Raw genomic sequence first — 57671 nt, 5'->3', positions numbered from 1 at the left:
CATCGGCGCGGCGCTCTCCTTCAACACCGTGCTGAGCATCCCGTACGCCATCGACCAGGTCGTCCCGAAGCTCGAAGCCATCAAGTAACGACCAGCCACCGACGCGCAGGACCAGGGAAAGGCCTACTGAACGATGATGGACACCGACTCGGACCGGACCGCTGCCGCCGGGACACCCGTCACCGGTGGACAATCCGGGATCTGGCTCGCTCAGCAGATCGAGCCGGACAGTTCGGCCTTCAACGTCTCGTTCACCCTGGAACTGCGAGGTGACGTCGACCTCGACCGCCTGACCGCCGCCGTGCGGCAGGTGGTCGAGGAGGCGGACTGCCTCCACGTCGTCTTCACGACCACCGGGGACGGCAGCCCCCGCCAGCTTCCCCGCCGCATGCCCGTCGACGTCCCCGTCGTCGACCTGCGCGCCGAGGCCCACCCCGAGGACGCCGCCTGGGAATGGATGGGCGCCCACCGGGCCCGCCCCCTGGCCCCCGCGGACGGCCCCCTGTTCTCCCACACCCTGATCCGGCTCGCCGACGACCGGGTGCTCTGGTACCAGTGCTACCACCACCTCGTCATCGACGGCGTGAGCATCGGCCTGCTCTCCCGGCGGGCCGGTGAGCTCTACACCGGCACCCGGGAGGTCGCCCCCGTCGCCTGGGACGCGACCCGGCTCGCCGCCTCCGAGGAGGCCTACCGCGCCTCCGAGGCGTACGCCGAGGACCGCGCGTACTGGCTGGAGCGCCTCGCGGACCGGCCGCAGCCGGTCCGCCTGGTCGAGCCCGGCCAGAAGCTCCTCACGCGCCGCTACCGGCGCACCACCGAACTCTCCGCGGCCGACACCGACCGGCTCAAGGCCGCCGCCCAGGCGTCCGGGGTCCGGCTGTCCGCCCTGCTGGTCGCCGCCGTGGCCGCGTACACGCACCGCACCACCGGCGAACAGGACCTCGTCCTGGGCCTGCCCGTCACCACCCGCCGCGACCGCGCCATCCTCGGCGTCCCCGGCATGGTCTCCAACATCGTGCCGCTGCGGCTGACCGTACGCCCCGGCACGACCGTCGCCGAGCTGCTCGCCCAGACCCACGCGCGGATCGCCGAGGCCGTCACCCACGGCCGGTACCGCGCCGAGGACCTGGCCAAGGAACTCGGCCTGGTCGAGGGCGTGTCCGAGCTCGTCGGCCCCACCGTCAACATCCTGCCCGGCACCGACTGGCTGAGCTTCCGCGACCACCAGTCCGACCTGCGCCCCCAGTGGCTCGGCGCGGTCAGCGACCTGGCCGTCAGCGTGGGCGAATCCGTGCGCGGCGCCGTCCGCGTCCTCTTCGACGCCGACGCCGACCAGTGCACCGAGGACGGCCTCGTCGCCCACCAGGAGCGCTTCGGCATCCTCCTCGACGCCTTCGCCGAGGACCCCGACCGGCGCGTGGGCCGGCTCGAACTCACCACCGCCGCGGAACGCGCCCGGCTGCTGGTGGACTTCGGCACCTCCCCGAGCGATTCCCCCGAACTGTCCTGGCCGGCCGCCTTCGAGGCACAGGTGAGCCGCGACCCCGGGGCCGTCGCCCTGGTCTGCGAGGACACCGAACTCACCTACGCGGAACTCGACGCCGCCGCCAACCGGCTCGCCCGCCTCCTCGCCGCCCGCGGCGTGGGCACCGAGGACGTCGTCGGCGTGGCCCTGCCGCGCTCGCCCGAACTCGTCACCGCCCTGCTCGCCGTGATGAAGACCGGCGCCGCCTACCTGCCGCTGGACTCCGACCACCCGCAGGACCGCCTCGCGTACATGCTCCAGGACGCCGGCGCCCGCACCGTCGTCACCGCGCGGGAGCAGGCCGAGGGCCTGCCCGCGCTCCCCGGCCTGGCGCTGCTCCGGCTCGACGACCCGCAGACCGCCGCCGCCCTCGCCGCGCAGGACCAGGCCGCCCTCGGCCTGGACATCCCTCTCGACCGGGCCGCGTACGTCATCTACACCTCCGGCTCCACCGGCCGTCCCAAGGGCGTCGTCGTCCCCCACGACGGCATCGGCAGCCTCATCGCCACCGCCACCGAACGCATAGGCATCGGCCCGGACAGCCGGGTCGTCCAGTTCGCCTCCGTCGGCTTCGACGTGACGGTCTGGGACCTGGTCATGTCGCTGTGCGTCGGCGGCCGGATCATCGTCGTTCCCACCGAGCGCCGCGTCGCGGGCCCCGCCCTCACCGACTACATCGCGGCCCACCGCGCCACCCACATGATCCTGCCGCCGTCGCTGGTGTCGGCGCTGCCGCAGGACTGCGAACTGCCCGAGGGCTGCGTGCTCGTCGTCGGCACCGAAGCCGTCCCGAGCGAGCTGATCGCCCGCTGGTCGCACCGCCTGCAGATCGTCGTCGCCTACGGCCTCACCGAGGCGAGCGTCAACTCCACCCTCTGGCTCGCCCGCCCCGACTGGCAGGGACCCGTCCCGATCGGCGAACCCGACCCCAACACCCGGGCCTACGTGCTCGACTCCGCGCTGCGGCCCGTACCCGTCGGCGTCGAGGGCGAGCTGTACGTCGCCGGCCGCGGCCTGGCCCGCGGCTACCTCGGCCGCTTCGGCCTGACCTCCGAGCGCTTCGTCGCCGACCCCTTCGGCGAGCCCGGCACGCGCATGTACCGCACCGGCGACCGGGTCCGCTGGACCGCCGGGGGCAACCTCGACTTCCTCGGCCGCGCCGACGGCCAGATCAAGATCCGCGGCCACCGCATCGAACCGGGCGAGATCGAAAGCGCGTTCATGGCCTGCCCGGGCATCGCCCAGGCCGCCGTCCTGGTCCGCGAGGACCAGCGCGCCGCCAAGCGGCTCGTCGCCTACCTCGTCGCCGACGCCTCCCTGGACACCGCCGGAGCCGAGGCCGCCGTCACCGCCGCCCGTGCCGAGGCCGCCCAGGACCTGCCCGACTACATGGTCCCCTCGGCCGTCGTCCGGATGGACGGCCCGCTGCCGCTCACCCCCAACGGCAAGCTCGACGCCCGCGCCCTGCCCGACCCGCAGTGGACCGCCATGACCGGCGACGCGGCCCCCACGACCCCGGCCGAAACCACCCTCGCCGCGCTCTTCGCCGAAGTCCTCGGACTGCCCTCGGTCGGCGTCCACGACAGCTTCTTCGAGCTCGGCGGCGACAGCATCGTCGCCATCCACCTCGTCACCCGCGCCCGGGCCGCCGGCCTCGCGATCAGCCCCCGCGAGGTGTTCCGGCTCCGCACCGTCGCGGCCCTGGCCCTCGCGGCCGGGGACGCCCCGGACGCGCCGCGGACCGCCGCCCCGCCGCCCGAGCCGTTCACCCTCGTCCCGCTCACCGACGGGGACCGCGCCGAACTCGCCGAGGGCATCGGCGACCTGCTGGACGTGGTACCGGCCACCCCGCTCCAGGAGGGGTTCTACTTCCACGCGGCCGTGGACCGGGGCGGCGCCGATGGTTACGCCGTCCAGGACGCCGTCGAACTCGGCGGAGACGTCGACCCCGAGGCCCTCCGGACCGCCGTGCAGCGCCTCCTCGACCGCCACCCGCTGCTGCGCGCCGCCTTCCGCCAGCACTCCGACGGCCCCGTCGTCCAGGTCATCGGCGCCGATGTCGCGCTGCCCTGGCGGTTCACCGACCTGACCGGCCAGGACCCGGCCCGGCAGGCGGCCGCCGCCCTGGAGGTCGCCGCCGCCGAACGCGGCCGCGGCTTCGACCTCGGCGCCCCTCCGCTGATGCGCGCGGCCCTGGTCCGGCTCGACGCGCAGCGCTCCGTACTGCTCCTGACCATGCACCACATCATCGTCGACGGCTGGTCGGTCTCCCTGGTCATGCGGGAACTGCTCGACGGCTACCGCCCCGGCGCGCCCGCCGCGGCGACCGCGGCGGACCCCGCCTACCGGGCGTACACCGGCTGGCTGGCCGGCCTCGACCGGGACCGGGCCCGCGCGGCCTGGCGGGACGCCCTGGCCGGCCTCGACGCGACCGACGGCCTCCCCTTCCGCGCCGGCGAGACGCCGGGCACCGCCTCCGGCCGGATCACCGTGGAGCTGTCCGCCGACCGGACCGCCGCGCTCACCGCCGGGACGCGCCGTCTCGGACTGACCCTCGCCGCCGTCGTACAGGGCGCGTTCGGCCTCGTGCTCGGCGACGTCGTCGGCGCCCAGGACCTCGTCCTCGGTACCACCGTCTCCGGCCGCCAGGCCCCCGTACAGGACATCGAGACGCTCGTCGGCCTGCTCATCAACACCGTGCCCGCCCGGCTCGGCTGGCGCCCCGAGCAGAGTCTCGCCGAGGTCCTCACCGCCTTCCAGGACGGCCAGGCCGACCTGCTGGACCACCAGCACCTCGGGCTCGCCGAGATCCAGCGGGCCGTCGGCCGGGGCGACCTCTTCGACGCCCTCGTCGTCGTCGAGAACCTGCCCGAGGCCGGCGACGCCGCCGACCCGCGGGGCCTCGTCCGGATCCTCGGATCCGAGATCCGCGACGCGGTGCACTACCCGCTCGCCCTCACCGTGCTGCCCGGCACGGCGCTGCGGCTCCAGCTGGACCACGACCCGGCCCGCCTGGACGCCCGCGCCGCCGCCCGCTTCGCCGACCGGCTGCTCGCCGTGCTGGAACAGGTCACCGCCGACCCGCACCTGCCGGTCGGCCGGCTCGCCGCGCAGTCCGCGGACGAGCAGCGGACCACCCTCGCCGCCCTCGCCGGAGCCGAGCGGCGGCTGCCCGCGGACACCGTGCACGGCGCCTTCGCCGCGCAGGCGCGCCGCACCCCCGACGCCGTCGCGCTGGTCCACGAGGGCGGCCACACCTCGTACGCCGAACTCGACGCCCGCGCCGAGGCGCTGGCGCACCGGCTGGCCGCCCGCGGGGTCAGCGCCGAATCCGTGGTCGCCGTCGCCGTGCCCCGGTCCGCCGAGACCCTCGTCGCCCTGCTGGGCGTCATGAAGGCCGGCGCCGCCTACCTGCCCGTCGACGTCGACTACCCGGCCGAGCGGGTCCGCCACATGCTCACCGACTCCGGCGCCCGCACCGTCGTCGCCACCGCGCGGTCCCTGGCGAAGCTGCCCGCCCTCGACGGGGTCGCCCCCGTCCTCCTCGACGGCCCCGAGGCGGCCGCGGACGCCCCCGCGACGGGCGCGCTCGACCCCGTCGACCCCGACGGCGCCGCGTACGTGATGTACACCTCCGGCTCCACCGGCCTGCCCAAGGGCGTGGTCGTCCCGCACCGGGCCGTCGTCGGCCAGCTGGCCTGGACCGCGGAGGAGTTCGGCTTCGGCCCCGGCGAGCGGGTGCTGCACCAGTACTCGACCAGCTTCGACCCCTCCGTCCAGGAGATCTTCGTCCCCCTGCTCACCGGCGGCACCGTGGTCGTCGCCAGGCCCGACGGGCACCGCGACCCCGCCTACCTCGCCGGGCTGATCCGCGCCGAGCGGGTCACCAACGTCGACCTCGTGCCGTCGCTGTACACCGCCCTGCTCGCCGAGGACGTGGACGGCGCCCCCTGGTGGGCGAGCCTGCGCCGCGCCTTCAGCGGCGGCGAGGCCCTGCCCGTCCCGCTCGCCCGGCGCTGGCAGGACCGCACCGGCGTCCCCCTGCACAACGTGTACGGGCCCACCGAGGCCGTCATCCAGGTCACCAGCTGGCAGGCGGGCGCCGAGAGCGCCGGAGCGGCCACCGTGCCCATCGGCCGGCCCGTGTGGAACACCCGGCTGCACGTCCTCGACCGGTACCTGCGCCCGGTGGCCCCGGGCGAACCGGGCGAGCTCTACCTCGCGGGCGACCAGCTCGCCCGCGGCTACCACGGACGCACCGCGCTCACCGCGGAACGCTTCGTCGCCGATCCGTTCGGCACTCCGGGCGCGCGGATGTACCGCACCGGAGACATGGTCCAGTTCAGCGCGGACGGAGTGCTCACCTACCTCGGGCGCACCGACCACCAGGTCAAGATCAGGGGAAACCGAGTGGAACTCGGGGAAATCGAAGCCCGCCTGCGGGACGATCGACACGTCGCCGACGCGGTGGTCGTCGCCCGCGACGACGAGCGCGGCGTCAAGCAGCTGGTCGCCTACCTGGTCCCGGCCCAGGGCGGCCCGGCCGACGCGTTCGACGCCGAGGCGGTGCGGACCGCCCTGACGGGCACGCTGCCCGCGCCCATGGTGCCCAGCCACTTCGTCGCCCTCGACGCGCTGCCGCTCACCCCGGGCGGGAAGACCGACCTGAAGGCCCTGCCCGCCCCGACGGTCCGCCGCAAGGCCGGCCGCGGCTCCTCGCGCGAGGGACGCGAGCAGCAGCTCTGCACGATCTTCGCCGAGGTGCTCGGCCTCGACGCGGTCGACGCCGACGAGGACTTCTTCATGCTCGGCGGCGACAGCATCCTCTCCATGTCCGTCTCCAGCCGCGCCCGCAAGGCCGGCCTGTCGGTCAGCCCCCGCGAGGTCTTCGAGCACCGCACCCCGGCCGCCCTCGCCGCCGCCACCGGCGGCGCGGACGCCGCTGCCGCTCCCGCCGCCGACACCGACGGCGTCGGCGACATCACCCTGCTGCCGATCGTCCACCAGCTCCGCGAAGACGGCGGCCCCATCGGCCGGTTCAACCTGTCGATGCTGCTCCAGGCACCCGCGGACGCCGACGCCGACCGGCTGACCCGCGTCCTGCGGGCCGTACTGGACCACCACGACGGCCTGCGGACGTCCCTGACCCGCATGGACCTCGGCCCCGCCATCCCGGCCCTCTGGTCTGCCACCACCACCCCGGCCGGCAGCGTCGACGCCGCCGCCGTACTGCGCCGCGCCGACGCCGCCGGACTGGACGACACCGCCCTGCGCGCCCTGATCACCCGCGAGTCGGACGCGGCCGCCGGCCGCCTCGACCCCGACACCGGCGCGATGCTCCAGGCCGTGTGGTTCGACGCCGGCGCCGGCGTGCCCGGCCGGCTGCTCCTCGTCGTCCACCACCTGGTCGTCGACGGCGTGTCCTGGCGCGTCCTGCTCGGCGACCTCGCCGCCGCCTGGGACGCCGCGCTCCAGGGGCAGCGACCCGAGCTGGAGCCCGTACCGACCTCGCTGCGCCGATTCGCCCGGGAGATCGCCGAACAGGCCACCTCCCCGCAGCGGCAGGCCGAACTCCCGTACTGGGCCAAGACCCTGGCCCCCGGCGCCGAGCTGGTCCCCGGCGGCGACCGGTCCGGCACCGCCGGCTCCGCCCGGGACCACACCGTCACCCTCACCACCGAGGAGACCCGCGCCCTCCTGACGGCCGTCCCCGCCAGCGCCGGAGCCGACGTCACCGAGGTGCTCCTCGCCGCCCTGCGCCTGGCGGTGTCCCGCTGGCAGTCCGGCCGCGGCGGCAACGCGGCGGGGGACCTGCTCGTCGACCTCGAACGCCACGGCCGCGACGGCACCGACCTGGACCTGTCCCGCACCGTTGGCTGGTTCACCGCCCTGCACCCGGTCCGGCTGCCCGCCGCCGACGGCGCCCTCGACACCCTGAAGGCGGTCAAGGAGGCCGTCCGCTCGGCCCCCGACTCCGGCGCCGGATACGGCATGCTGCGCTACCTCAACCCGCAGCTCGCCCCGGTCTTCGCCCAGCTGTCCACCGCCCAGGTGCTGTTCAACTACTTCGGCCGGCTGCCCGCCGACCAGGCCGTCGACTGGGCGCCCGCCGCCGAGTCCGACGCCCTGTCCGTGGAAGCGGACGCCGACCTCGCCATGCCGTACCCGCTCCAGGTCAACGCGGTCTGCGCGGACACCCCGCACGGCCCCGAGCTGCGGGCCACCTGGACCTGGCCGGCGGACCGGACCCTGGGCGAGGAGGACGTCCGCGCCCTCGGCCTGGCCTGGGCCGAGGCCCTGCGCGAGCTCATCGCCCAGGCCGCCGGCTCCGGCTCCGCCACCGGCGCGCTGACCCCCTCCGACCTGCCCCTGGTCCAGCTCACCCAGGGCGAGATCGACCGGGTCCAGCAGACCAGCCCGGTCCCCGTAGCCGACATCTGGCCGCTGTCCCCGCTGCAGGAGGGCATCCACTTCCACGCCAGCTACGACACCGACGGCCTGGACGTCTACACCGCCCAGGACTGCTTCGACTTCGGCCACCGCCTGGACCTGGACCGGCTGCGCACGGCCTGCGCCGCCCTGCTCGCCCGCCACCCCGGCCTGCGCGCCGGCATCACCTCCGAGGGACTGCCCGCGCCCGTACAGTTCGTCGGCCCGGCCGGCGGGGTCCCCGTCCCGCTCACCGAGACCGACCTGACCGCCCTCACCGAGGAGCAGCGGCAGACCCGCCTCACCGAGATCGCCGACGCCGACCGCCTGCGCCGCTTCGACCTGGCCGCGCCCCCGCTGTTCCGGCTCCAGCTCATCCGGCTCACCGAGAACGCCGACCGCCTGATGCTCAGCCACCACCTGGTGGCCTGGGACGGCTGGTCCCAGTCCCTGTTCCTCGACGAGCTGCTTGCCCTCTACGCGGCGGCCGGCGACGACACCGGACTCGCCGCCCCCGGCAGCTACCGCGACTACCTGAGCTGGCTCGCCGCCCAGGACTTCGACGCGGCCCGCGCCACCTGGAGCAACGCGCTCGCCGGCCTCGACGAGCCCACCCTCGTCGCCAAGGGCCGCGGCGGCGAGCCGACGATCCCGCGCCGCCACGCCCTCGACCTCGGCCCCGACCTCAGCGACCGGCTGCGCGGCTCCGCCCGTGCGCACGGCCTCACCATCAACGCGGTCCTGTCGGCGGCCTGGGCCCTGGTGCTGTCCGCCGCCGTCGGCCGCAGCGACGTGGTGTTCGGCGCGACCGTCGCCGGCCGCCCCGCCGAGGTGCGCGGCGCCGAGTCGACCATCGGCATGTTCCTCAACACCGTCCCGCTGCGCATCGCCCTGCGCCCCGAGGAGACGGTCGCGGACCTGCTGCGGCGCGTCCAGTCCGAACGCATGGCGCTGATGGACCACGAGTACCTGGGCCTCGCCGAGCTCCAGCGCGCCGGCGGCCACCCGGTCCTCTTCGACACCCTGTACGTGCTCCAGAACTTCGCCGACGAGGGCGCCTTCCGCGAGCTCACCGACCGGCACGGCATCACCGGAGTCGGCAGCGTCGACTCCACGCACTACCCGATGACCCTGATCGTCAACCCGGCCGAGCGCGTCCAGGTCAAGCTGGAGTACCGGCCCGACCTCGTCGACGACGACCAGGCCGCCGCCACCCTGAACCGCTACCGGACCCTGGTGGAGCGCCTCCTCGGCGACCTCACCGCCCCGGTCGGCACCCTCGACCTGCTGCTGCCCGACGAGCACGCCGAGCTGACCGCCGCCTGGGCCGCCGGCAACCAGCCGGTCCCCGACGAGACCGTCGCCGACATGCTCGCCACGCAGGTCGCCCGCACCCCCGACGCCGTCGCCCTCGTCTTCGGCGACACCTCCCTCACGTACGCCGAACTCGACGCCCGCATCAACCGGCTGGCCCGGCTGCTGCTGGCCCGCGGCGCCGGCCCCGAGCGGACCGTGGCCCTGGCGCTGCCCCGCTCCATCGAGATGGTCGTCGCCCTGTTCGCCGTCCTGCGCACCGGGGCCGCCTACCTGCCGCTCGACCTGGACCACCCCGCCGACCGGCTGCGCCTGATGGTCGAGGACACCGGGCCGCTGTGCCTGCTCACCACCCTCACGGTCGCCCCGACCCTGCGCGCCGCGTCCGGCCCGCTCGCCCCCGAGGTCGCCCTCGACGACCCGGCCGTCGCCGCCGAGCTGGCCGGGCACCCCGGCGGCGAGGTCACCGACGCCGAGCGCCCCGCGTTCGCGCACTCGGTCGCGGGCCGCCTGGAGCACCCCGCCTACGTCATCTACACCTCGGGCTCGACCGGCAAGCCCAAGGGCGTCGTCACCCCGTACCGCGGTCTGACGAACATGCAGCTCAACCACCAGGTGGAGGTGTTCGACCCGGCGATCGCCGCGGCCGGCGGCCGCCGCCTGCGCATCGCGCACACCGTCTCCTTCGCCTTCGACATGTCGTGGGAGGAACTGCTCTGGCTCGTCGAGGGCCACGAGGTCCACGTCTGCGACGAGGAACTGCGCCGCGACGCCGAGGCGCTGGTCGCCTACTGCGACGACCACCGCATCGACGTCGTCAACGTCACCCCCACCTACGCCCAGCTGCTGATCGAGGAAGGCCTCCTCGACCGGGACGAGAGCGCCGGCAAGCACCGGCCCGCGCTGGTCCTGCTCGGCGGCGAGGCCGTCTCCGACACCGTCTGGACCCGCCTCGCCGTCACCGAGGACACCTACGGCTACAACCTGTACGGCCCCACCGAGTACACGATCAACACCCTCGGCGGCTCCACCGCCGACAGCCCGACCCCCACGGTGGGCCGCCCCATCCGCAACACCCGCGGCTACGTCCTCGACGCCATGCTGCGCCCGGTCCCGCCCGGCTGCCCCGGCGAGCTCTACATCGCCGGCACCGGCCTCGCCCGCGGGTACCACGACCGGCCCGGGCTCACCTCCGAGCGGTTCGTCGCCGACCCCTTCGGCGCCCCCGGCGAGCGCATGTACCGTACGGGCGACCTCGTACGCCAGCGCCCCGACGGCCTGATCGACTTCCTCGGCCGCACCGACGACCAGGTCAAGATCCGCGGCTACCGCATCGAGCTCGGCGAGATCTCCACCGCCCTGTCGGCCCACCCCGACGTGGCACACGCCGCCGTCGTCGTGAACGAGCAGGCCGCCGGCAAGCGCCTCGTCGGCTACGTGGTCCCCGAGGAGGCCGCCGAACGCGGCGAGGCCCTCGTCCAGAGCCTGCGCGAGCACCTCAAGGCCACCCTGCCCGACTACATGGTCCCCGCCGCCCTGATGGCCGTGGACACCCTGCCGCTGACCGTCAACGGCAAGCTCGACACCCGGGCCCTGCCCGCCCCCGAGTTCGCCGGCGCCGGCGCCGGCCGGTCCCCGCGGACCCCGCGGGAGGAGACCCTCTGCGCGCTGTTCGCCGAGGTCCTCGGCCTCGCGGAGGGCAGCGTCGGCATCGACGCCAACTTCTTCGAGCTCGGCGGACACTCGCTGCTCGCCACCCGGCTCATCGCCCGGGCCCGCACCGCGCTCTCCGCGGAACTGGCGATCCGCGACCTCTTCGAGGCCCCGACCGTCGCCGAACTCGCCCTGCGCGCCGCCGGATCGCGGGGCGACGCCCGCCCCGCCCTGGTCGCCGCCGAGCGCCCCGGGGAACTGCCGCTCTCCCACGCCCAGCAGCGGCTGTGGGTCATCCAGCAGATCGAGGACACCTCCGCCGCCTACAACTTCCCGCTGGTCATGCGGCTGCGCGGGAACCTCGACGTGGACGCCTGGCGGGCCGCCCTCGGCGACGTCACGGACCGTCACGAGGCCCTGCGCACCCTCTTCGCCGAGCGCGACGGCCGGGCGTACCAGCGGGTCCTGCCCGCCGGGCAGGCCCACCCGCCGGTCGAGCACCTGCGCGCCACCGAGGAGGAGGTCCGCGCCCTCGTCGACGCGGCGATCAACCGCCCCTTCGACCTCGCCGCCGAGCTGCCGCTGCGCGCCACCGTCGTCGAGGTGGCGCCCGAGGAGCACGTCGTCGTGATCCTCCTGCACCACATCACCACCGACGAGTGGTCCGACCGCCCCTTCCTCGGCGACCTGGCCGCCGCCTACGCCGCCCGCCGCTCCGGCAGCGCCCCCGCCTGGGAGCCGCTCCCGGTCCAGTACGCCGACTACGCGCTATGGCAGCGGAAGCTGCTCGGCGACCCGGCCGACGCCCAGAGCCTGGCCGCCCGCCAGCTCGACCACTGGCACCGCACCCTGGACGGCGCCCCCGAGGAACTGGAACTGCCGACCGACCGGCCGCGTCCGGCCCGCCCCGCCTTCACCGGCGCGGAACTCGACGTCGCGTTCGACGGTCCCGCCTACCAGGGCCTGAAGCGGCTCGCCAAGGACAACGGCGTCAGCATGTTCATGGTGGTCCACGCGGCCGTCGCGACCCTGCTGCACCGCCTCGGCGCCGGCACCGACATCCCGCTCGGCTCGCCCATCGCCGGCCGCGGCGACGAGGCCCTCGACGACCTCGTCGGCTTCTTCGTCAACACCCTGGTGCTGCGCACCGACCTCAGCGGCGACCCCACGTTCACCGAGCTGCTCGGCCGGGTCCGCGACACCGACCTGGCCGCGTTCTCGCACGCCGACGTGCCCTTCGAGTCGGTCGTGGAGAAGCTCAACCCCACCCGCTCGCTGGCCCGCAACCCGCTGTTCCAGGTGATGGTCGGCTACCACGCCCGCACCGAGGGCGAACTGGACCTGGCGGGCCTCGGCGTGGAGTACGTACCGTTCCGCATCCGCTCCGCCAAGTTCGACCTGGTGTTCAGCTTCACCGAGGAGACCGCGGCCGACGGCGACGGCGGTTCCCTGGTCTGCCGCCTGGAGTTCGCCACCGAACTCTTCGACCAGGAGACCGCCGAGCTGATCGGCGAGCGCCTCGCGGCTCTCACCGGCGCCCTCGCGGCCGCCCCCGACCGTCCCGTGTCCGCCGCCCCGCTCCTGGTGGGCGATGAGCGGACGCTGGTCCTGGAGGGCTTCAACGGCTCCCCGCGCGAGGTCGACGAGCTGTCCCTGCCCGCCCTGTTCGCCCGGCACGTCGCCGAGCGTCCCGGCGCGGTCGCCGTCGTCGACCGCGACACCCGCCTCGACTACGCGGCGCTGGACGCCCGGTCCAACCGGATCGCCCACCTGCTGGCCGCCCGGGGCGTCGGCACGGAGAGCGTGGTCGGCGTGGCCGTGCCCCGCTCCGCGGACATGATCGCCACCGTGCTCGCCGCCCTGAAGCTCGGCGCCGCCTTCCTGCCGCTCGACCTGGTCCACCCCGCGGACCGGCTCAGCTACATGATCGAGGACTCCCGGGCGACCCTGGTCGTCGGCACCGAGCCCGTGGCCGGGAAGATCCCCGCCACCGGCGTCCCGGTCCTGCTCCTCGACGAGCACGGCACCGTAGCCGCCCTGGCACGGCAGCCCGAAACCGCCGTGCCCGCCCCGCAGGTGGCTCTCGACCAGGCCGCGTACGTCATCTACACCTCGGGCTCCACCGGCCGCCCCAAGGGCGTCGTCGTCCCCCACGAGGGCATAGCCAGCCTGGTCGCCACCGCGGTCGACCGGATGGGTCTGGAAACCGACAGCAGCGTCCTGCAGTTCGCCTCCATCGGATTCGACGTCTTCGTCTTCGAGGTCGCGATGGCGCTCTGCCACGGCGGCCGCCTCGTCCTCATCACCGACGAGGCCCGGGTCGCCGGACCGGCGCTCACGGACTTCCTCGCCGAGCACCGGATCAGCCACATGATCCTCCCGCCGTCCCTGGTCTCCGCGCTGCCCGCCGGCTGCGCACTGCCCGAGGGGTCGACCGTCCTGGTCGGCACCGAGACCGTGCCGCCGGACCTCTTCGAGCGGTTCGGCGCCCACGCCAACCTGATCTGCGCCTACGGACTGACCGAGGCCACCGTCAACTCCACCCTGTGGGAGTCCCGGGACGCGCGGCTGCGCCCCGGAGCGCGCGTGCCGATCGGCATCCCGGACCCCAACACCACCGCCTACGTCCTGGACGACCGGCTCCAGCCCGTCCCGCCCGGCGTCGTCGGCGAGCTGTACGTGTCCGGACGGGGCCTGGCCCGCGGCTACCTGGGCCGGTTCGGGCTGACTGCCGAGCGGTTCGTCGCCGACCCGTTCGGCGCACCCGGCAGCCGCATGTACCGCACCGGCGACCGGGCCCGCTGGCGCCGCGACGGCAACCTAGACTTCCTCGGCAGGGTCGACACCCAGGTCAAGATCCGCGGCTTCCGCATCGAACTCGGCGAGATCGAGGCGGCCCTCGCCGGACACCCCGGCGTCGGCCAGGCCACCGTCGTCCCGGACCGCGCGGGGGACATCGTCCGCCTGGTCGGGTACGTCGTCCCGGAGCACGGCGCCCTCGACCCGCAGGACGTGCGGGCGCACGTCGCCGGCCAGCTGCCCGAGTACATGGTCCCCGCGCTCGTCGTCGTCCTCGACGGCCCGCTGCCGCTGACCCCGAACGGCAAGCTCGACCACAAGGCGCTGCCCGCGCCCGACTGGTCCGGCATGTCCGGCGGGGCCCGTCCGGTCGGCGCCACCCAGGCGAAGCTGGCCGACCTCTTCGGCGAGATCCTCCAGCTCGACGAAGTCGGCGTGCACGACAATTTCTTCGCCCTCGGCGGCCACTCCATGGCCTCCATGCGCCTCCTGGGCCGCATCCGCTCCGAGTTCGGCGTCGAGCTGAGCATCCGTGACGTCTTCGACGCCCTGACCGTCGCCGGCCTCGCCGCCAAGCTCGACGGCGCGGCCGCCGCCCGCCCGGCGCTGCGCCCGGCCGGCGGCCGGGCCCTCGCGGACGAGGACGCCGCTCCGGCTCCCGTACAGCGCTGGCAGTGGTCGGCGTACCGGCGCTGGGACGGCTTCGACCACGGCCTGGTGCTCCGATCGCCCGGCGCCCTGGACGCGGCCGCCCTGGCCGCCGCCCTCGACGACGTGGTGACCCGCCACGAGCCGCTGCGCACCCGCTTCACCGAGCGGGACGGCGCCGTGCACCGGCAGCCCGCCGGGCACCCGGTGCTGGAGACGGAGAGCTGCGCCGACCTCGACGCCCGGCTCGCCGAACTCGCCGCGCTGCACCCCGACCTGACCCGCGAGGCGCCCCTGCGCGCCACGCTGCTCACCGGCGCCTCGGGCGACCAGGCGCTGCTGCTCACCGCGCACTACCTCGCGGTGGACGAATGGTCCGTCGTCCCCCTGTTCCGCGACCTGACCGACGCCTACGGGGCCCGGGAGCAGGGCCTGGCCCCCGCCTGGGAGCCGCTGCCCGTGACCTACTCCGACTACGCGGCCTGGGCGCAGGAGGTCCTCGGCGACCTCGCCGAGCCCACCAGCACCGGCGGCCGCCAGCTCGCCTGGTGGCAGCAGAACCTGGAGGGAGTCCCACGGGAGCTCGCGCTCCCCGCGGACCGGCCCCGCCCGCAGGCCCCGGCCGTCCGCGGCCCGGGCGGCGACTACGTCTCCTTCGTCCTGGACGAGCGGCTCCACGCGGACGTGGACGCCCTCGCCCAGACCACCGGCACCAGCATGTTCATGGTGCTGCACTCCGCGCTGTCGGCCCTGCTCACCGCCCACGGCGCGGGCACCGACCTGCCGATCGGTACGATGGTCGCCGGCCGCGGTGAGGAGCAGCTCGCCGACCTGGTCGGCTGCTTCTTCAACACCGTGGTGCTGCGCACCGACACGGCGGGCGACCCCACCTTCGCCGAGCTGCTGCGCCGGGTGCGGGAGACCACGCTCAGCGCCCTGGACCGGCAGGACGTCCCGTTCGACGAGGTCGTCCGCGCCACCGCACTGCCCGCCGGGGGACCGCAGGTGATGGTGATCCACCACGAGCAGGCGGACCTCGGACAGTTGGAGGGCGGCGTGGGATCCTTCCACGCGGTGCCCACCGGTTCGGCGAAGGCGGAGCTGACGCTCAGCTTCTACGAGCCGCGCGGCGACGGTCCGGTGCACTGCGAACTGATCCACGCCACCGACCTGCTCGGCGGGGCCAAGGCCCGCCGGCTGGCCGAGGAACTTCACCGGCTGCTGCGCCATGTGGTGGCCGAGCCCGGACAGCCGCTCTCGGAGCTGTTCACCGTTATGTCCACGAGGAGTGAGAACGCATGACCACCAACCCGTTCGAGGACCCGCAGGGCCGCTTCCTGGTCTTGGCCAACGACGAGAACCAGCACTCCCTGTGGCCGTCCTTCGTCGACGCGCCGGCGGGCTGGCGGACCGTGTTCGGCGAGGACACCCGTGAGGCCTGCCTGACGTACATCGAGACGAACTGGACCGACCTGCGCCCCGCGAGCCTGGTCGCCCTGCAGGGCTGACCCGCCCGGCACCACGACGCCGCCCCCGGCGAGGAGAACCCTCCTCGCCGGGGGCGGCGTCCGTGCGCCCCCGTCCGGCCGGGAGCGGCGGGTGCGGGTACGGGGGAGCTCCGGTGCGGGCGCCGGTGCATGCCGGCGTCCGCGGGTACGGGGCTACGGGGGTACGCGGGTAACGGGTCCCCGTGTAGGCGCGTTGCGGGTGCGCGCGTTCGGGGCTCCACCGGTACGCGAAAGCGCCGTGTGCCGCCCCACCGGCTCCGGCGGGCGCCGGGCGGGAGGACGGCACACGGCGCGGGCCGGGTGCGGTCGTACGGGCGGCGGTTCAGCCGGGCCGTAGGGTGGGGCGTCGGCTCAGTGGGCCGACGTGGCCGGGGGCGAGGCCTTCCGGGGTCCGGGCAGCGTCGCGTCACCCGGCTCCCGGCGGCTGGCGGACCAGGCCGCCCAGAGGTCGGCGTACCGCCCGCCCGCCGCGACGAGTTCCTCGTGCGTGCCGGTCTCCACGACCCGCCCCCGGTCGAGGACCACGATGCGGTCGGCGGTCGCGGCCTGCGGGAGCCGGTGGGCGACCATCAGGCCGGTACGCCCCTCCAGGGCACGCAGCGCGGCCGTTTCCAGCACGCGGGCGCCCGCACTGCCGGCGTCGGCGGTGGCCTCGTCGAGGATCGCGATCGGCGGGTCGGCGAGGACCAGGCGGGCCAGGGCCAGGTGCTGGGCCTGGGTCACCGTGAGCCGGTGCCCGCCCTCGCCGACCACCGTGTCCAGCCCCTCCGGCAGGGCCAGCGCCCAGTCCAGCGCGCCCACCCGGTCGAGTGCCGCGCGCAGTTCCTCCCCGGTGGCCTCGGGCCTGGCCAGCCGCATGTCCTCGCAGAGCGGTCCGGCGAACACGTGGACCTCCTGGGAGATCAGGGTCACCGCCCGCCGGATCCCGCCGGGACCCAGCTCGCGCGTGTCCGCGCCGCCGAGGACGATCGAGCCGTCCGACGGGTCGTGGACGCCGGCGATCAGCTTGGCCAGGGTGGTCTTCCCGGCGCCGCTCGCACCGACCAGCGCCACCCGCTCGCCGTCGCCGACCTCCAGGTCGACGTCGCGCAGGACCTGGTGCCCGGAGACGTACGCGTGGTTCAGGCCGCGGACCTCCACCGATCCGGCCGTCCGGCCGGTCCGTTCCCCGGCCTCCCGCTCGGCCGGCAGGCTGGAGACGCCCACCAGGCGGGCGAGGCTCGCGCCGGCCGACTGCGCCTCGTCGATGAGGAAGAGCGCGGCGTTGACGGGGTTGAAGAGGCTGTGGAAGTAGAGCGCGGCCGCCGTGGCCGTGCCGATGCTCACCGATCCGTTGTCGACGAGGAAGAACCCCGTCAGCAGGACCGCCGCCAGACCGATGAACTCCGCCAGGTTGAGCCGCGAGAAGAAGCCGGACACGAGCCGGATGCCGCGCAGCGCGAGGTCCACGGATTCCCGGGACCGCTGTTCGAGGAGCTGGGAGTGCCGGCCGCCCAGCCGGAACGCGCGGACGGTGCGCACGCCGCCGATGCTGTCGAGGAGCTGGTGCTGCAAGGCGCCCGTCGCCACGCGGTGTTCGGCGTACACCTTCGAGGCGCGGGGGATGTACCAGCGCACGGACAGGACGTGGACCGGTACGGCGAGCAGCACCGCCGCGAGGAACCGCCAGTCCAGTACGGCCAGGCCGACCAGCGTCAGCGCGATGGTGAGCAGGGCGCCGGCGAACTCGGGCAGGGCCTGGCGCACCGCCCTCGCGATGACGGTCACGTCCTGGGTCACCCGCGAGGTGAGGTCACCGGAACCCGCCTTCTCGACGCGTTCGAGGGGCAGCCGCAGCGCCCGCGCGATGAACCGCTCGCGCAGAGCGGCCAGGATCGTCTCGCCGAGCCGTGCGACCAGGGAACTGCCGATCGCGGTGGCGACGCCGCGGGCCACCGCCACCACGAGCAGCAGGACCATCGGCACGGTCAGCGAGGCGGAGCCGCGCTGTTCGACGACCAGGTCGACGATGCGCCCGAGCAGGGGAGCGGTCAGCAGCCCGACGCCCGTGCCCAGGACCAGTACGGTCAGCGCGGTGACGGCGAGCAGCCGGTGGCCGCGGAGCAGGGTGCCGAGCACGCCGAGGGTCTGCGCACCGGTGGCCGTGGGCAGCAGCTCGCGCTCCGGGGTGCTCGGTCCGCTCATCGTCCGTCCTTCGTTGTCCGCGTCTTCGGTGCCCGCGCCCGTACCGGCCGCGGTGTCGGTTCCGTTGGGATCGGTCATGCCAGCACCGCCGCGCGGTAGGCCGTGTCGTCGGCGACCAGGTCCTGGTGGCGGCCCTGCGCGGTGACGGCGCCGCCGTCGAGGACGACCACCCGGTCCGTCTCGGCGAGCAGGGCGGGGCTCGTGGTGACCAGGAAGGTGGTGCGGTCGGGCCGCAGCCGCCGCAACCGGGCGGCGATGTGCGACTCCGTGACGGTGTCGACGGCGGTGGTCGGATCGTGCACGACCAGCACCGGGGGGTCCGCGGCGAGGGCCCGGGCGAGGGCCACGCGCTGGCGCTGTCCGCCGGACAGGGAGCGGCCGCGCTCGGTGAGGACCGTGTCGACGCCCCGGGGGAGGGCCCGTGCGACGTCGTCCGCCGCCGCGGCGGCCAGCGCCGGACCGGCGTCCCGCGCGTCGGTGTCCATGGCGGCCCGTACGTTGTCGAGCAGGCTGCCTTCGAACAGGTCGGCGTCGTGATGGGCGACCAGGACGGCCCGGCGCGCGGTCTCGGGGTCCAGTTCGGTCAGCGGTACGCCGTCGAGCTCGATCACGCCTTCGTCGGGGTCCGCCTCGCGGCCCAGGCACAGCAGCAGGTCGTTGGCGGCGGCCGGGTCACCGGCGACGACACCGATCAGGCTTCCGGGCGCGACGTCGAGGTCCAGGCCGCGCAGCGACCCGTACGTGACGCCGCGGAGCCGGATCCGGCCGGTGACCGGATCCGGCAGCGCGGCCGTCCCGGCCGCGACGGCGGGCGGCGAGGCTAGCACCTCGGCGATCCGCTCCGCGGAGGCGCGGCCCTGGGCGAACTCGCCGTTGACGTAAGTGAGGAGCTGGAACGGACCCAGCAGGTACTGGGCGAGGCCGACGGCCGCGACGAGTTCGCCCACGCTGATCGAGCCGCTCATCGCCAGGTGCGCGCCGACCAGTCCGATGACGGCGATGAACGTCCCGGTCAGCGCGAGGATCGCGCCGTCGTGCCAGGCCCGGCTGCGGGCGGCCCGCAGCGCCGCCGCCAGCGAGTCCTGGCTCGTACGCCGGTACCGGGACACGGCGGCCGCCTCGGCACCCATGCCCTTGAGCACCCGCAGCCCCGCGACGAGGTCGGCGGCGACGCCCGAGGCGTGCGCCGCGCGCTCCTGTTCGACCTCGCTGCGCTCCTCCAGCGGCCGGCTGATGAGGTGGCCCAGCCACAGCAGGGGCGGTACGCCCAGCAGGATCAGCAGGCCCAGCGGCACCGAGATGCGCAGCAGCGCCACCGCGCTGATGACGAGTCCGGCGGCGCCCGACAGCGCGTACGTCACGGCGGCGGCGGTGGCGCCCACCCGGGTCGCGTCGCCGGTGGCGATGGCGGTGAGCGCTCCGGGCAGCCGGCCCCTGTCGGCGCCGCCGCGCGGGTCGAGCACCTTGGCGCCCAGGGTGAGGCGCAGGCCGTGGGAGGCGTGCTCCGCCGATCCGTCGGTGATCCTCGCGGCGATCCGGTAGCACGTGGACAGCGCGAAGAAGAGCACGGCGAGGACGAGCAGCCAGCGCAGCAGGGCCCCGGTGGAACCGGTCGCGACGGCCTGGTCGATGATGACACCGATGACGACGGGCACCAGGGCCTCGCAGCCCTGGTGCGCCATGCCGAGGATCGAGGCCGTCGCGACCCGGCGGCGCTGGCCCCCGACCGCCTTCCGGAGGACTTGGCTCCCCGTCGGTCCTCCGTCGAGCATGTGTGCCTCCGTAAGATGGTCGGATAGTTAGGTAAGGCTACTCTAAGCAAGTCCTGCCCCAGGCCTCGCCCGCGAGCCCGGATGCCCTACTTGTGGCATGTGTCAGCGCGTTGACCGTGCGGGGCAGGTGCGGTTAGGGTCACCTAAGTAGCTTTGATCCGTACGTCATGTTCTTACGCCGGCGAGATGCCGCCAGGGAGAGTCGCTGTTGTTGATCGAAACCCAGGCGGCGTCCAAGAGCGAGGCCGGCGGACCGGTCGCACCCCCGGCGTCCCGGTCCCGGTCCGTTGCGGCCGTACGCGCGGTGGGCCTGCTCGTCGGGCTCGCCGCACTGGTCCTGGCCGGGCTGCTCAGCGTGTGGGTCGGCACCAAGGGGATCCCGTTCGCCTCGACGTGGAGCGTGCTGTGGCGCCCTGACGGATCGCAGGCTTCGGTCATCATCCACGAGTACCGGATCCCCCGCACCCTCCTCGGCCTCACCGTGGGCGTGGCCCTGGGGCTGTCCGGCGCGCTGATGCAGGCGCTGACCCGCAACCCGCTCGCCGACCCCGGCCTGCTCGGCGTGAGCCTCGGCGCCTCCACCGGCGTCGTCGTCGCCATCGCCTTCCTCGGGATCGGCGCGGCCCTGGGCTACGTCTGGTTCGCGTTCGCCGGCGCCGCGATCGCCTCGGTCGTGGTCTACCTGCTGGGCTCGTCCGGCCGGTCGCTGGCCACACCGGACCGGCTGGTCGTCGCGGGCGCCGCCGTGACGGCGGTGCTGACCGCCTTCAACACGGCGGTCCTGATGCTCAATCCGCGGGCCTTCAACCAGTTCAGGTTCTGGACCGTGGGTTCCCTCTCCGGCCGCGACCTCGACTTCCTGTACGTGATCCTGCCGTTCGTCGCCGCGGGCCTGCTCATCGCGCTCCTCCTCGCCCCCTCGCTCAACGCCCTGGGCATGGGCGACGACGTCGGCCGCGCCCTCGGGGTGAACGTCAACCGCACCCGGGTGCTGGGCGCCCTCGCGGTGATGCTGCTGTGCGGCGCCGCGACCGCCGCCGCGGGGCCGATCGGCTTCGTGGGCCTGGCCGTTCCGCATGTGGCCCGCTTCGTGGTGGGACCCGACCAGCGCTGGGTGCTCGCGTACTCGATGCTCATCGCGCCCGTCCTGCTGATCGGTTCGGACGTACTGGGCCGGGTGCTCGGAGCGCCCGGCGAGGTCCAGGTCGGCATCGTCACCGCGTTCCTCGGCGCACCGCTGTTCATCGCGCTGTGCCGCCGCCGAAAGTTGGTCATGCTGTGAGTGCCGCACCCGACGCCGACACCGCCGTCGTCCCCGCCTCCCGGACCGCCGGCGACGCGGGCCCCGCGCCCCGCATCCTGAGCGGTTCGGTCCTGCGCACCCGGGGCGGCCGGTACTCCCTGCGGGTGCAGGGCCGCACGGTGGCCGTAACCGTGATCCTGCTGGCCCTCCTCGTCGCGGTCATGGGGGTCACCCTGACGACGGGCGACTTCGACCTCTCCGTCGGCGAGGTGCTCCGGGCCCTCTTCGGCCACGGCGGCGGCGCGGCCGACTTCGTCGTCAACACGCTGCGCATGCCACGGCTCGTGACGGCCCTGTGCGTCGGCGCGGCCCTGGCGGTCAGCGGCGCCATCCTGCAGAGCCTGACCGCCAACCCGCTGGGCAGCCCCGACATCATCGGCTTCACCAACGGATCGGCGACCGGAGCCCTCGTCGTCATCGTCGTGCTGCACGGCAGCATGACCCAGATCGCGATCGGGGCGCTCATCGGCGGACTCCTCACCGCCGCGGCGATCTACCTGCTCGTCGCCGGCGGCGGAGTCCAGGGCTTCCGGCTCGTCGTCATCGGCATCGGCGTGAGCGCCCTGCTCCTCGCCGCCAACTCGTACCTGATCACCCGGGCGAGCTGGCAGGAGGCCCTGGAGGCCCAGGCCTGGCTCATCGGCAGCCTCGGCAACCGGGGCTGGGACCACGCGGCCGCGATCGGCATCGCCGTCGCCGTACTGCTGCCGCTCGCCCTGCTGTTCGCCCGCAGGCTCTCCATGGTGGAGATGGGCGACGACACGGCGACGGCCCTGGGCGTCAACGTGGGGGCGAGCCGTACGGCCCTGCTCCTCATCAGCGTCGCGCTGGCGGCGTTCGCCACCGCGGTGACCGGTCCCATCTGGTTCGTCGCGCTGGCGGCCCCCCAGATCGCCCGGAAGCTCACCCGGTCGTCCGGCCCGGCCCTCGTGCCGGCCGCGGCCTCGGGCGCCGTCCTGCTGGCCGGGAGCGACCTCGCCGTCCAGCGCATCTTCTCTCCCGCCCTCCTGCCGGTGGGCACGGCGACCGGCACCATCGGCGGGCTGTACCTCATCTGGCTGCTGGTCACGGAGTCACGAAAGAGCCGCGCATGACTGAGACCCTTCCTCCCACGGCCCGACTGAGGGCCGAGGACCTGACCCTCTCCTACGACCAGCGGACCGTGGCCACCTCCCTGGGCGTGGTCATCCCCGACCACTCCTTCACGGTGATCATCGGGCCGAACGCCTGCGGGAAGTCCACCCTGCTCAAGGCGCTGGCCAGAATGATCAAGCCGCAGGCCGGTGAGGTCTACCTCGACGGGGCCGCGATCGCGTCCTACCGGTCCCGCGAGGTCGCCCGCCGGCTCGGCCTGCTCCCGCAGTCCTCGACCGCGCCGGGCGGCATCACCGTGGGCGACCTGGTCGCCCGCGGCCGCTACCCGCACCAGAAGCTGCTCAAGCAGTGGTCCGCCGAGGACGAGGCCGCGGTCGCCGAGGCGATGCGCCAGACCGGTGTGCTACCCCTCGCCGACCGCCCCGTCGACGACCTCTCGGGCGGCCAGCGGCAACGCGTATGGCTGTCCATGGTGCTGGCCCAGCAGACGTCCATCCTGCTGCTGGACGAACCGACCACCTACCTCGACATCGCCCACCAGGTCGAGGTGCTCGACCTGTGCGCCGACCTGCACGAGCACAGGGGCCACACGATCGTCGCGGTCCTGCACGACCTCAACCAGGCCTGCCGCTACGCCACCCACCTCGTGGTGATGAAGCCCGGCGGCATCGTCGCCGCGGAGGGGGACCCCGCGACGATCATGACCGAGGAGCTCATCGAGGACGTGTTCGGCCTGTCCTGCCGGATCATCGACGACCCGGAGACCGGCACGCCCCTGATGGTGCCCACCGCCCGCAAGCGGACCGCCGCACCCGCCGCCACCCCCTAGGGACGGACCTCCATGCTCACCACCCGGCTGACCAACGCCACCATCCTCACCATGGACCCGGACCACCCGGTCGCCCACGACCTGGGCATCTGGCACGGCCGGATCGTGGGCCTGGACGACGCGGTGACCTCCCTCCCCGCACGCGAGGTGATCAACCTCCAAGGCGCCACCGTGCTGCCGGGGTTCATCGACAGCCACGTCCACCTCGCCTGGACGGGCCTGAAGGCGGGCACCCCGAGCGTCGCGCCGTGCACGCGGATCGACGACGTGCTGGCGGTCGTGGGGGAGGCCGTCTCCCGGCAGCGCGTGCCCGGAGCCTGGGTGGACGTCGCCGGGTACGACCAGCGGGGGCTGGGGCGCCACCTGACCGCCGCCGAACTGGACCGCGTCAGCGACGGGCACCCGGTGTTCCTGATGCACGACTCCGGACACGCCTGCGTGGTCAACAGCGCCGTGCTGGACCGGCTCCCCGCCCACGTCCCCCACGAGAACGGCTTCCTCGCGGAGGGCGCCATGAGCGCCGCCCGCGCGCTGCGGCCGCCGTACTCGCAGGCGGAACTCGCGGACGCCGTCGAGCGCGCCGCACGGACCTGTCTGGCCGAAGGGGTCACCGCCTGCGCCGAGGCCGGCATCGGCGGCGGCCTGCTGGGCCACAGCACGGTCGAGCTCGGGGCGTACCAACTCCTGCGCGACCAGGGCCGGCTGCCGCTGCGCGTGCAGCTCATGGCGGCCGCCGACACCCTGCGGCCCGTCACGCCGCAGACCTCCGACGGCATCCCCCGCGCCCTCGACCTCGGCATGCGCACCGGCTTCGGCGACGACTGGCTCTCCCTCGGCGCGCTCAAGATCTACACCGACGGCGGGATGATGGCCCGTACGGCCGCCCTCACCAGCCCGTACCAGGGCTCGGAGCACGCCGGGCAGCTCCAGGACGCCCCGGAGCGCCTCGCGGACACCATCGTCGACGGCCATCTCGCCGGATGGCAGCTCGCCGTCCACGCCATCGGCGACCGAGCCGCCGACCTCGCCCTGGACGCCATCGAACGCGCGCAGCGCCTGCGGCCGCGCCCGGACGCCCGGCACCGCGTCGAACACGCGGGCTTGATCCGGCCCGACCAGCTCCCGCGCTTCGCGCGCCTCGGCGTGAGCGCGGTGGTCCAGCCGAACTTCCTGCGTTCCTTCGGCGACGACTACGCCGCCGTCATGGGGGAGGAGCGGGCCCCGTGGCTGTACCGGGGCCGCGGCTTCCTCGACCACGGCATCACCCTGGTCGGCAGCTCGGACCGTCCCGTCACCGACGGCTCACCGCTGAGGGCCGTCCAGTTCATGGTCGAGCGCGCCTCGTCGTCGGGCCGGTCCATCGGCCCGGACGAGGGCATCACGGTGGACCAGGCCCTGTACGCGTACACGGTCGCCGGGGCGTACGCCTGCCACTGGGATGGCAGCGCCGGCAGCCTCGCCCCGGGCAAGCGCGCCGACCTGGTGGTGCTGGGGGACGACCCGCGGCGCGTCGGGACCTCGCGCATCGGTGACATCGAGGTGGTCGCCACGTACGTGGACGGCGTGGAGTCGGAAGGGGCGAAGGCGCTGTGAGCACGCGCACGGAGACCGCCGGGGAGGCCCAGGCGTTCGCCTACCTGTGGCAGGAGCCCGAGGACGAACTCCGGTGGGTCATCTGGGATCTGGACGAGGAGACCGTGGTCTTCGACCGGGAGATCAACTGCCCCGTCCACATCGACGACGGCGCGACCCGCTCCGAGGTGCTGCGCCGGATGCGCGCGGCCGGTGTGCCGGAGGGCCCCGACTACCCGGGCCGCCCCTGCGCGTAGGAGCCGGGCGGGCGGGGGCGCGGGCCCGGGCGGGGGGCGGCGCGGCCCGGGCGGGGGCCTGTGCGGAGTTTGGTCCGTCAGGTTAAGTAAGGCTACCCTTAGTTGATGGCTCCAGCGGTGCGGCGATCCTGCCGCCTTCCGCGCGTGCTGGGGCCGTAAGGAAAGGGAACCCTTGATCACGGCCACTCCGCGGACCGCCTCCCGGTCCGCCTGCACCCCCCTGCCCGCCGTCCTTCCCGTGCGCTCCGCGAACCCCCGCGACGCCGCCGCCCTCTCGGCCCTGTCACGGCCGTTCGTGCAGTCCGGAGCGCTGCGTGCGCGCCCCTTCTCCCTCTACCAGTCGGACGCGACCGACTTCCTCCTCGTGGACACCTCCGACGGGACGCTCGAAGGCTGCCTCGGCCTCGGTGTCCACCCGGCCGACCCGGTGCGCGGCGGCGGGCCCACCGGCGTCCTGTACAACTTCTGCGTCGCGCCCCGCAGCCAGGGCCGCGGCATCGGGGCGATGCTCCTGCGCGGCGCGCTGCTCCGCGCGAACTCCCTCGGACTGGGCGCCCTGTTCACCGCGACGACCGGAAGCGGCGCCCTGTTCCTGCGGCACGGCTTCGCCCCGGCGGACGCGTGCCTGGCGCCGGCCGCCTGGGCGGGCTCGCTCTCGCCCCGGCGGAACTCGCGGATCCTCGCCCGCGCCCTCTGACCGGCCTCCGGGTACGCGTACGGGCCGGCTCCCCCGCAGGGGAGCCGGCCCGCTCCGTCTCAGGCGCCGAGGACCTCCGGCAGGACCGAGAGGAGCGCGTCGACCTGCGCCCCGGGGACGGTCAGGGCCGGAGCGAGCCGTACGGTCGCGGGACCGGCCGCGTTGACGAGGAACCCGGCCTCCTGGGCCGCCTGCCGGACCCGCGCCGCGACCGGTTCGGTGAGGCCGATGCCGAGCAGGAGCCCCGCACCCCGCACCTCGGCCACCCGGGGATGGCCGAGCGCCCGGATGCCGTCCCGGAGCCGCTCGCCCTGCCGGGTGACGTGCGCGAGCAGGTCCTCCACCCCGATGGTCTCCAGGACCGCGAGTCCGGCCGCGCAGGCCACGGGATTGCCGCCGAAGGTCGAGCCGTGTTGACCCGGTGTCAACAGGTCGGCGGCCGCGCCGAACGCGAGCGTCGCGCCGATCGGCATGCCGCCGCCCAGCCCCTTGGCCAGGACCACCACGTCGGGGTCGACGCCGTCGGCCGCCTGATGGGCGAACCAGTGCCCGGTGCGGCCGATCCCGGTCTGCACCTCGTCCAGCACCAGCAGCGTCCCGGTGGCCCGGGTGATCTCGCGGGCCGCCCGCAGGTACCCCGCGGGCGGCACGATCACGCCGGCCTCGCCCTGGACCGGCTCGAGGAAGACGGCCGCCGTGTCCTCCGTGACCGCCGCCCGCAGGGCGTCCGCGTCGCCGTACGGCACGTGGGACACCCCGCCCGGCAGCGGCAGGAAGGGCTCGCGCTTCGCGGGCTGGCCGGTGAGGGCGAGCGCGCCCATGGTGCGCCCGTGGAAACCGCCCTCCGCGGCGATCATCCCGCTCCGCCCGGTCCGCCGGGCGATCTTGAAGGCGGCCTCGACCGCCTCCGCACCGGAGTTGGAGAAGAACGCCCGTCCGGGCCTCCCCAACAGCCCCAGCAGCCGCTCCGCGAGCGCCACGGCGGGCTCGGAGACGTAGAGGTTGGACACGTGGCCCAGCTTCGCCACCTGCGCGCCGACCGCCGCCACCACGGCGGGGTGGGCGTGCCCCAGGGTGTTCACCGCGATCCCGGCGGTGAAGTCGGCGTACGGCCGGCCCGCCTCGTCCCATACGGTGCTCCCCTCCCCGCGGACCAGGGCCAGCGGCGGGGTGCCGTAGTTGTCCATCATCACCGCGCGCCAGCGGTCCGCCAGCACCTCGCGGTCCGCCGGCACTTCACGGTCCGCCGGCGCCTCGCGGTCCCCGTCCGCGGCGGGCTGCCGGATCACGTCGTGTCCGAGGGCCATGCCGTTCCCTCCTCCAGGTCCGGGACCACGGTGGTTCCGGAGACGTCGCCGGAGAGGACCCCGCGCAGCACCGAGTGCGGCACCCGGCCGTCCAGGACGTGTGCCTTGCGCACGCCCGCCCGGACGGCCCGCAGGCAGCCCTCCATCTTGGGGAGCATGCCGCTCGCCAGTTCCGGCAGCAGCTTCTCGACCTCTTCGGCCGTCATCCGCCCGATCACCTCGGTGCTGTGCGGCCAGTTCGCGTACAGCCCCTCGACATCGGTGAGCATCACCAGCTTCTCCGCGTCGAGGGCGACCGCCAGGGCCGCCGCCGCGAGGTCGGCGTTGATGTTGTAGACCTGCCCGTCGGCGCCGCGGGCCACGGGGGAGACCACCGGGATGCGCCCCTGTGCCAGGAGCGCGCGGAGGGTGTCCGCGTTCACGTCGACGATGTCGCCGACCAGTCCGATGTCCACCGGCTCGCCGTCCACCCAGGCCGTTCGCCGGACGGCGGTCATGGTGTGCGCGTCCTCGCCCGACATCCCCACGGCGAACGGCCCGTGTGCGTTGATCAGGCCCACCAGCTCCCGCTGGACCCTGCCCGTCAGCACCATCCGGACCACGTCCATCACCTCCGGAGTCGTCACCCGCAGGCCCGCCTCGAAGCGGACCTCCAGGCCGAGCCGTCCGAGCATGGCGCTGATCTGGGGGCCGCCGCCGTGCACCACGACCGGGAGCAGGCCGGCGAGCCGCAGGTCCACGACGTCCTGGGCGAAGGTCCGTTTCAGGTCCTCGTCCACCATGGCGTTGCCACCGAACTTGATCACGACGATCCGGCCCCGGAGGTGCTCCAGGCGGAGCTGTTCGCGCAGGGGCGGTTCCAGGACGGCCTTGGCCGCGTTCGCGTGCGGTGCGGCGAGCGGTTCCTCCGGCGTGTCCGTTCCGCTCATGAGCTGTACGCGCTGTTCTCGTGGACGTACTCGGCGGTGAGGTCATTGGTCCAGACCGTGGCGGACGCGTCACCGGCACGCAGGTCGACCGTGATCACGATCTCGCGCGCCGCCATGTCCACCGCTTCGCGGGACTCGCCGGCCGCGCCGTCCCGGCACACCCAGACGCCGTTGACCGCCACGTCCAGGAGGTCCGGATCGAAGGCGGCGGCCGTCGTGCCGATCGCCGACAGCACCCTGCCCCAGTTGGGGTCCTCGCCGTGCAGGGCGCACTTGAGCAGGTTGTTCCGCGCCACGGACCGCGCGACCTCCACGGCATCCGCTTCCGAGGCCGCGCCGACGACCGCCACCTCGATCTCCTTCGACGCGCCCTCCGCGTCCGCGACCAGCTGCCGTGCCAGGTCCTGACAGACGGTGCGTACCGCTTCGGCGAAGCCGTCACCCTCGGGCGTCACACCGGAGGCGCCCGAGGCGAGCAGCAGCACGGTGTCGTTGGTGGACATGCAGCCGTCCGAGTCCACCCGGTCGAAGGTGGTGCGGACCGCGTCCCGCAGCACGGAGTCGAGGACCTTCTCGGGGACGTCGGCGTCCGTGGTGAGGACGACGAGCATGGTGGCCAGCCCGGGCGCCAGCATGCCGGCGCCCTTGGCCATGCCGCCCACGGTCCAGCCGGGCCCGTGGACCACCGCGGTCTTGTGCACGGAGTCCGTCGTCTTGATCGCGACGGCGGCGTCCTCGCCCCCCTCGGGCGTCAGCCGGGCGGCGGCGGTGGCGATGCCCGCCGTGATCCGGTCCATCGGCAGCGGGGTGCCGATGAGCCCGGTGGAGCACACCGCGACCGCGTCGGCGTCCGCGCCCACGGCGCGCGCCGTGTGCTCGGCCATCACCCGGGTGTCCTCGGCGCCCGAGGGACCGGTGCAGGCGTTGGCCCCGCCGGAGTTGAGGACGACGGCGGATATCCGGCCGTCCGCGAGCGCCTGCCGGGACCAGCGGACGGGCGCGGCCTGGACCCGGTTGGAGGTGAACACGCCGGCGGCGGCGTACGACGGGCCGCGGTTCACCACCAGGGCGAGGTCGGGGTCACCGGACTGTTTGATCCCGGCGGCCACACCGCTCGCGAGGAATCCCTGTGCGGCGGTCACGGTCACGGAGCCACTCCATTCGTGGGCAGGCCCAGCCCTTCCGGCAGGCCCAGGGCGACGTTCATGCTTTGCACCGCGCCACCGGCGGTGCCCTTCGTGAGGTTGTCGATGGCGCTGACCGCGATCACGCGGCCGGCGTACTCGTCCACCGCCACCTGCACCTGCGCGATGTTGGACCCCAGCACGGCGGCGGTCTGCGGCCACTGGCCGCCCGGGAGCAGCCGGACGAAGGGTTCGTCGGCGTACGCGTCCCGGTAGGCGGCCCGCACCTCCGGCGGCCCGGCGGCGGCGCCCTTGCGCAGGGGCGCCGAGCAGGTGGCGAGGATGCCGCGGGGCATCGGCGCGAGGGTCGGGGTGAACGACACGGTCACGTGCTCGCCCGCCACCCGGGACAGGTTCTGGGTCAGCTCGGGCGTGTGCCGGTGGCCGCCGCCGACTCCGTACGGGGTCATCGAGCCCATCACCTCCGAGCCGAGCAGCCGTGCCGTGGCCGTGCGGCCCGCACCGGACGTCCCGCTCGCGGCGACGACCACCGCCTCCGGTTCCACCAGGCCCGCGGCGAAGGCGGGGTACAGCGCCAGGGTCACGGCGGTCGGGTAGCAGCCGGGCACGGCGATCCGGTCCGTGCCCTTCAGCTCTTCGCGGACGCCGGGGAGTTCGGGCAGCCCGTACGGCCAGGTGCCGGCGTGGTCCGACCCGTAGAACCGCCGCCACTGCGCGGGATCGTGCAGCCGGAAGTCCGCGCCGCAGTCCACGATCAGTGTGCCCGGCTCCAACTGCGCGGCCAGCGCGGCCGACTGGCCGTGCGGCAGGGCCAGGAAGACCACGTCGTGCCCGTGGAGCGACTCGGCCGAGGTCTCCACCAGGACCCGGTCCGCGAGCGCGGCCAGGTGCGGTTGCACCTCCCCCAGCGGGCGGCCCGCACTGCTGTGCGCGGCCAGCGCGCCGATCTCCACACCGGGGTGCGCGGAGAGGAGACGCAGGATCTCCCCTCCGGCGTACCCGCTGGCTCCGGCCACCGCGACCCGTACCGTCATGTTCCCTGGTCCCTCTTCGCGCTCGCTCGATGCCGGGCCTTCGCCCGGGCGGAATCCTGATGGGGCGTCATGCGTGTGGTTCCGGAACGGAAGGGCGGTTGCCCGGCCGGTCAGGGGGTGGATCAACGGCGGTCGGGCATGACGACGCCCCTTCGGCCGCATTGTGCTTAGGTCAGGCTAACCTAAGCTGACCGGGCGATGAAGCGGGGCGGTCATCTACCGGGATGATTCGGACGCCTCCCGCCGGGCCAGCCGACCCGTCGGCCTCCGCCCCCGCAATGGCTGGAGGGCCAGGGTTACGCAGGCGGGAGACGCGCACCGGTGAAGGACGGGCAGCCCGGATGCGCGGTCGAAGCCGGAATCACGGAGGCCATGCTCGTCCATTGGCGCCAGCGCGACGCGGAGTTCGACCGGGCGATGGACGCGGCGGCCGCGATGGCCCGTACCGGAGGCGTGGCTCCGAGGGGCCGGCTCAACGGAGTGGGCCTGCGCATCCTTCTGAAGTCCCTCACCCGGGGCGTCCCCCTCGGTACCGCTGCGGAAGCGGCGGGCTCAGGCGGGACCAGCTGAACCGGCTCCGTCGGCGGAACCCTTCGCTCCACCTCCTCGTCGAGGCGGTCGTGGCCCACTCGCGCGAACGCCCCAAGCTCCCCCGCGGCAAGCACGCCTTCGTCTACCGGTTGGTCACCACGCGTCCCCCCGCCCTCGGGTCGGGGGGACGCGAAGCCCCGGGGACCCCGGCGCGGAGGCTCCCGGTAGGTGAGCCGGGCCGGCCGGGGTGACCGGTTACGGGCGCCGGGTCCTCACGGGCGGGTGGGCTGGGTGTGCGTCAAGAGGAACTCGGTCGCCCGTGCGATGGCCTCCGCGGAGGTCGCGTAGAGGGCCTCGGACTCCTCGGCCCGCTGGTTCGCGGCGGTCACGGCGTACCACCAGGCGCCGGCGTCCGGGTCGTGGTGGATCACGGCGGAGCCGCCCGCGTAGCTCAGCGGGATGGACTCGCTGGCAGCCCGCTTCGGGACGGCGTACGGCCACTTGAGGCGGGCGGACTGGCACTTGATGCCGCCCCACGCCGCGCCCAGCTGGGTCATGACGCCGGCCCAGAAGTTCTCGTCGCCCTTGTCGGGGGTGGGGATTGCCGTTGCTTCGTCCATGCGACAAATCCAGCTGTCGAACCGACTGGCGACAAGGAAAACTGTCCGAATGTCATGTGACAGTTTTGTGTGTCGTCCATGTCGGGTCCGTAGTTCCGGGCGGCTCCAGACCGGGGGCCGTGATGTCGAGCATGCCGAGGAACGCGGTCGCCGCCGGCGTGCGGCCGGATCGGCTCCAGACGGCGTACTCGACGCGGACCGGTGCGTCGTCGACGCCGACGGTGACGACACCGGCGAGCTGCGCCGCGTACGCGGAGGGGAGCATGGCCACCGCGAGGCCGGGCCCGACGAGTCGGGCGATGTAGTCGGCGGTGGTCACCTCGAAGGCGACGTCACGGACGAGACCGGCGGCCGAGAAGGCCTGGTCGGATTGGGCGCGGCCGGCCGTCCCGGCCGGAAGGTCCACGAAGACCTCGCAGGACAGCCGGCGGAGGTCGACGGCCGGTCCGCCCGCGAGGGGATGGTCCGGCGCGACCACCGCGACGAGCCGGTCGCGGGCGAGTTCGTGGGCGGCGACGCCCCGGGGCCGCGCCGTGGTCGGCAGCCCGAGGAACGCCACGTCCAGCGTTCCCTCCACCACCCGCTCGACGAGGTCGTCGCTGGCGCCCACGCGCAGGCTGATGCGCACGTGCGGGTACCGGCTCCGGACGTCGCGCAGCGCGCCCGGGATGTCGACCGCGGTGACCGTGGGGATCAGGCCCACGGCCAGCCGCCCGCGCACCTCCCCGACCTCCGCGGCGACCTCCGCGGCCGCCCGTTCGGCGGCGTCCAGGCACTGGCGGGCGGCGGGGAGGAACGCCTCGCCGGCCGGGGTGAGCCGAACCCGGCGACTGGTGCGCTCGAAGAGCCGCGCGCCGAGTTCCCGTTCCAGGCGGGCGATCTGGTGGCTGAGGGCGGACTGGACGACCAGGCACCGTTCGGCGGCCCGGGTGAAGCTGGTCGTTTCGGCCACGGCGACCACGTACCGCATCTGTTGGAGCTCCATCGATCCATCGTGGATCGAGATCGATGGAGTGACAAGCATGTGTTGGACTCATCAATCGGGCCCGGGTGAGACTTCGGGACATGACAAGCCGCGCCACGCAAGGGGCTCCCGGCGGTGCCGGGGCAACGGGCCGCGGGACGCTCCGCCGCACCGCCCTGACCGCGCTCGCCCCCTCCGTCTGGGGCACGACCTACATCGTCACCACCGAGCTGCTGCCGCCGGGACACCCGCTGTTCGCGGGTTTCCTGCGCGCACTGCCCGCGGGCCTGATCGCGCTGGCGGTGACCCGGAAGCTGCCGTGCGGGGTCTGGTGGGGGAGGGCCGCGGCACTCGGCGTACTGAACATCGGCCTGTTCCTCCCGCTGCTGTTCCTCTCGGCCGAACGCCTGCCGGGCGGCGTTGCCGCCACCCTGGCGGCCGTCCAGCCGCTCGTCGTCGCCGTGCTGGCCGTGACGCTGCTCCGCGAGCGCCTCTCTCCCCGGCGCCTGGTGTGGGGCGTGGCGGGCGTCGCCGGGGTCGGCCTGGTGGTGATCGGGCCGAACGCGGCGGCCGACACCGTCGGGATCGTCGCGGGCCTCGCCGGGGCGGCCACGATGGCGCTCGGCGTGACGCTCACCAAACGCTGGGGCAGGCCCCCCGGCGTGGGCCCGCTCGCCTTCACCGGGTGGCAACTCGCCGCCGGAGGGCTGTTCCTGGCGCCCCTCACCTTCCTCGTCGAAGGAGCGCCTCCCGCGATCGGGGTGCACGCCGCTCTCGGTTACCTATGGCTGGGCCTGGTCGGCGGCCTGATCACCTTCGTGCTGTGGTTCCAGGGCGTCGCCGCGCTGCCGGTCAGCTCGGTCGCGGTCCTCGGCCTGTGCTCCCCGCTGGTCGCCGCCGTCCTGGGCGCCGTCGTACTCGGCCAGACCCTCGGGCCGGTCCAACTCGCGGGCTTCGGCCTCGCCCTGGCCTCGATCGTCGGCGGGCAGCTCTCCGCACCGCCCGCCGGATCACCTGACGCGACCTCGACACCCGTACCGGACGGGCTCCGTCGGTGAGCACCGCCGCCGCTCGGCTCGGTCCCGCGGGTCAGCCTCGGGTGCGGCGGCGCAGCTGGTGGGAGACGGCCCGTTGGGACAGGGGGCCGAGTCCTTCCATGGCCTGGGCGAGGACGGCGAGCTGTTCGAGCGAGTCCAGGGCGCGGGCGGCGCCCTCGGGGTCGACGCCCTCGTACAGTTCGATGCCGACGAACGAGGCCGCCGCGGCGCGGGCCAGCCCGGCGGGGTCCGCGAAGGCCGCCAGGGGGGTCGCGGCGAGCAGGCGGGTCAGGACGGCCTCCAGCTCCTCGATCCACAGCGCGAGCCCGGCGGAGGTCGCGGCCGCGAGGGCGGGCGCCGTCTGGCCGGCGGCCAGCAGCTGGCCGAGGACGGCGACGTGGCCGGCGGCCCGTTCCTCGGCGTGCATCGCGCGGGCGAAGGCCAGGAGGTCCGTGAGGGAGTCCAGGGCGGCGAGCCTCTCCCGGTAGCGGGAGACGCGCTGCTCGGCGCCGTGCACGCAGGCGGCGGCGAGGAGCTCGTCGACGGAACCGAAGTGGTAGAAGACCAGCGCCTGGTTGACCCCGGCGGTCGCCGCGATCGAACGGGCCGAGGTCTTGGCGATGCCCTGCTCGACCACGGTGCGCAGGGCCCCTTCGAGGAGCTTGAGGCGGGTGGCCCCGCCGGACGCGCTCACGCGCGGGCCTCCTCGCGGACGGGCCGCAGGTCGGCGCGCAGTCCGCGCCCGTCCGCGTCGACGTACTCGGCGGTGAAGGAGCCCTCGTAGCCGAAGAGGAAGCCCTGGCCGCGTCGAAACGGACCGGGACGGGCTGTTTTGCGGCTTCGTCCTGCGCTGCCCGTCCGGATGCCCCGGGCCGAGGCCTACGGACGGCAGGAACCCCGCGCAGTGCTGCCAGGGCCGCCGCGACGAGGGCCCAGCACAGCGCGTACCACCGGAACAGGCCGCCGGGATCGGTGAACAGGCCGTCGTAGCGGACGGTGGCGACGAGGGCGGCTTCCGTCATGCCGGCCCGATCCGCCGGTTGCGACCCCCCGGCGTCGGCGGGTCAGGTCTTCGGCCCCGATCTCGAACTCCGGCGGCTCCAGGCCCTCGACGCATCCCGTCTCCGGGGCGGTCGGCGCGTTCAGGAACGAGCGGGTGATCTCCTGCGCGCACGGGGACGCCGCGAAGGCCACATGGGCGACGTAGGGGATCGTGACGGCGGTCGACCGGCTCAGGGTGCGCGCGACGTACGGTCCGTTGCCCGCCCCGGTCTGGGCGTCGAACCCGGCCGACATGACGAGGGTCGGGACGTCGCTCCGCGTGACGTCGCGGATCGAGCGCGGCGCGGCGGGAACGTTCCAGGCGGCGCGGTCCGCGTGAGGAAAGGGAGTTGGGGCGCCTGGGCCAGGACCGAGCGGGGGAAGGACGGGAACGCCCGCTGCCGGCCCGGAGCACGTCCGCCTCACTCTCGAACGGCACCCACTCGCGGCAGAAGACGCCGTAGGCCAGCCCGTGCGCGAGCCTCCCCACCGCCTGGGGGCTGACCTTGCCGCCCGCCCACTGCTCGGCGATGCGCTGCGGTCTGCCGTGCGCCAGCTCGTCGAGGGACCGGGGGACGCCGGCCGCCAGGTGGGTGGCGGACGTCATCCACGTCACCAGCGCCCCGCCGTCCGGTACGACCTTCACCGGCTCCTCGCGCCCCGGCACCGTGACGGTGGTCGTGACCGGCCGGGCTTCCAGCTCACGGACGAGCCGGTCGAACGTCGCCGACAGGTTCGGGTAGCGGCGCTCGCACGCGGGCTGCCGCGCGCACGCCCGGAACACGCCGTCGAAGCCCTGACGTGCGCTGGTCCAGGTGAGGGCGGGTCCGGCCGTGGACGGCGGGAGGACGCCGTCGAGGCCGACGGACCGGATCCCCTCCGGGTGGTCCCGCAGGTAGATCAGGGCCAAGTCGGTGCCGTAGGAGATGCCGAACACGTTCCACTGCGCGATGCCCAGCGCGACGCGCAGGTCCGCGTAGTCGGCCGCGCTCTCGGCGCTGTCGTAGGCGGCCAGGTCGGCCCGGAAGCCCGCCACTCGCTCCCGGCAGGCGCGCGTCGCGTCGACGTGCAGGCGGCCCGTGGACGGCGCGTCGTAGACGAGGCCGGCCGAGCGGGCGGTGAACTCGTCGACGCCGGGGCAGGTCAGCGGCGGGTCGGCGGAGTACGTACCGCGCTGCGACATGAAGACGGCGTCCCGGTCGCGGTTCAGACCGCCGTCGACGGCCATCGGGATCTCCCCGACCGCGTCGTCGCCGGGTCCTCCCGCGAACCAGACGACCGGGTCGGGCTCCGGCTCGTCCGTGGCCGCCGGTACGACCGCGACGCCGAGGCTGATCTTCCGGCCGTCCGGCGCGGCCCGGTCCTGCGGCACCGTGAGCCTTCCGCAGCGGGCCCCCTTGAGGGCCGGGACCGGGTCGGGCGTCTTCGGGCAGGGGCCCGGTACGTAGCGGGCGTCGCCCGCCGCCCCCGGGACCGTGCCGATCGCCGCGCCGGACCCCGGGCGGCCGGGGCCGCTGCCGGGGCCGCCCGCGCCGACGCCGTGGGCGGGCGTCGCCACCAGGCCGGTGACGAGGATGCCGGCCGCCAGACCGGCCGCCCGGCGTTGTGAGCGATCCAGCCCCCAGTGCGGCCGTGCCGGCCGGGCAGCCGTGGATGCCGGCGAAGGAACGCGATCACATGGCACATCGGAGCACCCGCACCCGTCCGCAGCGCGGCAGTCCGCAGCACGGCTGTCACGCCCGTCACCGCCCGCGACCCGCCGGACGGAACGCGGTGGCCGCCGCGGCCGTGCTGATGGGGGCCGGTGCGCTACCGGCCCCGACCGGCACCGCGGTGGCGCACTGTGCCGGCGGCGCAGCGACGATACGGGGCGGCCCGCGCGGGCGCACACGGGAGCAGGCACCGGCCGGACGTGCCAACCGGTGCCGTGCGGCGGTGAAGGAGACCAACCGCGAGGCAGCCGCCGACCGCGTTCCCCAGGCACGGCTCCCTCCGCCCCTCCGCCCCCGGTCAGGGAGACGGGGCGGCCGGCGGTGGGGCGGCCGGCGGTGGGGCGGCCGGCGGTGGGGGCGGCGCGGGCGGCGTCCCGAGGCGGCGGGCCGGCAGGGCCTCGTGGGCCACCACGTACCCGACGGCGATGGAGAGCGTGATGACGACGAAGAACACGATCAGCCAGGACAGCAGGACGAAGACCGAGCCGAGGCCGCCGAACTCGTGCATGCTGCGCTCCACGGCGCGCGGCATGTAGATCTTCGAGCCCACCGACAGGAGCTGCCCCCCTACGCCGGCCAGGACCGCCCCGGGCAGCAGCGGCAGCCAGGGGACCCGGCCGCCGAGCAGCAGGCGCTGGGTCCACCACCACAGCAGGATGCCGGTGACCACGGCGACGAGGAAGCCGACCGCGCGGCCGGCGCCGAAGGCGTCCTGCACCGGGCCCTGGAACAGCAGCGCGACCAGCCAGACGACGAGCCAGGCCAGCCACCGCCACGCGGCCAGCCGCGCCTTCGCCTTGGGCAGGTGCCAGGAACGTTCGCACGTCGTCTGGAGGGCGCGGCTGCACGCGGTCGCCGACAGCAGGGTCACCACGATCCCCACCCCGCTGGTGCTCGCCACGGCGGTGGCGTCGGTGGAGGAGTACACGGACCGCACCTGGTCCAGTGCGGCGTCCTGGAGACCCAGCGTCGCGCGGATGGAGGAGACCAGCTGGTCCTGGAGCCAGTCGGGCGCGACGGCGGCGATGACGAACACGGCCGGCAGCGCACCGAGGAAGGCCTGCGCGGCCAGCCGGGTCGCGCAGTCCAGTACCCGCACGGCGGCGAGCTGCTCCAGGAGCCGGCCCAGCAGCGGGGTGTGCCTGCGCATCCAGCCGGGTACGGCGAGCCGGCGCGGACCGGCATCCGGTTCGGGCACGGCGGGACTCCTCGGCGACGGACTGCGACGGCGGCGACCGCCTCCCAGAACCATGGCGGAACACCGCGCGTCCGGCACGTCGGCCACTCGGCGCGCCGCTCGCCCACGTGGCGCTCCCCGGGGAGGGAGCTGAGAATGGGAAGGCCGTACAGGGACCGCCGCGGCGTCACGCGCGGCGGCGGCCACGGAGCACGGCAAACCATCCCGGGGTGCCCTGCGCGGCGCGCCCAGCGAATCGGTGACGGGCGGGCTCGCTGCGACAGTGCGGTTCCGGGGGCGCGCGGGAAGACCGTTCGGTCCCCGCCAGGCTAGGACGCAGGTGATCACGCATGTGCCGATGGCTCGCGTACTCGGGAACGCCCATGCTGCTCGACACCATCCTGTACAAACCGGCCCACTCGCTGATCGACCAGAGCCTGCACTCCAAGCTCGGTGTGGAGACCACGAACGGCGACGGTTTCGGGGTCGGCTGGTACTCGGAGTACGCGGAGGACAGCACCACTCCGGCGCTCCTCCGGGACATCGGCCCCGCCTGGAACAACCGCAACCTCAGGGAGCTGGCGGACCACGTCCGCTCACCGCTGTTCTTCGCCCACATCAGGGCGTCGACCGGCACGGCGGTGCAGCAGTCGAACTGCCACCCGTTCCGGCACGGCCGCTGGATGTTCATGCACAACGGGGCCATCACGGGCTTCCACCTGATGCGCCGGGACCTCACCCTGCTCGTCGACCCCGCGCTGTACGGGGACATCGGGGGGACCACGGACTCCGAGGTGATGTTCTACCTCGCCCTCACCTTCGGCCTCGACCAGGACCCGCCCGCCGCCGTGGCCCGGATGGCGGGAGTCGTGGAGCGCGCGGGCCGTGACCACGGGGTGGAGTTCCCCCTCCAGATGACGCTCGCCATCACCGACGGGGAACGCGTCTGGGCCTTCCGCTACTCGAGCGGGCACACCTCCCGCTCGCTGTTCTACAGCAGCCGGGTGGACACGCTGCGCCGGCTGCACCCCGACGTCGCGTTCCTGCGGGACATCTCCGACGAGACCCGCCTCATCGTGTCCGAGCCCCTCGGCGACCTGCCCGGCGCCTGGAACGAGGTGCCGGAGAGCACCTACGGCGTCGTACAGCACGGGGCCGACGAGCTGCACGACTTCGCCCCGACGCCCGCGTGACGCGACCGTCCGCGCGGCCGCGCACCGTTCAGAGGGTTCGTCAGGACCCTCCTCCCCACGTACAGGAGACCGGCCCATGCAGAACTCGCTGCTCCACCTGGCAGAGGACTACGACTACCCCTGCTGAACATCTTCTGGACCATGATGCTGTGCTTCCTCTGGGTCCTGTGGTTCATGCTGCTCTTCCGCGTCATCGGCGACATCTTCCGCGATGACGAGTTGGGCGGACTGGCCAAGGCCGGATGGACCGTATTCGTCATCCTGGTGCCCTACCTGGGCGTCTTCGTCTACCTGATCGCCCGGGGCCGTGGGATGGGCGAGCGCGACATCAGGCGGGCCCAGCAGCAGGAGCAGGCCTTCCGCTCCTACGTGCGCGAGAACGCCGGGACCACCAGCCAGGCAGAGGACCTGTCGCGTCTCGCCGAGCTCAAGAACCGCGGCGACATCACGGCGACCGAGTACGAGCAGGCCAAGGCCAAGGTCCTCGGTCCCTGAGCAGCGGACCGGGTCCGGCCCCGGCACGGGGGCGCCCCGGCCGGCGGCGCCCCTGCCAGCCGTACAGAGGAGGGGAGTTCACATCGGCCCCGCCGCGGCCGGCACCGGACCGGGGCGCTCCGCCGTCTGCCCGTGCCGCCGCGCCGATACCGGACCGGGGCGCCACGCCGTCTGCCCGTGCCGAAAACCCGCGCTGCCCCCGGCAGCCTCACCCCTCGTGGAGGGCCGATGCGTCCCTACCCGCCGATCGCCGAGCACGGTCTGATCGGGGACCTGCAGACCTGCGCCCTCGTCTCGTCCGAGGGCGTACTCAACTGGTACTGCGCCCCCCGCTTCGACTCGCCCAGCATCTTCGCCGCCCTGCTCGACGACACCCGCGGCGGCTACTTCGCCATCACCGCCGAGGAGCCCCCCGGCCCCGACGGCGAACCGCCGGCCGCCCCCGACAGCGTCACCCGGCAGCTCTACCTGGCCGACACCGCCGTCCTCATCACCCGCTTCCTCACCCCCGAAGGCGTCGGCGAAGTCATCGACTTCATGCCCGTCCACGACCCGCACACCGCCACCGACCGGCACCAGATCGTGCGGGCCGTGCGCGGTGTCCGCGGGACCGTGCGCTTCGCCCTGGAGTGCCGCCCGCGCTTCGACTACGGCCGGAGCCCGCACGAGCTGACGCTCGGCGCCGAGGGCGCCCGCTTCGACGGACCCGGCATCACCGCGTACCTGCAGGCCTCGGACCGGGTGGTCCTGGAGGCCGACGGGACGGACGTACGGGCGACCGTGACCCTGGCCCTGGCCGAGGGCGAACACGCGGCCACCCTCCTGACGGTCTGCGACCCGGACGGCGCGCCCCCGCCCCCGGTGGGCCTGGGCGACCTGATGGCGGAGTTCGACGCCGTGCGCGACTTCTGGCACGGCTGGATCGGGCGCTGCACGTACCGCGGCCGCTGGCAGCAGATGGTCAACCGCTCCGCCATCACCCTCAAGCTGATGACGTACGCGCCGACCGGCGCACCGATCGCCGCCACCACCATGGGACTTCCCGAGCGGGAGGGCGGCGAACGCAACTGGGACTACCGCTACACCTGGGTCCGCGACGCGTCGCTCTCCGTCCGCGCCATGCGCGACCTCGGCTTCACGGCCGAAGCCGACGCCTTCCGCGGCTGGCTCCTCCAGCGGCTGGCGGACGGGGGCGCCCCCAACGGCGAGCCCCTGCAGATCATGTACCGGGTCGATGGCGACCCTTACCTGACCGAGGAGGTCCTTGACCACCTGGAGGGCTGGCGGGGGTCGATCCCGGTACGCGCGGGCAACGGCGCCGCGGACCAGCTGCAGATGGACATCTACGGCGAAGCGATCTACGCCCTCGCCCAGTCCGGCCGGACCGGCGCCATCGTGGGTTTCGACGACTGGCAGCGCTGCGCCGCGCTGCTGGACTGGCTGTGCGAGAACTGGGACCGCCGCGACGAGGGCATCTGGGAAACCCGCGGTGGCCAGAAGGACTTCACCTACAGCCGCCTCATGTGCTGGGTGGCTCTCGACCGCGGCATCCGCCAGGCCACGGACACCGCCCGCCCCGCCGACCTCACGCGCTGGACCGCGGCACGGGACGCGATCCTGGAGCAGATCATGACCCTGGGCTGGAGCGAGGAACGCGGGGCCTTCGTCCAGGAGTACGAGAACACCGTCCTGGACGCCTCGCTGCTGCTCATGCCCCTCGTCGGCTTCATCACCCCCGCGGATCCGCGCTGGCTGTCCACCCTCGACGCCATGGACGGCGAACTCGTCTCCGACAGCCTCGTCTACCGCTACGACCCGGAGGCCTCCCCGGACGGCCTGGAGGGAGCCGAGGGCACCTTCTCCCTGTGCAGCTTCCTCCACGTCCACGCCCTCGCCCGGGCCGGCCGCCTCCAGCAGGCCCGTTACTCCTTCGACAAGATGCTCACCTACGCCAACCACGTCGGGCTCTTCGCCGAAGAGGTCGGTCTCACCGGCGAACAGCTCGGCAACTTTCCCCAGGCCTTCACCCACCTCGCCCTCATCACTGCGGCGCTCGCCCTGGACGCCGAACTCGACCGCACCGCGGCCGGGGCGTGAACGTCTGGTGCCGGGCCACCGGCGGGATGACGATGGAGGGGTGAGCCTCATGTCCGTGAGAGCCGGACCGGTCACGGCCGGGCCCGCCCCGCCGTCCGGGGACGGGCACGGGGGTGGGGTCCGCTGCCATGGTGCTTGACCTGTTCCTCATCGGCCTGGCGGTGACGCTGTTCCCGCTCCCCGTCATGGCCTTCGTCCTGGTCGTGGCCGGATCGCGCGGGGTGCGCAACGGCCTGGCCTTCATCCTCGCCTGGCTGGCCTGCCTGGTCGCCGTGATGGCGGTCGTCCTGCTGCTCACCGGCGGTCAACCGCCCGCGCCCCGCTCGCCCCCGTCGATCGCGGCGCTCGTGGCCACGCTCGTCATCGGGATCGGCCTCGTCGTGTACAGCGAGCGGCGCCGCCGCCGCGGCAGACGGGCGGAGACGGCCCCGGAACCTCCCGGGGCCGATCCGACCGACCCGTCCGGCGCATCCGGTACTTCCGTGACATCCGGTACGTCCGTAACCTCGGGCACGTCCGTGACCTCCAGGACGGACGACGCCACCGGGTGGTCCGCGGCGGCCCTCGCCGTGTTCCTCCAGCCCTGGGGGATGGTCGGCGCAGCCGCCGCCACCGTCGTGCAGGCCGACCTCTCCCACGCCGAGTCCTTCCTGGCCCTCACGGGCTTCTGCGTCCTGGCCACCTCCACCCTGCTGGCCATGGAGCTGTACATGGTGTTCTCGCCGGAGAAGGCCCAACGCGCCCTGCTGGGCCTGCGCGGATGGCTGGAACGCCACAAGGACCCGGCGATCGTCGTCATCTGTCTTCTGCTGGGACTGTGGCTCGTCGGCCGGAGCCTCTACCAGCTCACCGGCTGACCCCGGCACCCGTCCCGAAGCCCGGTGAGACGCCGGGGGCGCGGGCGCTTGGCGGTGGCGCCGGGCGAAGGTGCGGGGCCCCACGGCGGGTGCTGCAATGAGAGCAGAACCGTGTCCGCGGCCATCGAAGCGCCCCCCGGCCACCGGCCCGCGGAGGCGGGGCGCCGCGGAACCACCGCGGGGCCGGGCCACGCGCAAGGAGTGCTCATGAGCGACGATATCGAAGACATGGGCCCCGTCGACTACCTGGTCGTCGAGTTCCCCGGAAACCGCATGACGGGCGAGGCGTTCCCCCTATTGATCGACCTGGTGGAGAAGGGCATCATCCACATCCTCGACCTCCGCTTCGTGCAGAAGGACGCGGGCGGTACCGTCACCGCCCTGGAACTCACGGGCCTCGACGACGACACGAACTCCTTCGCCCTGTCCCTCTTCGAAGGCGCTTCCTCCGCACTGCTCGAACAGGACGACCTCGACGAAGCGGGCAACGCCCTCCAGCCGGGCAACGCGGCCGCGATCCTGGTGTACGAGAACCGGTGGGCCGCCCCCTTCGCCCGGGCCCTGCGCCGCAGCGGCGCCCAGATGGTGGCGGGGGGCCGCATCCCCGTACAGGCCATCCTCGCCTCCCTCGACGCCGAGGAAGCCGCCGAAGGCGGTCGGCCGCCGCAGTGAGCCGGCCGTTGCACGCCGGAGCCGCAGGCGGGGACGGGGTCTGTGCCTGCGGCTCTCCTCCAGTGGCCGACCAGCGGTGAACGCGGCTGGCGCGGTCGGCGCGGGGCGGTCAGGTGCCGAGGATCGCGCTCTTCTGCTGGGCGAACTCCGCCTCGGTCAGGATGCCCTGCTCCTTCAACGCTCCGAGTTCCTTGAGCTGGTCGATCCTGCCGGCCATGTCGTCCGCCATCGAGGGCGCGGCAGCGGGTGCTGGTGCCGGTGCGGGTGCGGCGTACTGCTGCTGCGGCTGCTGCTGGGCGGACTGCTGCTCCTGGGCCGGGTTGTCCTGGTCGGCCCACCGGCCCGCCTGGCGCCGCGAAACGCGGTTGGACACCGCCGTCGCCGTACCGGCGACCGCCGCGGTGCGGGCGATGCCCCGAAGAAGACCAGCCATGTCGTTCTCCCTTGCTGACGGGGCCGGCTCGACGGGCGGGCCGTCCGCCCCCCACCGCTTTCCAGCATCGCACCTGCGTCCGGTGCCCGCCGCGCCACGGCTCCGTCCCGCAGACCGGGAGACGGGCCCGCCGCACGAATGACCGGAGGTGGCCGTGGACGTACTCGTCGCAGCACTCTGGGGCGCGGCGGGCGCCGTATCGCTGGTCATCGGTGCCCGGGTGGCGGTCCACTCGCCACCACGATGATCCGGGCGGCCGTTACGCGGCAGCCGTCGTCAGCACTTGAGCCCGGTGGCCGCGGCGGTCGTGGCCTGGTCCAGCTGCTGGATCTGCGGCTGGAGCTGGGTCAGCGCGTCCTGGCCCGTCGTGTCGCCCGGCAGGTCCTCGTACCCCTTCTTCAGGCCCTCGGCCGCGTTCTGAACGGCCGACCGCTCGGCCTCCCTGAGCTGGCTCACGTTCTCCTTCACGCTGTTCCAGTCGTCCTGGACGGCCTGCTGGGCGTCCTTGACCTGGTCCTTGGTCGCGGTCGCCGGGTTGAGCGCCTTGAGCTTGGCGTTGTCCGCCTTGAGCAACGACAGGTCGGTGCACAGCTCGCTCGCGGCCTTGGTGGCCTCCTCCGAGGGCGAGCTGCTGTCGTCGGAGCAGGCGGCCAGACCGAAGAGCGCGGTGGCGCAGAGCAGTCCGATCACGGGAAGACGCTTCATGGAGACTCCTCGATGGGGATGGGGCCGGTCGGATCCACACGGAACCCATCACCACATACACACGAGCGCGTACCCTCCGCACCCGCACGCCCGCCGTCCGGCTCCCGCGACGATCCGCCGCGCCCCCGCCGTCCCGCCCGGGACCAGGCGGGTTGCGGCCCGGGGGAACCGTACGCGGATCCCTCCCCGGCGGAGCGCCGGCCGGGTGAACGGGTCCCGGTCCGCGGGCGGCTCAGCCGGTGGTGGCACCCGCGGTGATCAGGGCCGCGACCGCGGGGAGACCGGTCGCGGCCAGCGCCCGCCGCTGCCGGTCGGCCGCCGTGCCCTGCCGGAGGAGCCGGTGGACGAGGGACCTCACCTCGCGGTAGTCACCGTTCTCCTCCAGGGCGGGCCGGACGTGCCGCAGGAGCGCGCCCAGCACGTCCGCGCCGCGCCGCAGCCGGCCGCCCGCCGGATCCATCAGGGTGCCGCTCAGCCCGTGCCGGGCCGCGTGCCACGTCGCCGCCTGGATGACCTCCGGTCGGCACAGTGCGGGAGCGGCCCCCGCCCTCTCCTCGGCGATGGCGGTGGCGACGAGGCCGCGGACGAGTCCGGCGAGCATCACCGCGTCGTCCGCCTCCAGCTGTACGTCACAGCAGCGCACCTCGACGGTCGGGTACCGCTCGGAGAGCCTCGCCTGCCAGTACATCTGACCCCGGTCGGGGATCAGCCCCGACTCCACCAGCCCGTCGGCTCGCGCCTCGTAGTCCGCGAGCCCCGCGAAGTACGGTGCGGGGCCGCTCACCGGCCAGCGGCCGAAGACGATCGTGCGCCAGCTGGCGAACCCGGTGTCCCGGCCGTCCCACAGCGGCCCGTTGGCGGACATCGCCAGCAGCGTCGGGAGCCAGACGCGCAACCGGTTCAGGACCGCCACCCCGGTCTCCCGGTCGGGGACCCCCACGTGCACGTGCATGCCGCAGATCAGCTGCTCGTCGACCAGCAACCGGGCTTCCGAGCGCATCTCCAGGTACCTCGCCGTGTCGGTGACGGGTACGGGCAGGACGTCCCTGACCGGCGCGGTCGCGGAGACCGCGATGCGGCAGCCGTTCGCCTCGGCGGAGGTGGCGACCGCGTGGCGCAGCCGCAGGAGGTGACCCCCCACCTCCTCCAGGGCCGTGCACACGGGGGTGGCGACTTCGATCTGTGCCTGGAGCAGTTCGTCCTGGACCTCCCGCTCGTCCGCGATCGGCGCCAGGCTGGCCGCGGCCCGCACCCGCCGCACGAGCGGAACGGGCAGCAGCGTCTGCGGATCGACCAGCAGGTATTCCTCTTCGACGCCCACAGTGATCATTCTCGGTGGGTACCCCGGACCCGACCTGATCACCCCGGCGGGGGCGCCGTTTCGGCACGATGGGCTACGCATTCGCGCGTCAGGGGCAGGTTGCGGCGGGGTCGTCGTGCGTGAGGACGCAGATCATCTGCTCGCCGCGCCGGTGGTCCGGATAGGTGGCCCGGAGCTCGGCCCGGAAGTCGTTCCACTGGCGGGTCGTCTCGGCGGTGGCCCCGGCGACGGCACGGTCGAAGTTGTCGCCGGTCTTCGAGCGCCGGGACGCGGCGGTGTCCTTGTTCAGGTCACGGTTGTGGGTGATGCGGCCCGCGCAGTCGCCGTCCTTGACGCCGGTGGAATCGAAGTCGGAGTAGCAGCCGGTCGCCAGGTCCTCGGGGATGAGCGCGCGGGCCTCCCTGGTCCAGTCGGCGTCCTCCATGCCGCTGTAGCGGCGGACGTCGAGGAAGGGCGCGACACCGGTACGGGCCAGTCCGGAAGGATTCCCGATGCCGACCGCACCCGGGGCCGCCCGGTCGGACCAGTTCGAGTGGGCGTAGAAGTCCTGGACCGGGTGCCAGCTGCGGCCGAGCTCCTCCAGTACGTCGCACTTGGCGGGACCGGGCGTCTCCTGCCACGTACAGGGGGACGACTGGTCGCTCTGGTCGGCCCGGACCGCTCCGCGGGCGTCGACGAGGCCGTCCGCCGCCCGGACCGCGTTGCGGAAGTGGGCGACGGAGGTCCGGATGCAGGCGAGCAGCTCGGTGGTGGCCTCGTCCCGGCTGCGGGGATAGTCCTCGACGTGCCGCGGGGCGAGGTAGTCGGCGTTGTCGCAGTGCAGGGGGCCGATGAGGAAGTACCCGCCGTGGTCGTCGGCGTTGACGGCCCCCTTGCGGGCATCCGCCATGGCGGAGAGCGTGGCCGACTCCCAGGACAGGGCCGCGCGCGTCACGCTTTCGTGATTGCCGCCGGTGAACGCGAGCGCGGGTCCGCCCGGTACGGCGGCCAGGGCGATCACGAAGGCGGCCGCGGCGGCCGTTCGCACCAGGTGCGGCATGCGGTTCGACACGGGACGCTCCAGTCGTCGCGACGGAGTCGGATGTCCGGCATCCAGCCTAACCAACGAACGGTGCGGACGCCGGGGGCCGTGCGGGACATCGGAACCGCGGGCCGGGACGCACCCGCGGGACTGGACGGACCCGCGGGCCCGGACGGACCCGCGGGCCCGGACGGACCCGCGGACAGCACCTTCGGGCGGGGGCGCCGGGCATCCCACGGTGAGCCGGGCGCCCGACCCGTTCGGAGGCAGTCGGCCCCGCGCGCGCGACCGGGGCCGCCGTGCCGGGTAGGCGTCCGGCATGAACAGCACACATGCCGTCGACACCCCCGGGACGAGCCGGCCGGGCGCGGTGCTCCGCACGGGATCCGTCCGGTGGCTCACGGCGCTGGACCGCATCGAGCGGACGACCGCGGCGGACCCGGCCGTCCGCGCCCTCCAGCGGGGGATCCGCGCGCTTCCCCTCGGCGGGGCGCGCGACCTGCTGCGCGGACGGCCCATGGGCCACCCCCTCCACCCCGTACTCGTGCAGGTGCCGATCGGCTGCTGGCTCTCGGCCGCCGTCCTCGACGCGGCCGTACCGGGGTCCCGGACCGCGGCGGCGACCCTGACGGCGGTCGGGCTCGCGGGGGTGGGCCCGGCCGCGGTCGCCGGCTGGGTCGACTGGGCGGACCTGCCGCCCGAGCAGGCCCGGGTCGGCCTGGCCCACGCGCTCACGAACGCGGCCGCCGTCACGTGTTACGCGGTCTCCCTGGCGGCCCGGCTGGGCGGCCGCCAGGCGAAGGGCCGGCTGTGGTCGCTGGGCGGCCTGGCCGCGGTGGCCCTGACCGGCGCGCTCGGCGGGCACGTGGCGTACCGGCGGGCCGTCAACGCCGACCCGGCGGGCTGACGGGCTGACGGCCGCCCGTGTCCGAGGGGCCGCCCCCGAGCGCGGAGAGGCCCACCCCGCGGTCCGGGGAGCCGGCGCCACGGATTCCGCCGCGTCGACGACGCCCCGCTGCGGCCGTACCGGAGGACTGCCCGGATCCTCGCCTGCCTGCCTGCCTGCCTGCCTGCCTGCCTGCTGCCGGTCCGGCCCTGACCGGTTCGTCTCCGTACGCGCACGGCAAGGGGTGCGCGGTCCGGGCCCCGGCACGGTCCCGCTGCGGCCCGCGGGCATTGGAGTGGCCCGCGCCGCGCGGGAGGGCGTGGCTCCCGCCCGGCTCACGGCCGCTGCCTAGGGTCGTCGGGACCAGGCCGGCACGGCACACGGCCGACCGCTCCGGAACAGGTGGGTGGAATCGTGGAACGCACCACGGCCGAGCCGCACGCACACGAGCCCCGGACGCACGAGCCCCGGGCGCACGCGGTCCCGGCCCGCGCCGGCCGGACACCCGCGGGCCGGACCCGGCCGCGGATGGCCCGCCGCCTCGCCGCCCTCGCCGGACTGCTGCTCCTGTGCGCGCTGCCCGCGGGACCGGTGGGCGCCGCCCAGCCGGACGACGTACGGTCGCCCCTCAACCCGCGGCTGTACGTCTCCGACTACGGCAACAACCGCGTCGTCACCCTGCCCGCCGAGGGCGGCGGTCAGACCATGCTGCCGCTGGACGGGCTGGTGCGACCGACCGGCCTGGCCTGGGACCGTACGGGCGGCCTCTACATCGCCGACACCGGCAACAACCGCGTGGTGCGGTCGTCCCCGGACGGGAGCGGGCAGTTCACCGTTCCCACCGAGGGTCTCTCGCGCCCCCTGGGCCTCGCCGCCGACGCCGCCGGCACGCTCTACATCGCCGACAGCTTCAACGACCGCGTCGTGAAGGTGCCCGCCGACGGCAGCGGCCAGACCACCGTTCCCACCACGGGACTCCTGCACCCCTGGGGCCTGGCCCTGGAGCCCGACGGGGACCTGTACATCTCCGACTTCGTTAACGACCGCGTCGTGAAGGTCTCCGCGGTCGGGGGCGGGCAGTCCACCGTCCCCACCACCGGACTGTCCCAGCCCACCGGCCTCGCGCTGAGTTCGGCCGGGGACCTCTACGTCTCGGACAGCGGCAACAACCGCGTGGTGAGGATCGCCGGTGGCACCGGCGCCCAGACCACCGTTCCGACCAGCGGCCTGAGCAGCCCGCTCGGCCTCGCGCTCGACGCCCAGGGCATGCTCTTCGTGGCCGACGCCTTCAACAACCGCGTCGTCCGCGTGCGCCCCTCCGACGGTGCCCAGACCACCCTGGACTCCTCCGGCCTCAACACCCCCACCGGCCTCGCCTTCCCGCCGCGCCGCGCCCGCCCGATGGTCTAACCCACGCGGGTGCGGTGCGGGCCCAGGTCCCGCAGGACGTCGGCGAGTTGTGCGGGTGCGAGGGCGGCGGCGGGCAGGGCGGTGGGCGGTGTGCCGGCGGTCCGCAGGCCGTCCAGGAACAGCGTGAGGTAGCGCCGCCACGCCTGCGGGGCGGTGGCCGTCAGTGCGGGTACGGCTCGGCCGAGCGCGGCGAGCGAGAACAGTACGTCCTCGGTGGTGACGTCGGGGCGCACCGTGCCCTGCCGCCGGGCGCGCAGGATCAGGAGTTCCATGGTCTCGCGGTTGTGCGCGTGCACGGCGTCCAGGGAGGGCACTCCCTCGACGCCGGTGGTCATCAGGTCGTTGGTGCCGCGGTCGGCGGCGAGCACGGCGAACACGGTGGCGAGGTACGCGGCGAGGGCGTGCCACGCGTCGTCGGCCTCGCGCGCCGTGTCCCCGGCGGTCACCGTGCCGGTCAGCGCGCCGTGGAAGACCTCCTCGACGAGGTCGGCCCGGGTGGGGAAGTGCCGGTAGAGGGTGGCGTTGCCGACCCCGGCCCGGCGGGCGATCTCGTCCAGCGGGGCGTCCAGGCCCTGGGCGGCGAAGGTCTCCCGGGCGGCGGCGACCAGCAGTTCGCGGTTGCGCCGCGCGTCGCGCCGAACCGGCACGGGCCGCTGCGATCGCTCCGGTCCGAGCGTCATGTCGATCCCTTCCCCCACGGTACCGGGGACCATTCCCCGGTACCGATGCTATCGTCGGATTCGTAGCGGGGAGTACTCCCCGTTTTGTTTCGGCGCGTACGGACGAAGGGCGGGACGGCCGTGGAGGAGCGTGCGCTCGTACTGGGCGGCGGCGGCATCATCGGGGGCGCCTGGGCGATGGGGATGCTCGCCGGCCTCGCCGACGCGGGCATCGACCTGGCGGGCGCCGACACCGTCATCGGCACCTCGGCGGGCTCGGTCATCGGGGCGCGGCTCACGTCGGGGGTGAGCGTCGAAGAGCTGTACGGGGGTCAGCTCGACGGCGCCCCGGTGCTCGACGTCACGGTCACGGCCGGTCAGACCGCGCGCTTCCTCTGGGCGGCGCTCGGCTCGCGGGACCCCGCGCGGTCGGTCCGGCGGCTCGGGCGGGCCGCGTTGGCGTCCCGTACGGTCGCCCCGTCCGCGGTCGTGGAGGCGGTCGGCTCGCTGCTCGAAGGGGTCGACGCGTGGCCCCGGCGGGACCTGCGGCTCACCGCCGTCGACGCGCGGACCGGTGAACTGGCGGTCTTCGACGCGGCCTCGGGGGTGACGCTGCCCGAGGCGGTCGCGGCGAGCTGCGCGGTACCGGTGGTCTGGCCGCCGGTACCGGTGGCCGGGCGCCGGTGGATGGACGGCGGCAGCCGCTCGACGGCCAACGTCCACCTCGCCCGGGGGTACCGGCGGACCGTCGCCCTGGCGCCGATCCCCGGCGCGGTCGGGCCGCACCCGCACGCCCTCGCCCAGGGGGAGGAACTCGCGGCGGCCGGCGCCCGGGTCGCCGTCCTGACCCCGGACCGCACGGCCCGCCGGGCCTTCGGACGCGCCATGCTCGACCCCGCCCGCCGAGCCGACGCCGCCCGCGCCGGCCGCGCCCAGGCGGCGGCGTGGGCCGCAACGGTGGCGGCGGTCTGGGACGGGCCCTGACGCCGGGCGGCTGAGGCGGAGGCCCCCGCCGACGGGCGGGGGCGGGAACGCGTCAGGGGTTCGCCCGTGAACGGGCGAACCCCTGTACGTGTGACGCCGCGCGGGGCGCGGTGTCAGGCGTGGCTGCGACGGCCGCCGGTGACGACGCGGTAGATGACCAGGAGGATCACCGAGCCGATGATGGCGGCGATCCAGGTGGAGAGGTCGAAGAACCCGTCGATGGAGTCGACGCCGAATATGACCTTGCCGAGCCAGCCGCCGAGCAGGCCGCCGGCGACACCGATCAGCATGGTGATGATGATGCCGCCCGGGTCCTTGCCCGGCATCAGCGCCTTCGCGATGAAGCCTGCAAGCAGACCGATGAGGATCCAAGCGATGATGCCCACGATGCGTCTCCTACCTCGTCGTATAAAGCCTGTGTCAGAACACCGTCTGTTCTCTGTGGGAGCTTTCAAACCTGCGTAATCCGCCGAACTCGACGGGCCGCGGCGATCGGCGGCGAAAAACGGAGCGGGGGAGCCGCCGCGGAGCGGGCGCACCGTACAGGGAGAGCGCCCCCGGCCGGGCCCCGCGGGCGGGCTTTAGCCGAAGATGCGCAACCCCCTCCGTCCCCGGGCCGGCAGTACTAGGGTCCACATCTCGCCATGAGTTCCCGCCCTGCCCGCGTCCGTCCCGTCGCCCCGGGGGAGCCCCACCGTCCGACTCCCGCCGTGCACGACCGGACCCGGGCGGCGGTGCCACCTCCGGCGACCGCCCCCGGAGACTGCCTCGCCATGCACACTGGATCGCCGACCTCCACGACGCCGCGGACCGTCCTGGCCCTGTTCGCCACCCTGTTCACCCTGATCGCCCTGCTCTTGGGCGGGGCGGGGCCGGCCTCCGCGCACACCGCCCTCAGCGGTTCCGACCCCACGGACGGCACCGTCCTCAAGACGGCTCCGCGCCAGGTCACGCTCACCTTCACCGAGTCGGTCAGCTTCTCGGACGACTCGGTGCGCGTGTTGTCGCCGGACAACGAGCGCGTGAACCCGCGCCCGGCGCACCAGGTGGACGGCCAGGAGAACACCGCCCGGGTGGAACTGTCCGACGGGATTCCCCAGGGCACGTACACCGTGGCCTGGCGGGTCGTCTCCGCCGACGGCCACCCGATCTCCGGCGCGTTCGTCTTCTCCGTCGGGCGGCTGTCGGAAACCGCCGCCGTGGTGGCGACCGGCTCACCGGACGACACCGCGGCCAGCCGCCTGTACGGCTTCTTCCGGTATGTCGCGTACAGCGGCCTCGCCCTCCTCGTCGGAGCCGCCGCGTTCGTGCTGCTCTGCTGGCCCGGCGCGGGGGCGGCCCGCCCGGTGCGCCGCCTGCTCGTCGCGGGGTGGGCGACGCTGGTGGCGTCCACCGCCGCCCTGTTGCTGTTGCGCGGCCCGTACGAGACGGGCGCCCCGCTCACGTCGGTGTTCGACCCGTCCGACCTGGGCCGGACGCTCACCGGGAGGCCCGGTATCGCGCTGCTCGTACGGCTCGTGCTGCTCGCGGCCGCCGCGGCCGCGCTGCGGTGGCCGACCGTACGGCTCGACCGGCAGGGCGGCGGAGCACCGCCACCGCTCCCCGGCGCCCGGGTCCGCGCGGCCGGAGCGGTGCTCGCCCTGGCGCTGGCGCTCACCTGGGCCGCCGCCGAACACGCCTCCGCCGGCATCCAGGTGCCGCTGGCCGTCCCCGTCGCCGTCCTGCACCTGCTGGCCATGGGGGTCTGGCTGGGCGGCCTGATCACGCTGGTGGCCCTCCTCCGGCACCGGGGGTCCGGCGGACGCGGCGTCCCGGCGTCCGCGATCGGCCGCTTCTCGACCCTGGCCTTCACCGCCGTCGCCGTCCTGGTCGCCACCGGGGTCTACCAGTCCTGGCGGCAGGTCGGCTCCTGGGAGGCGCTGACCACCACGTCGTACGGCAGGATCCTCCTCGTCAAGATCGCCGCCGTGCTCCTCGTCCTGTGCGCGGCGTCCTTCGCCCGCCGGTGGACCGCCCGACTTCTCCCCGGGGCGCTGCCGGTCACGGGGACGCGGGAGGTGCCCGAGCCCGAGCGGGTGAGGGTCGCGCAGACGGTCGGCGCGCCGCCGGCCGCCGCCCCCGAGCCGACGGGCGCCGGTGGCGGGGCCGAGGCGTCCGCCGACGACGCGGCCGAGGTACCCATCGACGACGCGGCCGAGGCGTCCGCCGGCGGAGTGCCGGGCGACGGTGCCGGGCCGCCACCGGCGGACGCCCCGGCGGCCGACGACCGGTACCGGCGCGGCCTGCGCCGTACGGTGACCGTCGAAGCCGTACTCGGTGTGGTGGTCCTCGCGATCACCACCCTGCTCACCGGCACCCAGCCCAGCCGCGCCGCCGGCGAGAGCGCCCGGGCCGCCACGGCGCAGGAGCCCCAGGCGAAGGTGGTCACGCTCCCGTTCGACATGGGGACGGCCGGCCGCCGCGGTACGGCGCAGGTCACGCTCGCGCCCGGACGCGTCGGCGAGAACACGGTGGAGGTCGTGGTGTTCACCGCGGACGGGGGCCTGGCCACCGTCCCCGAACTCCGCCTCACGCTCACCCAGGAGGACCTGAAGATCGGCCCGCTCGACGCCAAACTGAAGAACCAGAAGGGATTCTGGGCAGCCTACGACCTGCGCCTGCCCATGCCCGGCGAGTGGATCCTGAACCTGACGGTGCGCACCACCGACATCGACCAGGTCACCGTGCGCGAGAGCGTACGCATCACCTCCCCGCAGCGGTGACGGCGTCCGGGTAACGGCCCCGCGGCCGTGGCCGGCGCCCGGCGCCCCATCGGCGCCGGTGCCGGCCACGGCCGCACCGGTTCCGCACCGGTTCCGCACCGGTTCCGCACCGGTTCCGCACCGGTTCCGCACCGGTTCCGCACCGGTCAGGTTTCAGGTCCGGCCGCGGCCGCGGCGCAGCCACCAGAACGTGCCGGCGGCGGCGAGCAGTACGACGGCCGCGACGACGCCGACGACGGCGCCGGTACCGCTGCCCGCCTTCTCACCCGCCGTCTGCGGGCTCGCGGAGGCGACGGGAGCGGAAGGGGCCGCCGCGGACGGCTGGACGGACGGCTCGGCGCTCGGGGTCGGGGACGGCGACGGGCTCGGGGCGATCGGCTTGGCCCCCGGTGCCGCCGCCTTCAGTTGCAGGAGCGGGGCCGGATTGTCGACCTTCTCGCCGTTGGCGGGCACCTCGATCCAGCGGGAGACCTTCCCGTCGCCGTAGGTCTCCAGCGTCTTGAACGCCAGGGACTTCTCGTCGGGCAGCTGTCGGACCGTGATGCTGTACTCGGCGTCCGTGCCGGTGGCGAGGGCGGCGCCGCCGATCGCGTACCCGTCCGGGGTGGCGGCCAGCTTCCACCCCTCGGGCGCGTCCTTCAGCGTCACGGTGTCCGGGGCGATGCCCTTCGGCAGGACGACCCGGAGCTCCGCGATGCCGACGGTGTCCGACTCCGCCTCGGAGGTGAAGGACAGCGTGACGTTCTCGGCGAGCGCACGCGGGTCGGAGGCGGTCACCCCGGCGTGCGCGGCGGCCGGCCCGGCGGCCAGGCCCAGGACCACCAGGGCGCCGAGGCCGGCGAAGCCGAGCCTGCGAAGGTGCGTACGGGTGTCTGATCCGGTGTCTGATCTGGTCACGATGGCGGAACCCTCTCGGTGTGCGGGGCGGGCCTCGCCGTGTCGGCGCACGGCCCGCCGGGATCAGGGGAACGTCTCCCGCACACCGGGCGGGAGGCCCCCGACGCACCAGCGCGTGCCAGAGCCTCGTCGGCGACGGCCGCGGGGCCGGGCCGTCGAGCGGTACGCGCACCGTCCGCGGGCGCGGCCGTACGCGGGACCGGCAGCGGATGCCGAAGGCCGCGCGGGCCGTGGCGGCCGCCGCCCCGGCCCAGCGGTTGACCGTCTCCGGCAGCCGGCTGAGCACCCGGTCCGCGCGGTACATGAGGAGGGCCATCACGCACGCGGCCACGCAGTGGGCCGCCGTCATGGCCCACGGGCCCTCGTGCGCCGCGCGCGCGGTCTCCGGCACCCCGTCGTACCCCTCGGGATGCCCGTGCCGTACGGGATGCCGGACGGACACGGCCCGGTGCAGCAGGAGTTGGGCGGCCCCGGTGGCCGCGAGCACCTGCCGCCGGGAACGGGAGGTCCGGGCCGCGGGCCACGAGCAGGCGAGGACGCCCGCCGCCCCTGGCGCCGTGCCCTGCCAGGACACCGCGTCCCCCGAGGCCAGTCGGTGGGCCACGACGGCCAACACCGAGCTGAGCAGGGTGAAGACGACAGCACGCAGCCGCTGTCCGCTCCGCCGCGAGGGCTGCGGACACGTGAGCGTCCCTGCGCGGGCTCCGGCCATGTCGGGGTCATCATTCACCGCGCCCCGGCACCGGCAGGCCCCAACTGTCAATTGCGGAGCACTTTTCCCGCTCCCGTCGGGCGGCGGCGGAAAGCGTTGGCGGCCCCGGCGGTCAGGGCCGTAGCATCCCGCCGTGATCGATGACGAGTCGAACGATGCTGCGGAGTCCGGGCGAGTGCCGTGCTGGCGGGGGAGGACGGTACGCCTCGCACCGCTCGACGCCGACGACGCCGAGCTGATGCACACCTGGCGGTCCGATCCGGTGGCCGCGCACGAGATCGGCTTCTGGCCGCGCTCCCTCTCCTCCCTCCGCGAGCGCATGGAGCGGGACAGGGACGATCACGAGCGGGACGACTTCACGGTGCTGCTGCCCGACGGCACGCCGATCGGCCACATCGCCCTGGTCGAGCAGGACATGATCGACGGCACGGCGTCGGTCCACTTGATGATGGACCCGCGGCACCGGGGACAGGACCACGGCACCGACGCCTTGGACGCACTGACCGACCTGGCCTTCGGCGAGCTGCCCATGCAGCGCGTCGAGGCGATCACCCACACCGGTAACACGGCGGCGCTGGCCGTCCTGGCCAAGGCGGGATTCGTGCACGAGGGCGTCCGGCGCTCGGCCTGTCTGCATCGCGGACGCCGCCTCGACATCGCCGTCCTGTCCCTGCTCCGCGCGGAGTGGGAGGCGCTGGACCGCCCGCGGTCGTGGGACCACTGACGGCGTCGTCGGGGCTGCGCCGCCGGCCTCGTCAGGGTTCCGCGCGCACCGGCGGGTCGGCGGTGCGGCGGGGTTCGGCTCGGATGCCCGCGACGACCACGGTGATCAGGCAGAACGCGATGACGGTCTCCGCCCAGAGGAGTCCTCCACGGGGGAGACGCCGCCGGCCTCGGCCAGTGCACCCCGGGGCGTCACCAGGACGCGCGGCATCATCTCCCGCCCGGCCGCGTCGACGTGCTGGACCGCGGCCTGGACGTCGACCCGGTCGGCATCGGCCCGGCCCGCGGTGTACACCGTGTCCAGGGCCTGGCGCTCGCCGAACTGGAGCCAGGCCCCCGCGGCGACCGCCGCCACGATGGCGAGCAGGACCAGGCCGGGAAGCAGCGGAACGCGACGCGCGGGGGAGGAGTGTCTGGGCTGGGACACGGTGTCTCCGGTGGTGCGCGGGTGTTGGGGGGTCAGGCGGCGGGTGTGCCGGATTGGTCGTGGGTGGAGCAGTGGATTCCGCCGCCGCCGGAGGCGATGGTGTCGATGGGGACGGGGACGATGTCGCGTTCGGGGAAGTGTTCCCGGAGGATGGCGCGGGCTCGGTCGTCGGCTGTGCGGTCGCCGAATTCGGGCATGAAGACGGCGTCGTTGGCGATGTAGAAGTTGGCGTAGGTGGAGACGAAGTCGTCTCCTGTTCCGGTGGTTTTGCTGAGGTCGGGTTGGGGGAAGTCGATGACTTCGAAGCGTCGGCCGCGGGCGTCGGTGGTTTTAATGAGGACGGATTTGGCCTGGTCGGCGGAGCGTGACCAGGAGTCGGCGGGTGTGGTGGGGTGGGCGCGGTCGAGGAGGACGACGCCGGGGGCGGTGAAGCGTACGAGGCTGTCGACGTGGGCGTCGGTGATGTCTTCGCCGCGGACGCCGGCGAGCCAGATGACCTTTTCGACGCCGAGGGTCTGTTTGAGTTCTTTTTCGATCGTGTCGCGGTTCTTGCCGCGGTTGCGGTTGTCGTTGACGATCGAGCTCTCGGTGATGAGGAGGGTGCCCTTACCGTCCGGCTCGAACGAACCGCCTTCCGCCACGAGGGGTGCCTGGACGCGGGGGATCCCGTACTTCTGGAGCACGGCGCGGCCGACCGCCCCGTCGTTCTTGTGCTCCTGCTTGTTGCCCCAGCCGTTGAAGTTGAAGTCGACGCCGACGGCCTTGCCGCCCTCCTCGACGAAGACGGGGACGGTGTCGCGCGCCCACATGTCGTCGACGGCCAGCGGTATCACCTCGACCTGGGAGCCGCAGGCCCGCTGGGCCGCGTCGGCCTGGTCGGGGCGGGCCATCATGACGACCGCCTCGTACTCGCCGATCGCCCGGGCGATGCGCGCGATGTCCTCGCGCACGTAGCGCAGGTCCTCCGCCCAGACCGAGGTCAGCGCGGGCCAGGCCATGAACGTACGGGTGTGGCTCTCCCACTCGGCGCCCAGGCGGCGCTTGGCACCCGACGGGACGGGTGCGGAGGATCCGGCGGTGGCGCCGGCCTGGGCTCCGGTCGCGGAGGGACCGCAGGCCGAGGCGCCCGCGACGACGGCGCCGATCCCGGCGAGGGTGCGAAGGACGGTCCTGCGGGTGGGGGGCTGGAAGGACACGGGGGACTCCGATCGTGGACCGCGGAAGAGGGTGCTTCCGCCAGGGCGGGCGCGGGAGTATCACGTGGGCCGACAAACCGGGCTACGGACAAGAGTGCGCGCTCCGCACCGCGAACGGCCGCTCGGCACGAAAGGTGAGGCGGCCTCGTGTGGCCACTGTGCCACTGACTGGATTTTCAGTCAATCCAGGGACGGGCTGGCCACGGCCTACGTGCCCGGACCCACGCTGCACGAAGTCGTACGGCGGCGCGGGCCGCTGCCGGCGCGCACCGTCCTGCTGCTCGTCGCGGGCATCGCCGAGGCCCTCCAGGGCATCCACCGGGCCGGCGTCGTCCACCGCGACCTCACACCCGCCAACGTGCTCGTCGCGGGGGACGGTCCCCGGGTGATCGACTTCGGCATCGCGAGGGCGGCGGACGCCGCGGCCCCGACCGGCACCGGCCTGCGGATCGGCACCGCCGCGTTCATGGCCCCCGAGCAGGCGCCGGGCCGCCAGGCGACACCGGCCACCGACTTCTTCGCGCTCGGGGCGCTGGCCGCGTACGTGGCGGGCGGGGCGCCGCCCTTCGGGCCGGACCGGAGTCCGGCGCCCTGTACCGGGTGGTCCACGAGCATCCCCACCTCGGCGGCGTACCCCACGACCTGCGCGACCTGATGGCGTGGTGCCTGGCCAAGCGCCCCGCGGACCGTCCCTCGACCGTCGAGCTGATCGCCGCCGTGCACGCGCACCCCGCGGTGGGCCCGCGGCCGGAGTTCACCGACGGCTGGCTGCCCCGCCCGGTCCGTGACGAGGTCGGGGGCCGGGGGAGCGCGGGGCGGGGGGACTCCGGGTGGGGGGAGCCCGGGTGGTCCGCGCCGGCGCACCTCCAGGCCACCCGGGCGGCGCCGGCGCACACGGGTGCGGGAGACGCCGTACCGGCAGCTCCCACCGGGCCCGGGGCCGGGCCGCGTGTCCCGGCGGGCGGGCCCGGGGGCGTACCGGAGGCGGTGGCGCCCGCTCCGGGGCGGGCCATGGCGGGCGCCGACCCCTCCGCCCGTACGCCGGAGGCCGCCCCGGCGCCGGTGTCCCGCCCCGGCCGCCGCGCGCCGAGGCGCGGGCGGCGGCGCCTGCCGGCGGCGGCCGCGGCGGCGGCCGC

At 74.4% G+C, this 57671-nt stretch carries 41 protein-coding genes and 4 pseudogenes (1 of these 45 running past the window's edge); 23 read left to right on the top strand and 22 right to left on the bottom strand.

What is annotated here, in order from left to right; all coding sequences use genetic code 11:
• The 3 genes in view from ACFWTC_RS18020 to ACFWTC_RS18010 are tightly spaced (at most 45 nt apart) and all read left to right on the top strand, a layout consistent with a single transcriptional unit that may run on beyond the window.
• On the top strand, nt 1–88 hold the 3' portion of the coding sequence (locus tag ACFWTC_RS18020) for an iron-siderophore ABC transporter substrate-binding protein (RefSeq protein ID WP_383930384.1). Its footprint begins 953 nt before the window's first position; only the last 88 of its 1041 coding nucleotides appear in the window; its start codon lies off the left edge, out of view; the stop codon is at nt 86–88.
• Nucleotides 89–133: 45 nt separating this feature from the next.
• On the top strand, nt 134–15673 hold the full coding sequence (locus ACFWTC_RS18015; RefSeq protein ID WP_384028769.1) for an amino acid adenylation domain-containing protein: 15540 nt from the start codon (nt 134–136) through the stop codon (nt 15671–15673).
• Entirely contained in the window at nt 15670–15879 is a 210-nt protein-coding gene (locus ACFWTC_RS18010) for an MbtH family protein (RefSeq protein WP_383930391.1), read from the top strand. Before ACFWTC_RS18015 ends, ACFWTC_RS18010 begins: the two co-directional genes overlap by 4 nt.
• 351 nt (nt 15880–16230) lie before the next feature.
• Here the strand turns inward: ACFWTC_RS18010 and ACFWTC_RS18005 are convergent, their stop codons facing one another.
• Both ACFWTC_RS18005 and ACFWTC_RS18000 read right to left on the bottom strand, forming a co-directional pair.
• On the bottom strand, nt 16231–18141 hold the full coding sequence (locus tag ACFWTC_RS18005; protein WP_383928043.1) for an ABC transporter ATP-binding protein: 1911 nt from the start codon (nt 18139–18141) through the stop codon (nt 16231–16233).
• Nucleotides 18138–19835 (bottom strand): ABC transporter ATP-binding protein, encoded by a 1698-nt coding sequence (locus ACFWTC_RS18000; RefSeq protein ID WP_383928046.1) that lies wholly within the window; start codon nt 19833–19835, stop codon nt 18138–18140. Before ACFWTC_RS18000 ends, ACFWTC_RS18005 begins: the two co-directional genes overlap by 4 nt.
• A 208-nt stretch (nt 19836–20043) precedes the next feature.
• Between ACFWTC_RS18000 and ACFWTC_RS17995 the strand changes: the two genes are divergently transcribed.
• From ACFWTC_RS17995 to ACFWTC_RS17970, 6 genes are all read left to right on the top strand, one after another.
• Nucleotides 20044–21117 (top strand): FecCD family ABC transporter permease, encoded by a 1074-nt coding sequence (locus ACFWTC_RS17995; RefSeq protein WP_383928049.1) that lies wholly within the window; start codon nt 20044–20046, stop codon nt 21115–21117.
• Complete coding sequence (locus tag ACFWTC_RS17990) at nt 21114–22232, top strand: FecCD family ABC transporter permease (RefSeq protein ID WP_383928052.1); 1119 nt, start codon at nt 21114–21116, stop codon at nt 22230–22232. Before ACFWTC_RS17995 ends, ACFWTC_RS17990 begins: the two co-directional genes overlap by 4 nt.
• Nucleotides 22229–23062 (top strand): ABC transporter ATP-binding protein, encoded by an 834-nt coding sequence (locus ACFWTC_RS17985; protein ID WP_383928055.1) that lies wholly within the window; start codon nt 22229–22231, stop codon nt 23060–23062. The genes ACFWTC_RS17990 and ACFWTC_RS17985 overlap by 4 nt, the downstream gene beginning before the upstream one ends.
• Nucleotides 23063–23074: 12 nt before the next feature.
• Entirely contained in the window at nt 23075–24655 is a 1581-nt protein-coding gene (locus tag ACFWTC_RS17980; protein WP_384028771.1) for an amidohydrolase, read from the top strand.
• The gene (locus ACFWTC_RS17975; protein ID WP_384028773.1) at nt 24652–24891 is read left to right on the top strand and encodes a hypothetical protein; all 240 of its coding nucleotides are present in this window, start codon (nt 24652–24654) and stop codon (nt 24889–24891) included. Before ACFWTC_RS17980 ends, ACFWTC_RS17975 begins: the two co-directional genes overlap by 4 nt.
• Before the next feature lie 172 nt (nt 24892–25063).
• Nucleotides 25064–25588, top strand: coding sequence for a GNAT family N-acetyltransferase (locus tag ACFWTC_RS17970; protein WP_383928062.1), 525 nt, complete (start codon nt 25064–25066; stop codon nt 25586–25588).
• A gap of 59 nt (nt 25589–25647) precedes the next feature.
• Here the strand turns inward: ACFWTC_RS17970 and ACFWTC_RS17965 are convergent, their stop codons facing one another.
• The 4 genes from ACFWTC_RS17965 to argC are packed head-to-tail and all read right to left on the bottom strand — an operon-like array spanning nt 25648 to nt 30003.
• Complete coding sequence (locus tag ACFWTC_RS17965) at nt 25648–26895, bottom strand: acetylornithine transaminase (protein ID WP_384028775.1); 1248 nt, start codon at nt 26893–26895, stop codon at nt 25648–25650.
• The gene (gene argB / locus ACFWTC_RS17960) at nt 26874–27824 is read right to left on the bottom strand and encodes an acetylglutamate kinase (RefSeq protein ID WP_384028777.1); all 951 of its coding nucleotides are present in this window, start codon (nt 27822–27824) and stop codon (nt 26874–26876) included. Before argB ends, ACFWTC_RS17965 begins: the two co-directional genes overlap by 22 nt.
• Nucleotides 27821–28972 (bottom strand): bifunctional glutamate N-acetyltransferase/amino-acid acetyltransferase ArgJ, encoded by a 1152-nt coding sequence (argJ, locus tag ACFWTC_RS17955; RefSeq protein WP_383928068.1) that lies wholly within the window; start codon nt 28970–28972, stop codon nt 27821–27823. Before argJ ends, argB begins: the two co-directional genes overlap by 4 nt.
• The gene (gene argC / locus ACFWTC_RS17950) at nt 28969–30003 is read right to left on the bottom strand and encodes an N-acetyl-gamma-glutamyl-phosphate reductase (RefSeq protein ID WP_383928070.1); all 1035 of its coding nucleotides are present in this window, start codon (nt 30001–30003) and stop codon (nt 28969–28971) included. Before argC ends, argJ begins: the two co-directional genes overlap by 4 nt.
• Nucleotides 30004–30324: 321 nt before the next feature.
• Here argC and ACFWTC_RS17945 point away from each other — a divergent pair, with 321 nt between their 5' ends.
• On the top strand, nt 30325–30573 hold the full coding sequence (locus ACFWTC_RS17945; protein WP_383928073.1) for a hypothetical protein: 249 nt from the start codon (nt 30325–30327) through the stop codon (nt 30571–30573).
• A gap of 233 nt (nt 30574–30806) precedes the next feature.
• Here the strand turns inward: ACFWTC_RS17945 and ACFWTC_RS17940 are convergent.
• Both ACFWTC_RS17940 and ACFWTC_RS17935 read right to left on the bottom strand, forming a co-directional pair.
• Nucleotides 30807–31088, bottom strand: a pseudogene (locus ACFWTC_RS17940) (hypothetical protein); the annotation flags it as partial.
• Between the two features lie 118 nt (nt 31089–31206).
• Nucleotides 31207–32139 carry a LysR family transcriptional regulator gene (locus tag ACFWTC_RS17935; protein ID WP_383928076.1) on the bottom strand — a complete coding sequence of 311 codons (933 nt, stop codon included), beginning with the start codon at nt 32137–32139 and terminating at the stop codon, nt 31207–31209.
• Nucleotides 32140–32219: 80 nt separating this feature from the next.
• Here ACFWTC_RS17935 and ACFWTC_RS17930 point away from each other — a divergent pair, with 80 nt between their 5' ends.
• Nucleotides 32220–33176, top strand: coding sequence for an EamA family transporter (locus ACFWTC_RS17930; RefSeq protein ID WP_383928079.1), 957 nt, complete (start codon nt 32220–32222; stop codon nt 33174–33176).
• 31 nt (nt 33177–33207) lie between these two features.
• Here ACFWTC_RS17930 and ACFWTC_RS17925 read toward each other — a convergent pair whose 3' ends face one another.
• The 5 genes and pseudogenes from ACFWTC_RS17925 to ACFWTC_RS17905 all read right to left on the bottom strand — a co-directional run bounded on the left by ACFWTC_RS17925 (nt 33208) and on the right by ACFWTC_RS17905 (nt 37106).
• Entirely contained in the window at nt 33208–33849 is a 642-nt protein-coding gene (locus ACFWTC_RS17925) for a TetR/AcrR family transcriptional regulator (protein WP_383928081.1), read from the bottom strand.
• Nucleotides 33846–33953 (bottom strand): annotated as a pseudogene (locus ACFWTC_RS17920) (DUF4166 domain-containing protein); the annotation flags it as partial. The gene ACFWTC_RS17925 and the pseudogene ACFWTC_RS17920, both read right to left, overlap by 4 nt.
• Before the next feature lie 81 nt (nt 33954–34034).
• Nucleotides 34035–34622 carry an alpha/beta hydrolase gene (locus tag ACFWTC_RS17915; RefSeq protein ID WP_383928134.1) on the bottom strand — a complete coding sequence of 196 codons (588 nt, stop codon included), beginning with the start codon at nt 34620–34622 and terminating at the stop codon, nt 34035–34037.
• A 409-nt stretch (nt 34623–35031) separates the two neighbouring features.
• Nucleotides 35032–35424 (bottom strand): annotated as a pseudogene (locus ACFWTC_RS17910) (alpha/beta fold hydrolase); the annotation flags it as partial.
• 782 nt (nt 35425–36206) lie between these two features.
• Nucleotides 36207–37106 carry a YhjD/YihY/BrkB family envelope integrity protein gene (locus tag ACFWTC_RS17905; RefSeq protein WP_384074247.1) on the bottom strand — a complete coding sequence of 300 codons (900 nt, stop codon included), beginning with the start codon at nt 37104–37106 and terminating at the stop codon, nt 36207–36209.
• Nucleotides 37107–37435: 329 nt separating this feature from the next.
• Between ACFWTC_RS17905 and ACFWTC_RS17900 the strand changes: the two genes are divergently transcribed.
• The 5 genes from ACFWTC_RS17900 (at nt 37436) to ACFWTC_RS17880 (ending at nt 42399) form a co-directional block, all read left to right on the top strand.
• Nucleotides 37436–38278, top strand: coding sequence for a class II glutamine amidotransferase (locus tag ACFWTC_RS17900; protein WP_383928087.1), 843 nt, complete (start codon nt 37436–37438; stop codon nt 38276–38278).
• Nucleotides 38279–38419: 141 nt separating this feature from the next.
• On the top strand, nt 38420–38773 hold the full coding sequence (locus ACFWTC_RS17895) for an SHOCT domain-containing protein (RefSeq protein WP_383928090.1): 354 nt from the start codon (nt 38420–38422) through the stop codon (nt 38771–38773).
• A 228-nt stretch (nt 38774–39001) separates the two neighbouring features.
• Nucleotides 39002–40870, top strand: coding sequence for a glycoside hydrolase family 15 protein (locus tag ACFWTC_RS17890; RefSeq protein WP_384028781.1), 1869 nt, complete (start codon nt 39002–39004; stop codon nt 40868–40870).
• A 128-nt stretch (nt 40871–40998) separates the two neighbouring features.
• Nucleotides 40999–41727, top strand: coding sequence for a GAP family protein (locus tag ACFWTC_RS17885; protein ID WP_384028783.1), 729 nt, complete (start codon nt 40999–41001; stop codon nt 41725–41727).
• Between the two features lie 207 nt (nt 41728–41934).
• Nucleotides 41935–42399 carry a DUF6325 family protein gene (locus tag ACFWTC_RS17880; RefSeq protein ID WP_383928099.1) on the top strand — a complete coding sequence of 155 codons (465 nt, stop codon included), beginning with the start codon at nt 41935–41937 and terminating at the stop codon, nt 42397–42399.
• Between the two features lie 109 nt (nt 42400–42508).
• Here ACFWTC_RS17880 and ACFWTC_RS17875 read toward each other — a convergent pair whose 3' ends face one another.
• The 4 genes from ACFWTC_RS17875 to ACFWTC_RS17860 form a co-directional block, all read right to left on the bottom strand.
• Nucleotides 42509–42832 carry an SHOCT domain-containing protein gene (locus tag ACFWTC_RS17875; RefSeq protein WP_383928102.1) on the bottom strand — a complete coding sequence of 108 codons (324 nt, stop codon included), beginning with the start codon at nt 42830–42832 and terminating at the stop codon, nt 42509–42511.
• 276 nt (nt 42833–43108) lie between these two features.
• Nucleotides 43109–43537, bottom strand: coding sequence for a hypothetical protein (locus tag ACFWTC_RS17870; RefSeq protein WP_383928105.1), 429 nt, complete (start codon nt 43535–43537; stop codon nt 43109–43111).
• 232 nt (nt 43538–43769) lie between these two features.
• The gene (locus tag ACFWTC_RS17865; protein ID WP_383928108.1) at nt 43770–44867 is read right to left on the bottom strand and encodes a glutamate--cysteine ligase; all 1098 of its coding nucleotides are present in this window, start codon (nt 44865–44867) and stop codon (nt 43770–43772) included.
• 79 nt (nt 44868–44946) lie between these two features.
• Nucleotides 44947–45909 carry a hypothetical protein gene (locus ACFWTC_RS17860; RefSeq protein ID WP_384028785.1) on the bottom strand — a complete coding sequence of 321 codons (963 nt, stop codon included), beginning with the start codon at nt 45907–45909 and terminating at the stop codon, nt 44947–44949.
• Between the two features lie 289 nt (nt 45910–46198).
• Here ACFWTC_RS17860 and ACFWTC_RS17855 point away from each other — a divergent pair, with 289 nt between their 5' ends.
• Nucleotides 46199–46786, top strand: a complete 588-nt coding sequence (locus ACFWTC_RS17855) for a DUF2231 domain-containing protein (RefSeq protein WP_383928114.1) — start codon at nt 46199–46201, stop codon at nt 46784–46786.
• A 393-nt stretch (nt 46787–47179) separates the two neighbouring features.
• Nucleotides 47180–48175: a hypothetical protein gene (locus ACFWTC_RS17850; protein WP_383928117.1), complete on the top strand. Its 996-nt coding sequence runs from the start codon at nt 47180–47182 to the stop codon at nt 48173–48175.
• Here ACFWTC_RS17850 and ACFWTC_RS17845 read toward each other — a convergent pair.
• Nucleotides 48172–48855 carry a TetR/AcrR family transcriptional regulator gene (locus ACFWTC_RS17845; RefSeq protein ID WP_384028787.1) on the bottom strand — a complete coding sequence of 228 codons (684 nt, stop codon included), beginning with the start codon at nt 48853–48855 and terminating at the stop codon, nt 48172–48174. The genes ACFWTC_RS17850 and ACFWTC_RS17845 overlap by 4 nt on opposite strands.
• Before the next feature lie 120 nt (nt 48856–48975).
• Here ACFWTC_RS17845 and ACFWTC_RS17840 point away from each other — a divergent pair, with 120 nt between their 5' ends.
• The gene (locus tag ACFWTC_RS17840) at nt 48976–49818 is read left to right on the top strand and encodes a patatin-like phospholipase family protein (RefSeq protein ID WP_383928123.1); all 843 of its coding nucleotides are present in this window, start codon (nt 48976–48978) and stop codon (nt 49816–49818) included.
• A 113-nt stretch (nt 49819–49931) separates the two neighbouring features.
• Here the strand turns inward: ACFWTC_RS17840 and ACFWTC_RS17835 are convergent, their stop codons facing one another.
• Complete coding sequence (locus tag ACFWTC_RS17835) at nt 49932–50204, bottom strand: GlsB/YeaQ/YmgE family stress response membrane protein (protein ID WP_383928126.1); 273 nt, start codon at nt 50202–50204, stop codon at nt 49932–49934.
• 387 nt (nt 50205–50591) lie between these two features.
• Here ACFWTC_RS17835 and ACFWTC_RS17830 point away from each other — a divergent pair, with 387 nt between their 5' ends.
• Nucleotides 50592–52580 carry a copper resistance CopC/CopD family protein gene (locus tag ACFWTC_RS17830; RefSeq protein WP_383928129.1) on the top strand — a complete coding sequence of 663 codons (1989 nt, stop codon included), beginning with the start codon at nt 50592–50594 and terminating at the stop codon, nt 52578–52580.
• 153 nt (nt 52581–52733) lie between these two features.
• On the opposite strand, the gene ACFWTC_RS17825 is transcribed toward ACFWTC_RS17830, so the two are convergent.
• Nucleotides 52734–53477: a DUF1775 domain-containing protein gene (locus ACFWTC_RS17825; protein ID WP_384030590.1), complete on the bottom strand. Its 744-nt coding sequence runs from the start codon at nt 53475–53477 to the stop codon at nt 52734–52736.
• Nucleotides 53478–54322: 845 nt separating this feature from the next.
• Here ACFWTC_RS17825 and ACFWTC_RS17820 point away from each other — a divergent pair.
• Complete coding sequence (locus tag ACFWTC_RS17820; RefSeq protein WP_383933293.1) at nt 54323–54913, top strand: GNAT family N-acetyltransferase; 591 nt, start codon at nt 54323–54325, stop codon at nt 54911–54913.
• A 105-nt stretch (nt 54914–55018) separates the two neighbouring features.
• On the opposite strand, the gene ACFWTC_RS17815 is transcribed toward ACFWTC_RS17820, so the two are convergent.
• Nucleotides 55019–55339, bottom strand: coding sequence for a DUF4436 family protein (locus tag ACFWTC_RS17815; protein ID WP_383933290.1), 321 nt, complete (start codon nt 55337–55339; stop codon nt 55019–55021).
• A 32-nt stretch (nt 55340–55371) separates the two neighbouring features.
• Complete coding sequence (locus tag ACFWTC_RS17810) at nt 55372–56535, bottom strand: agmatine deiminase family protein (protein WP_384030592.1); 1164 nt, start codon at nt 56533–56535, stop codon at nt 55372–55374.
• On the opposite strand from ACFWTC_RS17810, the gene ACFWTC_RS17805 reads away from it, so the two are divergent.
• Nucleotides 56417–57190: a serine/threonine-protein kinase gene (locus tag ACFWTC_RS17805; protein WP_384074244.1), complete on the top strand. Its 774-nt coding sequence runs from the start codon at nt 56417–56419 to the stop codon at nt 57188–57190. The genes ACFWTC_RS17810 and ACFWTC_RS17805 overlap by 119 nt on opposite strands.
• Nucleotides 57136–57671, top strand: a pseudogene (locus tag ACFWTC_RS17800) (hypothetical protein); the annotation flags it as partial. The gene ACFWTC_RS17805 and the pseudogene ACFWTC_RS17800, both read left to right, overlap by 55 nt.

The organism is Streptomyces sp. NPDC058619 (assembly GCF_042717785.1).
Taxonomy (GTDB): Bacteria; Actinomycetota; Actinomycetes; order Streptomycetales; family Streptomycetaceae; genus Streptomyces.
The sequence above is the reverse complement of the archived record's forward strand: the minus strand, read 5'-3'. Positions and strand labels throughout refer to the sequence as shown.

Excerpts from the sequence above, each read along its gene's own strand:
- ACFWTC_RS18010 (WP_383930391.1), top strand. The coding sequence starts at position 15,670 with ATGACCACCAACCCGTTCGAGGACCCGCAGGGCCGCTTCCTGGTCTTG.
- ACFWTC_RS17980 (WP_384028771.1), top strand. The coding sequence starts at position 23,075 with ATGCTCACCACCCGGCTGACCAACGCCACCATCCTCACCATGGACCCG.
- ACFWTC_RS17895 (WP_383928090.1), top strand. The coding sequence starts at position 38,420 with ATGATGCTGTGCTTCCTCTGGGTCCTGTGGTTCATGCTGCTCTTCCGC.
- ACFWTC_RS17900 (WP_383928087.1), top strand. The coding sequence starts at position 37,436 with ATGTGCCGATGGCTCGCGTACTCGGGAACGCCCATGCTGCTCGACACC.
- ACFWTC_RS17935 (WP_383928076.1), bottom strand. The coding sequence starts at position 32,139 with ATGGAGCTCCAACAGATGCGGTACGTGGTCGCCGTGGCCGAAACGACC.
- argC (WP_383928070.1), bottom strand. The coding sequence starts at position 30,003 with ATGACGGTACGGGTCGCGGTGGCCGGAGCCAGCGGGTACGCCGGAGGG.
- argB (WP_384028777.1), bottom strand. The coding sequence starts at position 27,824 with ATGAGCGGAACGGACACGCCGGAGGAACCGCTCGCCGCACCGCACGCG.
- ACFWTC_RS17985 (WP_383928055.1), top strand. The coding sequence starts at position 22,229 with ATGACTGAGACCCTTCCTCCCACGGCCCGACTGAGGGCCGAGGACCTG.
- ACFWTC_RS17875 (WP_383928102.1), bottom strand. The coding sequence starts at position 42,832 with ATGGCTGGTCTTCTTCGGGGCATCGCCCGCACCGCGGCGGTCGCCGGT.
- ACFWTC_RS17830 (WP_383928129.1), top strand. The coding sequence starts at position 50,592 with ATGCACACTGGATCGCCGACCTCCACGACGCCGCGGACCGTCCTGGCC.
- ACFWTC_RS17890 (WP_384028781.1), top strand. The coding sequence starts at position 39,002 with ATGCGTCCCTACCCGCCGATCGCCGAGCACGGTCTGATCGGGGACCTG.
- ACFWTC_RS17965 (WP_384028775.1), bottom strand. The coding sequence starts at position 26,895 with ATGGCCCTCGGACACGACGTGATCCGGCAGCCCGCCGCGGACGGGGAC.
- ACFWTC_RS17885 (WP_384028783.1), top strand. The coding sequence starts at position 40,999 with ATGGTGCTTGACCTGTTCCTCATCGGCCTGGCGGTGACGCTGTTCCCG.
- ACFWTC_RS18005 (WP_383928043.1), bottom strand. The coding sequence starts at position 18,141 with ATGACCGATCCCAACGGAACCGACACCGCGGCCGGTACGGGCGCGGGC.
- ACFWTC_RS17855 (WP_383928114.1), top strand. The coding sequence starts at position 46,199 with ATGAACAGCACACATGCCGTCGACACCCCCGGGACGAGCCGGCCGGGC.
- ACFWTC_RS17930 (WP_383928079.1), top strand. The coding sequence starts at position 32,220 with ATGACAAGCCGCGCCACGCAAGGGGCTCCCGGCGGTGCCGGGGCAACG.
- ACFWTC_RS18015 (WP_384028769.1), top strand. The coding sequence starts at position 134 with ATGATGGACACCGACTCGGACCGGACCGCTGCCGCCGGGACACCCGTC.
- ACFWTC_RS17865 (WP_383928108.1), bottom strand. The coding sequence starts at position 44,867 with ATGATCACTGTGGGCGTCGAAGAGGAATACCTGCTGGTCGATCCGCAG.
- ACFWTC_RS17880 (WP_383928099.1), top strand. The coding sequence starts at position 41,935 with ATGAGCGACGATATCGAAGACATGGGCCCCGTCGACTACCTGGTCGTC.
- ACFWTC_RS17870 (WP_383928105.1), bottom strand. The coding sequence starts at position 43,537 with ATGAAGCGTCTTCCCGTGATCGGACTGCTCTGCGCCACCGCGCTCTTC.
- ACFWTC_RS18000 (WP_383928046.1), bottom strand. The coding sequence starts at position 19,835 with ATGCTCGACGGAGGACCGACGGGGAGCCAAGTCCTCCGGAAGGCGGTC.
- ACFWTC_RS17845 (WP_384028787.1), bottom strand. The coding sequence starts at position 48,855 with ATGACGCTCGGACCGGAGCGATCGCAGCGGCCCGTGCCGGTTCGGCGC.